This is a genomic window from Micromonospora sp. NPDC023633, from assembly GCF_040640035.1.
Lineage (GTDB): Bacteria > Actinomycetota > Actinomycetes > Mycobacteriales > Micromonosporaceae > Micromonospora.
Window position 1 is genome coordinate 1 of the sequence record NZ_JBFABB010000029.1, and the last position, 57671, is coordinate 57671.

53 protein-coding genes and 1 pseudogene are annotated in these 57671 nt (G+C 74.8%); 7 read left to right on the forward strand and 47 right to left on the reverse strand.

Annotated elements, in window-relative coordinates; all coding sequences use genetic code 11:
• The 3 genes from AB0G13_RS11905 to AB0G13_RS11915 all read left to right on the forward strand — a co-directional run.
• Positions 1–2707, forward strand: a 2707-nt coding sequence (locus AB0G13_RS11905; protein WP_357872486.1) for a cation-transporting P-type ATPase, incomplete at its 5' end; no start/stop codon positions are given.
• A 49-nt stretch (positions 2708–2756) separates the two neighbouring features.
• Positions 2757–3653 (forward strand): universal stress protein, encoded by an 897-nt coding sequence (locus AB0G13_RS11910; protein ID WP_357872489.1) that lies wholly within the window; start codon positions 2757–2759, stop codon positions 3651–3653.
• 127 nt (positions 3654–3780) lie between these two features.
• Entirely contained in the window at positions 3781–4662 is an 882-nt protein-coding gene (locus tag AB0G13_RS11915; RefSeq protein WP_357872492.1) for a universal stress protein, read from the forward strand.
• Positions 4663–4709: 47 nt separating this feature from the next.
• Here the strand turns inward: AB0G13_RS11915 and AB0G13_RS11920 are convergent, their stop codons facing one another.
• From AB0G13_RS11920 to AB0G13_RS11930, 3 genes are all read right to left on the reverse strand, one after another.
• Complete coding sequence (locus tag AB0G13_RS11920; RefSeq protein ID WP_357872495.1) at positions 4710–5333, reverse strand: FMN reductase; 624 nt, start codon at positions 5331–5333, stop codon at positions 4710–4712.
• Positions 5330–6439, reverse strand: a complete 1110-nt coding sequence (locus AB0G13_RS11925; protein ID WP_357872497.1) for an LLM class flavin-dependent oxidoreductase — start codon at positions 6437–6439, stop codon at positions 5330–5332. The genes AB0G13_RS11920 and AB0G13_RS11925 overlap by 4 nt, the downstream gene beginning before the upstream one ends.
• Positions 6440–6627: 188 nt before the next feature.
• Positions 6628–7260, reverse strand: coding sequence for a DNA-3-methyladenine glycosylase (locus AB0G13_RS11930; RefSeq protein WP_357872500.1), 633 nt, complete (start codon positions 7258–7260; stop codon positions 6628–6630).
• A gap of 102 nt (positions 7261–7362) precedes the next feature.
• Between AB0G13_RS11930 and AB0G13_RS11935 the strand changes: the two genes are divergently transcribed.
• Entirely contained in the window at positions 7363–7779 is a 417-nt protein-coding gene (locus tag AB0G13_RS11935) for a DNA-binding protein (RefSeq protein WP_357872503.1), read from the forward strand.
• Between the two features lie 49 nt (positions 7780–7828).
• On the forward strand, positions 7829–8185 hold the full coding sequence (locus tag AB0G13_RS11940) for an MmcQ/YjbR family DNA-binding protein (RefSeq protein WP_357872506.1): 357 nt from the start codon (positions 7829–7831) through the stop codon (positions 8183–8185).
• Positions 8186–8224: 39 nt separating this feature from the next.
• Here AB0G13_RS11940 and argH read toward each other — a convergent pair whose 3' ends face one another.
• From argH to rpe, 25 genes and pseudogenes are all read right to left on the reverse strand, one after another.
• Positions 8225–9688, reverse strand: a complete 1464-nt coding sequence (gene argH, locus AB0G13_RS11945; RefSeq protein ID WP_357872618.1) for an argininosuccinate lyase — start codon at positions 9686–9688, stop codon at positions 8225–8227.
• A 14-nt stretch (positions 9689–9702) separates the two neighbouring features.
• Positions 9703–10908, reverse strand: coding sequence for an argininosuccinate synthase (locus AB0G13_RS11950; protein WP_357872509.1), 1206 nt, complete (start codon positions 10906–10908; stop codon positions 9703–9705).
• Positions 10905–11420, reverse strand: coding sequence for an arginine repressor (locus AB0G13_RS11955; RefSeq protein ID WP_357872511.1), 516 nt, complete (start codon positions 11418–11420; stop codon positions 10905–10907). Before AB0G13_RS11955 ends, AB0G13_RS11950 begins: the two co-directional genes overlap by 4 nt.
• Entirely contained in the window at positions 11417–12394 is a 978-nt protein-coding gene (gene argF, locus AB0G13_RS11960) for an ornithine carbamoyltransferase (RefSeq protein ID WP_357872514.1), read from the reverse strand. The genes AB0G13_RS11955 and argF overlap by 4 nt, the downstream gene beginning before the upstream one ends.
• Positions 12395–12537: 143 nt before the next feature.
• Positions 12538–13710, reverse strand: a pseudogene (locus tag AB0G13_RS11965) (acetylornithine transaminase); the annotation flags it as partial.
• The gene (gene argB, locus AB0G13_RS11970; protein ID WP_357872517.1) at positions 13707–14648 is read right to left on the reverse strand and encodes an acetylglutamate kinase; all 942 of its coding nucleotides are present in this window, start codon (positions 14646–14648) and stop codon (positions 13707–13709) included. The gene argB and the pseudogene AB0G13_RS11965, both read right to left, overlap by 4 nt.
• Positions 14645–15817 carry a bifunctional glutamate N-acetyltransferase/amino-acid acetyltransferase ArgJ gene (gene argJ / locus AB0G13_RS11975; protein ID WP_357872520.1) on the reverse strand — a complete coding sequence of 391 codons (1173 nt, stop codon included), beginning with the start codon at positions 15815–15817 and terminating at the stop codon, positions 14645–14647. The genes argB and argJ overlap by 4 nt, the downstream gene beginning before the upstream one ends.
• A gap of 115 nt (positions 15818–15932) precedes the next feature.
• Positions 15933–16934: an N-acetyl-gamma-glutamyl-phosphate reductase gene (argC, locus tag AB0G13_RS11980; protein ID WP_357872522.1), complete on the reverse strand. Its 1002-nt coding sequence runs from the start codon at positions 16932–16934 to the stop codon at positions 15933–15935.
• A 171-nt stretch (positions 16935–17105) separates the two neighbouring features.
• Positions 17106–19652, reverse strand: coding sequence for a phenylalanine--tRNA ligase subunit beta (gene pheT, locus AB0G13_RS11985; protein WP_357872525.1), 2547 nt, complete (start codon positions 19650–19652; stop codon positions 17106–17108).
• Positions 19653–19691: 39 nt separating this feature from the next.
• Complete coding sequence (gene pheS / locus AB0G13_RS11990) at positions 19692–20780, reverse strand: phenylalanine--tRNA ligase subunit alpha (protein ID WP_357872527.1); 1089 nt, start codon at positions 20778–20780, stop codon at positions 19692–19694.
• A gap of 215 nt (positions 20781–20995) precedes the next feature.
• Complete coding sequence (locus AB0G13_RS11995) at positions 20996–21841, reverse strand: RNA methyltransferase (RefSeq protein ID WP_357872530.1); 846 nt, start codon at positions 21839–21841, stop codon at positions 20996–20998.
• A 32-nt stretch (positions 21842–21873) separates the two neighbouring features.
• Complete coding sequence (rplT, locus tag AB0G13_RS12000) at positions 21874–22266, reverse strand: 50S ribosomal protein L20 (protein WP_184184750.1); 393 nt, start codon at positions 22264–22266, stop codon at positions 21874–21876.
• Positions 22267–22297: 31 nt separating this feature from the next.
• On the reverse strand, positions 22298–22492 hold the full coding sequence (rpmI, locus tag AB0G13_RS12005) for a 50S ribosomal protein L35 (protein ID WP_007458415.1): 195 nt from the start codon (positions 22490–22492) through the stop codon (positions 22298–22300).
• 19 nt (positions 22493–22511) lie between these two features.
• Positions 22512–23135, reverse strand: coding sequence for a translation initiation factor IF-3 (infC, locus tag AB0G13_RS12010; RefSeq protein ID WP_089000940.1), 624 nt, complete (start codon positions 23133–23135; stop codon positions 22512–22514).
• Positions 23136–23472: 337 nt separating this feature from the next.
• On the reverse strand, positions 23473–23946 hold the full coding sequence (locus tag AB0G13_RS12015; protein WP_357872533.1) for a PH domain-containing protein: 474 nt from the start codon (positions 23944–23946) through the stop codon (positions 23473–23475).
• Positions 23943–24983 carry a DMT family transporter gene (locus tag AB0G13_RS12020; protein ID WP_357872536.1) on the reverse strand — a complete coding sequence of 347 codons (1041 nt, stop codon included), beginning with the start codon at positions 24981–24983 and terminating at the stop codon, positions 23943–23945. The genes AB0G13_RS12015 and AB0G13_RS12020 overlap by 4 nt, the downstream gene beginning before the upstream one ends.
• Positions 24980–25825, reverse strand: a complete 846-nt coding sequence (hisG, locus tag AB0G13_RS12025; RefSeq protein ID WP_357872539.1) for an ATP phosphoribosyltransferase — start codon at positions 25823–25825, stop codon at positions 24980–24982. Before hisG ends, AB0G13_RS12020 begins: the two co-directional genes overlap by 4 nt.
• A gap of 45 nt (positions 25826–25870) precedes the next feature.
• The gene (locus AB0G13_RS12030; protein ID WP_088947482.1) at positions 25871–26134 is read right to left on the reverse strand and encodes a phosphoribosyl-ATP diphosphatase; all 264 of its coding nucleotides are present in this window, start codon (positions 26132–26134) and stop codon (positions 25871–25873) included.
• A 109-nt stretch (positions 26135–26243) separates the two neighbouring features.
• Entirely contained in the window at positions 26244–26741 is a 498-nt protein-coding gene (gene ribH / locus AB0G13_RS12035; protein WP_357872541.1) for a 6,7-dimethyl-8-ribityllumazine synthase, read from the reverse strand.
• Positions 26742–26743: 2 nt separating this feature from the next.
• Positions 26744–28009, reverse strand: a complete 1266-nt coding sequence (locus AB0G13_RS12040) for a bifunctional 3,4-dihydroxy-2-butanone-4-phosphate synthase/GTP cyclohydrolase II (protein WP_357872544.1) — start codon at positions 28007–28009, stop codon at positions 26744–26746.
• Positions 28006–28704, reverse strand: coding sequence for a nicotinamide riboside transporter PnuC (pnuC, locus tag AB0G13_RS12045; protein WP_357872546.1), 699 nt, complete (start codon positions 28702–28704; stop codon positions 28006–28008). The genes AB0G13_RS12040 and pnuC overlap by 4 nt, the downstream gene beginning before the upstream one ends.
• Entirely contained in the window at positions 28704–29375 is a 672-nt protein-coding gene (locus AB0G13_RS12050) for a riboflavin synthase (RefSeq protein ID WP_357872548.1), read from the reverse strand. The genes pnuC and AB0G13_RS12050 overlap by 1 nt, the downstream gene beginning before the upstream one ends.
• A gap of 1 nt (position 29376) precedes the next feature.
• Entirely contained in the window at positions 29377–30438 is a 1062-nt protein-coding gene (ribD, locus tag AB0G13_RS12055) for a bifunctional diaminohydroxyphosphoribosylaminopyrimidine deaminase/5-amino-6-(5-phosphoribosylamino)uracil reductase RibD (RefSeq protein ID WP_357872551.1), read from the reverse strand.
• A 416-nt stretch (positions 30439–30854) separates the two neighbouring features.
• The gene (locus AB0G13_RS12060; RefSeq protein WP_357872553.1) at positions 30855–31811 is read right to left on the reverse strand and encodes a response regulator; all 957 of its coding nucleotides are present in this window, start codon (positions 31809–31811) and stop codon (positions 30855–30857) included.
• 1 nt (position 31812) lies between these two features.
• On the reverse strand, positions 31813–32493 hold the full coding sequence (gene rpe, locus AB0G13_RS12065; protein ID WP_121395207.1) for a ribulose-phosphate 3-epimerase: 681 nt from the start codon (positions 32491–32493) through the stop codon (positions 31813–31815).
• A gap of 319 nt (positions 32494–32812) precedes the next feature.
• On the opposite strand from rpe, the gene AB0G13_RS12070 reads away from it, so the two are divergent.
• Positions 32813–33703 carry a septum formation family protein gene (locus tag AB0G13_RS12070; RefSeq protein WP_357872557.1) on the forward strand — a complete coding sequence of 297 codons (891 nt, stop codon included), beginning with the start codon at positions 32813–32815 and terminating at the stop codon, positions 33701–33703.
• Positions 33704–33745: 42 nt separating this feature from the next.
• Here the strand turns inward: AB0G13_RS12070 and AB0G13_RS12075 are convergent, their stop codons facing one another.
• The 19 genes from AB0G13_RS12075 to pyrR all read right to left on the reverse strand — a co-directional run bounded on the left by AB0G13_RS12075 (position 33746) and on the right by pyrR (position 56882).
• Positions 33746–35494, reverse strand: coding sequence for a M28 family peptidase (locus AB0G13_RS12075; protein ID WP_357872559.1), 1749 nt, complete (start codon positions 35492–35494; stop codon positions 33746–33748).
• Between the two features lie 167 nt (positions 35495–35661).
• Positions 35662–37014 (reverse strand): transcription antitermination factor NusB, encoded by a 1353-nt coding sequence (locus AB0G13_RS12080; RefSeq protein ID WP_357872621.1) that lies wholly within the window; start codon positions 37012–37014, stop codon positions 35662–35664.
• Between the two features lie 242 nt (positions 37015–37256).
• Positions 37257–38183, reverse strand: a complete 927-nt coding sequence (gene fmt / locus AB0G13_RS12085) for a methionyl-tRNA formyltransferase (RefSeq protein ID WP_357872563.1) — start codon at positions 38181–38183, stop codon at positions 37257–37259.
• A 4-nt stretch (positions 38184–38187) separates the two neighbouring features.
• Positions 38188–38748, reverse strand: a complete 561-nt coding sequence (gene def, locus AB0G13_RS12090) for a peptide deformylase (protein WP_357872565.1) — start codon at positions 38746–38748, stop codon at positions 38188–38190.
• Between the two features lie 229 nt (positions 38749–38977).
• Positions 38978–39961: an AAA family ATPase gene (locus AB0G13_RS12095; RefSeq protein ID WP_357872568.1), complete on the reverse strand. Its 984-nt coding sequence runs from the start codon at positions 39959–39961 to the stop codon at positions 38978–38980.
• Positions 39962–40214: 253 nt separating this feature from the next.
• Positions 40215–42377 carry a primosomal protein N' gene (locus tag AB0G13_RS12100; protein WP_357872624.1) on the reverse strand — a complete coding sequence of 721 codons (2163 nt, stop codon included), beginning with the start codon at positions 42375–42377 and terminating at the stop codon, positions 40215–40217.
• Between the two features lie 71 nt (positions 42378–42448).
• Positions 42449–43642: a methionine adenosyltransferase gene (gene metK / locus AB0G13_RS12105; protein ID WP_357872570.1), complete on the reverse strand. Its 1194-nt coding sequence runs from the start codon at positions 43640–43642 to the stop codon at positions 42449–42451.
• 88 nt (positions 43643–43730) lie between these two features.
• Positions 43731–44939, reverse strand: coding sequence for a bifunctional phosphopantothenoylcysteine decarboxylase/phosphopantothenate--cysteine ligase CoaBC (gene coaBC / locus AB0G13_RS12110; protein ID WP_357872572.1), 1209 nt, complete (start codon positions 44937–44939; stop codon positions 43731–43733).
• Between the two features lie 14 nt (positions 44940–44953).
• Entirely contained in the window at positions 44954–45217 is a 264-nt protein-coding gene (gene rpoZ, locus AB0G13_RS12115; RefSeq protein ID WP_007075826.1) for a DNA-directed RNA polymerase subunit omega, read from the reverse strand.
• A 46-nt stretch (positions 45218–45263) separates the two neighbouring features.
• On the reverse strand, positions 45264–45797 hold the full coding sequence (locus AB0G13_RS12120; RefSeq protein WP_357872575.1) for a guanylate kinase: 534 nt from the start codon (positions 45795–45797) through the stop codon (positions 45264–45266).
• 25 nt (positions 45798–45822) lie between these two features.
• Positions 45823–46140: an integration host factor, actinobacterial type gene (gene mihF / locus AB0G13_RS12125; RefSeq protein ID WP_007458370.1), complete on the reverse strand. Its 318-nt coding sequence runs from the start codon at positions 46138–46140 to the stop codon at positions 45823–45825.
• Positions 46141–46316: 176 nt separating this feature from the next.
• Complete coding sequence (pyrF, locus tag AB0G13_RS12130; RefSeq protein WP_357872578.1) at positions 46317–47156, reverse strand: orotidine-5'-phosphate decarboxylase; 840 nt, start codon at positions 47154–47156, stop codon at positions 46317–46319.
• Positions 47157–47266: 110 nt separating this feature from the next.
• Positions 47267–48541 carry an adenosylmethionine--8-amino-7-oxononanoate transaminase gene (locus AB0G13_RS12135; RefSeq protein ID WP_357872580.1) on the reverse strand — a complete coding sequence of 425 codons (1275 nt, stop codon included), beginning with the start codon at positions 48539–48541 and terminating at the stop codon, positions 47267–47269.
• Positions 48538–49557 (reverse strand): quinone-dependent dihydroorotate dehydrogenase, encoded by a 1020-nt coding sequence (locus AB0G13_RS12140; protein ID WP_357872583.1) that lies wholly within the window; start codon positions 49555–49557, stop codon positions 48538–48540. Before AB0G13_RS12140 ends, AB0G13_RS12135 begins: the two co-directional genes overlap by 4 nt.
• Positions 49558–49576: 19 nt before the next feature.
• Positions 49577–52948, reverse strand: a complete 3372-nt coding sequence (carB, locus tag AB0G13_RS12145; protein WP_357872587.1) for a carbamoyl-phosphate synthase large subunit — start codon at positions 52946–52948, stop codon at positions 49577–49579.
• A complete protein-coding gene (gene carA / locus AB0G13_RS12150) occupies positions 52941–54104 on the reverse strand; it encodes a glutamine-hydrolyzing carbamoyl-phosphate synthase small subunit (RefSeq protein WP_357872590.1) in 1164 nt (387 codons plus the stop codon). Before carA ends, carB begins: the two co-directional genes overlap by 8 nt.
• Positions 54101–55378: a dihydroorotase gene (locus AB0G13_RS12155; RefSeq protein ID WP_357872593.1), complete on the reverse strand. Its 1278-nt coding sequence runs from the start codon at positions 55376–55378 to the stop codon at positions 54101–54103. Before AB0G13_RS12155 ends, carA begins: the two co-directional genes overlap by 4 nt.
• A complete protein-coding gene (locus tag AB0G13_RS12160) occupies positions 55375–56301 on the reverse strand; it encodes an aspartate carbamoyltransferase catalytic subunit (RefSeq protein WP_357872596.1) in 927 nt (308 codons plus the stop codon). Before AB0G13_RS12160 ends, AB0G13_RS12155 begins: the two co-directional genes overlap by 4 nt.
• Complete coding sequence (gene pyrR / locus AB0G13_RS12165; RefSeq protein ID WP_357872599.1) at positions 56298–56882, reverse strand: bifunctional pyr operon transcriptional regulator/uracil phosphoribosyltransferase PyrR; 585 nt, start codon at positions 56880–56882, stop codon at positions 56298–56300. Before pyrR ends, AB0G13_RS12160 begins: the two co-directional genes overlap by 4 nt.
• Positions 56883–57166: 284 nt before the next feature.
• On the opposite strand from pyrR, the gene AB0G13_RS12170 reads away from it, so the two are divergent.
• Entirely contained in the window at positions 57167–57655 is a 489-nt protein-coding gene (locus tag AB0G13_RS12170; RefSeq protein ID WP_013285505.1) for a helix-turn-helix domain-containing protein, read from the forward strand.
• The last annotated feature ends 16 nt before the right edge of the window (positions 57656–57671 follow it).

Below are 57671 nucleotides of genomic sequence, written 5' to 3' on the forward strand. Positions count from 1 at the left end.
CCGGCTGCGCGCGGACGGGCCGAACGCGGCGGTCGCGCCGGCCCGCCGCCACCTGGGCGGGCGCGTCCTGCACCAGCTCACCGACCCGCTGGTGGCGTTGCTGCTGGCCGCCGCCGTGGTCACCGCCGTGCTGCGCGACTATCCGGACACCGCGGTGATCGTGCTGGTGGTGCTGGTGAACACCGCCATCGGCGTGGTGCAGGAGGTCCGCGCCGACCGGGCGATCGCCGCGTTGGACCAGCTCGCCGCGCCCACGGCCCGGGTCATGCGGGACGGCCGGGACGTCGTCCTGCCCGCCGCCGACCTCGTCCGTGGCGACCTGGTACGGGTCGAGGCCGGCGACGTCGTCCCCGCCGACCTGCTGCTCGCCGAGGCGGCCCGGCTGAGCGTCGACGAGTCGGCGCTGACCGGCGAGTCGGTGCCGGTCGCCCGGGCCGTGGGCGAGGAGGCCAGCGCGGGGACCTTGGTCACCACCGGGCGGGCCACCGGCACGGTGGTACGCACGGGCGCCGCCAGCGCGCTCGGCCGGATCACCGCCCTGGTGGCGTCCACCCGGCCCGCCGCCACCCCGTTGCAGCGCCGCCTCGCCGGGCTCGGTCGGATGCTCGGCTTCGCCGCGGTGGTGCTCTCGGGGCTGGTCTTCGTCATCGGCGTCGTCGGCGGGCGGCCGGTGGTCGACATGGCGGTCACCGCGGTGAGCCTGGTGGTGGCGGCCGTCCCCGAGTCGCTGCCGGCGGTCGTCACCCTCGCCCTCGCCCTCGGCGCCCGCCGGATGGCCGGGGCGCGGGCCATCCCCCGCCGGCTGCACGCGGTCGAGACGCTGGGCTCCGTCACCGTCATCGCCTCGGACAAGACCGGCACGCTCACCGAGGGCCGGATGGCGGTGCAGCACGCCGTCACCGGCGACGGCTCCCGCTACGGCGTCACCGGCAGCGGCTACGCGCCGCACGGCGCGGTGCACCAGCGGGGCGCGCCGGTGGCCGTATCGGACGACCTGCGCAGCCTGGCGCGCGCCGGGCTGCTCTGCAACGACGCGACCCTGACCCCGCCCACCGACGAGCGGCCGGAGTGGGCCGCCGTCGGCGACCCGCTGGAGGCGGCGCTGGTCGCCTTCGCCGCCCGGTGCGGGCTCGACCCGGAGCTCACCCGCGCGGCGTGGCCGCGGGTCGCGGAGCACCCCTTCGACCAGGAGCTGCGCCGGATGACCACCGTGCACCGCTCCTGCGACCGGCGGTACCTGGTGGTGTGCAAGGGCGCGCCGGAGAACGTGCTGGCCGCGCCGCTGGTCGATGCCTCCGCCGAGGAGCTCGCCCGGCTGACTGCCGCCGCGCACCGGCTGGCCGCCGAGGGGCTGCGGGTGCTGGCGGTCGCGTCCGCCGTGGTGGACGCCCCGCCGGCCGACCCCGCCCGGCCGGTCGGGCTGCGACCCGTGGGGCTGGTCGCCGTCGGCGACCCGCTGCGCCCGGGCGCGGCCGACATCGCGGGCAGCTTCGACGACGCCGGGGTGCGGCTGCTGCTGATCACCGGCGACCATCCCGCGACCGCCGCGGCGATCGGCGGCCAGCTGGGACTCTGGCACGAGGGCGACCCGGTGGTACGCGGGGACGACGGCGACCCGGCGCGGGCGCACCCGCGGGCGCGGGTGTTCGCGCGGACCCAGCCGGAACAGAAGCTCGACATCATCGCCGGCCTCCAGGCGCGGGGGCACGTGGTGGCAATGACCGGCGACGGGGTGAACGACGCCCCGGCGCTGCGCCGGGCCGACATCGGGGTGGCGATGGGCGGCGGCACGGAGGTCGCCCGGCAGGCCGCCGACCTGGTGCTCGTCGACGACGACCTGTCCACGGTGGCCGCGGCGATCGGCGAGGGACGCCGCATCTACGACAACATCCGACGGTTCCTGCGCTACGCGCTCTCCGGCGGGGTCGCCGAGATCGCGGTGATGCTGCTCGGCCCGCTGTTCGGGCTGGCCGTACCGCTGCTGCCGGCGCAGATCCTCTGGGTGAACCTGCTCACCCACGGCGTGCCGGGGGTGGCGCTGGGCGCGGAGCCGGCGGAGCCGGGCACGCTGCGCCGGGCGCCGCGCTCGCCGTCGGAGTCGGTGCTCGGGGCCGGCCTGGGCCGGGACGTGCTGGTCACCGGCGGACTGATCGCCGCCGTGGTGCTCGGCGCCGGCGTGCTCGCCGCGCACTGGGACCGGCCCTGGCAGTCGGTGGTCTTCGTGGTGCTCGGCCTGGCCCAGCTCGGGGTGGCGCTCGCGGTCCGCGCGCCGCGACCGCGCGGCGCCGGGCGTGGCAACCGCGCGCTGCCGGTCGCGGTGGCGGTCTCCGCGCTGCTCCAGGTCGCCGGGGTGCTGCTGCCCCCGCTGCGCGAGCTGCTCGGCACCGAGCCGCTCGGCGCGGCGGAGCTGCTGGCCTGCGCCGCCGTCAGCGTGCTGCCCGGGCTGGTGCTGCGGCTGGCCCGCCGACCGGCCGGCCCCGCCACCCCGGCGGACGCCACCTCCGGGGACACCACCTCGGGAGGCGCCGCGCCCCGGGACGCGGCCCCGCCGGACGGCACCGCGGCGGACGCTGCCCTGCCCGGCCTGGGCGCTGCGGCGGGGGTCGGCCGGAACGGGCGGCGCGCGCCGGGGTCGGACGGCCCGGCCGGCGACCGTCGACCTGCGGTTCGGGACCAAGGTCCCATATTTCGGGACGACCGCCTCTGACCGGTAGCGTGCGGATGGAGCAGGCTGGAGACGGACGAAGGAGGAGTCGATGACCACCAATACCGGTGCCCCCGTCGTGGTGGGCGTGGACGGTTCGGCCGCCGCACTGGACGCGGTCCGGGTGGCGGCGCGGGAGGCGGCCGACCGGCAGCGCCCGCTGCGGGTCGTGCACGCCTTCATCTGGCCCCTGACACGCGCCCCACTCGGCGCCGCGGAGGGCGCGCCGGCCGGTGCCGGGTTGCGCAACCAGGCCGAGCGGTACGTCGCCGAGGCGATCGCCGAGGCCACCACGACCGCCCCGGACGTGCCGGTGACCGGCGTGGTGGTCGACGGCGCGGCGACCCCCGTCCTGCTCGAGCAGTCCCGGGACGCCGCCCTGCTGGTGCTGGGCCACCGGGGCCTGGGCGGGTTCGCCGGGCTGCTGCTCGGCTCGGTCACCGTGCAGGTCTCCGCCCACGCGCAGGTCCCCGTCCTCGTGGTGCGCGGCGAGCAGCGCGCCGACGGCCCGGTCGTGGTGGGCGTCGACGGCTCCGAGTGTTCCCTCGAGGCCGTCGCGTTCGCCTACGAGGAGGCGAGCCGGCGGGGTGCCCCGCTGGTCGCGGTGCAGGCCTGGCTCTATCCCACGCCGGTCGGCCCGGGCGACGTCCTGCCCCTGGCGTACGACCTGGACGCCTTCGCCGCGGACGAGGAGCGCGCCCTCGCGGAGTCCCTCGCCGGCTTCGCCGAGCGCCACCCCGACGTGCCGGCGCGGCACCGGCTGGTCCGGGGCGCCCCGGGCGGGGTGCTGGTCGAGGAGTCGAAGACGGCTCAGCTGGTGGTCGTGGGGGCGCGCGGCCGGGGCGCGCTGGGCGGGCTGCTGCTCGGCTCGGTCAGCCACGCGGTGCTGCACCACGCGCACTGCCCGCTGGTGATCGTGCGGCACCCGAAGCGGGCCGACGCGTCCTGACCCGGTCACCACACCGCGACGCCGTCGCGTCGGCCGCTCCCCCGGCCGGCGCGGCGGCGTCGGCGCAAATGCGGGCGGGTCGGCGGTGCCGCGTCGACAATGACCTGATCGACTTCTGGGAGGGCTGATGAACCGACCCGTGGTGGTGGGTGTGGACGGATCGCCGGCGAGCCTGCTGGCGGCGGAGCACGCCGCGCGGGCCGCCGTGCTGCGGTCCCGCCCCCTGCACCTGGTGCACGGCTACCTGCACCCGCTCGGTTACGGCGTGCCGCTCAACCCGTACGACGTGGGGTTGCCGGCGCCGACCGAAGAGGCGCAGAAGATGTTGGAACGCACGGCCGCCGACCTCGCCGGGCGCTGTCCGGGGCTGACCGTCGAGGTGCGCCAGGTGGCGGGCGGGCCGGGGGCGACCCTGGTCGAGGAGTCCCGGCGGGCCGAGCTGGTGGTGGTCGGCAGCCGGGGGCTGGGCGGCTTCGCCGGGCTGCTGCTCGGCTCGGTCGGCACGCAGGTGGCCGCCCACGCGCACTGCCCGGTGCTGGTGGTGCGCCCCGCCGAGGAGCCCATCCCGGTCGCCGGGCCGGTGCTGGTCGGGGTGGACGGGTCGGAGCCCGCCGAGCTGGCGGTCGGGTACGCGGCCGACGAGGCGGCGCGCCGCGGCGACGGGCTGGTGCTGGTGCACGTCCAGCCGCCGGACGGGGACCGCCCGGCGCCGGACGAGGTGATCCAGACGCCGGCCGCCGCGGACGCGGGCTCCGCCGAGCTGCTGGCCACCGCCGCGGCGGCCGTCCGCGGCAGCCACCCGGGGCTGGCCGTCGAGGGGCGGCTGCTCCGGGCGCCGAAGGCCGAGCAGGCGCTCGTCGAGGCCAGCGGGGACGCGGCGCTGGTGGTGGTCGGCTCCCGGGGCCGGGGCGGCTTCGCCGGGCTGCTGCTCGGCTCGGTCAGCCAGGCCCTCGTGCAGCACGCGCACTGCCCGGTGCTGGTGGCCCGCCCGTACGGTCACGCCCGCTGACGGGCCCCGACCCGCCGGCCCCGGGCGGGGTCGGCGGGTCGGCGGCCTCAGCGGTCCCGACCGCCGAGGAGCTCGTCGAAGCTCGTGGTGAGGGCGAACGGGTCGGCGGGGCCGGTGGACGGCGGCCGCCGGTGGACCTGCTCGGCCAGCTCGCCGCCGGCGCGGACGATCCGCGCCCGCAGCGCGCCGTCGGCGGCACCGGCGGACCAGTCCTCCGGAGCGGCGAAGACCGCGGTGGGCACCACGACCGACCGCAGGTGGGCGAACATCGGACGGACGGCGTGCTCCAGCGCCAGCGAGTGCCGGGCCGTTCCGCCGGTGGCACCGGCCAGCACCGGCCGGTCCGCCAGCGCGCCGGACCCGACCAGGTCGAAGAACGACTTGAACAGCCCGTTGTACGAGGCGTGGAAGATCGGCGTGACGGCGATCAGCCCGTCCGCGCCGGTGACCGTGTCGAGCACCTCCCGCAGCGCGGGCGACGGGAAGCCGGTCAGCAGGTGGTTGACGATGTCGTGGGCGTGCTCGCGCAGCTCGACGGGGCGCACGTCGACGTCGTCGCCGCGCCGGGCCAGCTCGTCGCGGGTGGCCGCGGCGAGCTGGTCGGCGAGCAGCCGGGTCGACGAGGGCCGCCCCAGCCCGGCCGACACCACGGCGAGGGTGCGGCGGGTCATCGGCCCGCCTCCGCCCCGGCACGGTCCGCGGCGTCCCGGGCGGCGTCCCGCAGCGACGCGTGGGTGGGCGCGGCGGGCACGTGCGCCGGGCGCAGCGACTCGAACTCCTTGCGCAACACCGGGACGACCTCCTCGCCGAGCAGGTCGAGCTGCTCCAGCACCGTCTTGAGCGGCAGGCCGGCGTGGTCCATGAGGAACAGCTGGCGCTGGTAGTCGCCGACGTAGTCGCGGAAGCCCAGCGTGCGGTCGATGACCTGCTGCGGGCTGCCTACGGTCAGCGGGGTCTGGGCGGTGAACTCCTCCAGCGACGGGCCGTGCCCGTAGACCGGCGCGTTGTCGAAGTACGGCCGGAACTCCCGCACCGCGTCCTGCGAGTTGCGCCGCATGAACACCTGCCCGCCCAGCCCCACGATGGCCTGGTCGGCGGAGCCGTGGCCGTAGTGCGCGTACCGCTGCCGGTAGAGCCCGACCATCCGCTGGGTGTGCTCCTTGGGCCAGAAGATGTGGTTGGCGAAGAAGCCGTCACCGTAGTAGGCGGCCTGCTCGGCGATCTCGGGGCTGCGGATCGAGCCGTGCCAGACGAACGGCGGCACGCCGTCGAGCGGACGCGGCGTCGACGTGAACGACTGCAACGGGGTGCGGAAGCGGCCCTTCCAGTCGACCACGTCCTCGCGCCAGAGCCGGTGCAGCAGGTCGTAGTTCTCGATGGCGAGCGGGATGCCGTTGCGGATGTCCTGGCCGAACCACGGGTAGACCGGCCCGGTGTTGCCGCGCCCCATCATCAGGTCCACCCGGCCGTCCGCGAGGTGCTGGAGCATCGCGTAGTCCTCGGCGATCTTCACCGGGTCGTTGGTGGTGATCAGCGTGGTGGAGGTGGAGAGCAGCAGGCGCTCGGTGCGGGCCGCGATGAAGCCGAGCATGGTGGTCGGCGACGACGGCACGAACGGCGGGTTGTGGTGCTCGCCGGTGGCGAAGACGTCCAGGCCGACCTCCTCGGCCTTGAGCGCGATGGAGACCATCGCCTTGATCCGCTCATGCTCGGTCGGCTCGCGACCGGTGGTCGGGTCGACCGTGACGTCGCCGACGGTGAAGACTCCGAACTGCATGACCAGCTCCTCGCGTTGTCCCGGCCGGGGCCGCTGCGGCTCCCGGACGCACGGCACAACACTATTTGACGAGTCAACTATTCCGCGGCGGGCGGCGGCGCCGGTGGCCGCCGTCACGCCGTCCGCGCCGACTGCGGAGCGGCCGGCTGGGCCGCCCGCCCAGGCCGCGCGCCGGGCCCGACCGCAGGTCAGCGGCTGCGCGGCACGTGCCGGCGGTAGGCGCTCACGGTCGGGTCGCCGGCGATCCAGAACCGCCACGGCACATCGTGCGCCCCGGTCACGCCCACCCGCGGCCCGGCGGCCACCGCGTCGGCGGGCACCGGGACGTCGGCCGGGCGCAGGCGGACGGGGCCGTCGCCGAGCAGCCAGCGGCCGTAGGCGCTCCGGTCGATGCCCAGCGCCGCGCAGAGCCGGGCGGGCCCGCGCGCGAGGTCGACGTCCCGGCGTACGGCGGGGCGCCTGGCCCGGGCCGCCTCGACGCCGTCGACCACCTCGCCGGCCCGCAGCAGCACCGCCGAGGCCTCCCCGTCGGGCCCGGTCACCACGTTCATGCACCAGTGCATGCCGTAGGTGAAGTAGACGTAGGCGTGCCCCGCCGGCCCGAACATGACCGCGTTGCGCGGCGTGCGCCCCCGGTGCGCGTGCGACGCCGGGTCGCCGGCCGTCCCGGCGTACGCCTCGACCTCCGTGATGCGAACGGTGACGTCGCCGGCGGTGAGCAGGCAGCCGAGCAGGCCCCGGGCGGCCGGCACCACCGGGCCGGCGAGCAGGTCGGCCAGCCCCGCGAGGTCGACGGGCCGGCGGTCGGAGTACGCCACCACGGCACCGACCCTATCCGCCCGGGCGGCCGGCCGCCGGACTCCGGCGGCGCGGATCATCAACAATCCGTTGACAACAAAACGTTGACGTGATGGGGTGCTGGCATGACCGACTCCTTCACCGCCCCCGACGCCGGCGCGTCCCGGGCGCACCGCACCTACTCGGCGCTGCACCGCATCACCGAGCGGCACGCCGACACCGAGACGCGGCGACGCCGGCACACCAACCCCTACGTGCCGGACGCCTACGAGGCGGTCGCGCTGGTCACCGCCCTGGCCGCCGGCGGGGCCGAGGTCGAGCCCGGCGAGGAGCCGGTCGACGACGCGGACCTCGTCGCGGCGCTCACCCTCGTCCCGCACCTGCGTGCCGAGATCGACGCGATGGAGGCGGGGCTGCTCACGCTGGCCCGGGGCCGCGGGCTGACCTGGCAGCAGATCGCGTTCGGGCTCGGGCTGGGCAGCGCGCAGGCCGCCAAGCAGCGCTTCGAACGGCTCTCCGCCCGCACCGCCGCCACCGACTGACGCGGCGATGGGCCAGACTGGGCGCGGGATCGGTGTCGAGGAGGACGCGATGACGCGCGAGGAGATGCTGGCGTACTGCCTGGCGAAGCCGGGGGCCCGGCTGGACCAGCCGTGGGAGGGCGACGAGGTGGTCAAGGTCGGCAGCCGGATCTTCGCCTTCCTCGGCTCCGCCGGCGCCGACGACCCGACCGTCGGGGTGAAGTGTGGCCCGAGCCGGGACGTGGCCGACGAGTGGCTGCACCGGCACCCGGGCGACGCGCGGCCGTCGCCGTACATCGGGCGCTCCGGCTGGAACACGCTGCGCCTGGCCGGCGGGATCGACGAGGAGGAGCTGATCGAGGCGGTCGACGCCTCGTACGACGCGGTGGTGGCGAAGCTGCCGAAGCGGGAACGCCCGGCGGGCTGACCCCGCGCGACGCCGGCGGCGCCGCGCGGGGTCGACGGCTCAGCGGGGAACGACCCGCTCGGCGGCCCACTCCCGCCAGCCGGCGAGCTTGTCGGCGGCGGTGGCGAGCTGGTCGGCGACCGGCCCGGGACCGGTCGAGCCGGGCGTGATCCGGGCGGCGAGCGCCGAGCGGACCGAGAGCACGTCGCGCACCGACGGGTCGAGGTGCTCGCTGACGGCCGCCAGGTCGGCGTCGGAGACCTCGTCCAGCGCGCAGTCGCGCGCCACGCAGAGCGCCACCAGCCGGCCGGTGATCTCGTGCGCGTCGCGGAACGGCACGTTCCGGCGGACCAGCCAGTCGGCGACCTCGGTGGCGAGGGAGAAGCCGACCGGCGCGGCGGCGACGAGGCGGTCGGCGCGCACGGTCATCGTGGAGATCATCCCGGCGAGCGCCGGCAGCAGCAGCTCCAGGGTGTCGACCGCGTCGAAGGCCGGCTCCTTGTCCTCCTGCATGTCCCGGTCGTAGGTCATCGGCAGGCCCTTGAGCATGGTGAGCACGCTCATCAGGCCGCCGACGAGCCGGCCGGACTTGCCCCGGGCCAGCTCGGCGATGTCCGCGTTCTTCTTCTGCGGCATGATCGACGAACCGGTGGCGAACGCGTCGTCCAGCTCCACCCAGCCGAACTCCTGCGAGGTCCAGAGCACCACCTCCTCGCCGAGGCGGGACAGGTGCACCCCGATCATCGCGGTGACGAAGAGGAACTCGGCGACGAAGTCCCGGTCGGCGACGGCGTCCATCGAATTGGCGAAGGACGTGCGGAAGCCCAGCTCCTTGGAGACGGCCACCGGGTCCAGCGGCAGGCCGGAGCCGGCGAGCGCGCCCGCGCCGAGCGGGCTGACCGCCGTGCGGTGGTCCCAGTCGCTGAGCCGCTCCAAGTCGCGCAGCAGCGGCTGCACGTAGGCCAGCAGCCAGTGCCCGAAGGTGACCGGCTGGGCGTGCTGAAGGTGCGTCATGCCGGGCGCGGCGGTCTCCACGTGCCGTTCGGCCTGCTCGACCAGGGCCTCGGCCAGCTCGACCAGCCGGCCGGCCACGCCCCGGGCGTGGTCGCGCAGGTAGAGCCGCAGGTCGGTGGCGACCTGGTCGTTGCGGGACCGGCCGGCGCGCAGCTTGCCGCCGAGGCTGCCGAGCCGCTCCAGCAGGCCGCGCTCCAGGGCGGTGTGCACGTCCTCGTCGTCGATCGTCGGGCGGAACTGCCCGGAGGCGCAGGCGGCCTCCAGGTCGTCCAGCGCGGCGAGGATCCGGCCCAGTTCCTCCGGGTCGAGCAGGCCGGCCCCGGCGAGCACCCGGGCGTGCGCCCGGGACGCCGCGATGTCGTACGGGGCCAGCCGCCAGTCGAACTGCACGCTCACCGACAGGCGGGCCAGGGCCTCGGCGGGACCGCCGGCGAACCGGCCGCCCCACAGACTGGTGCGGTTGGTGGCGGCGCTGTTCTCGGTCAGGCTCTTGTCGTCCACGCCGCCCATTGTGGTGCCCATGCTCAGCAGCCGCCCAGCCGGGCGTCCCGCGCGGCAGCCATCTTGCTGGGCAGGCCCCAGAGCTGCACGAAGCCCTTCGCCAGGGACTGGTCGAAGGTGTCCCCGGTGTCGTAGGTGGCCATGCCGAAGTCGTAGAGGCTGGCCTCGGAGCGGCGCCCGGTGACGGTGGCCCGGCCGCCGTGCAGGGTCAGCCGCACCTCGCCGGTGACGTGCCGCTGCGCGTCGTCGATGAACGCGTCGAGCGAGGACTTCAGCGGGGAGTACCAGAGGCCGTCGTAGACCAGCTCACCCCAGCGCTGGTCGACGCCGCGCTTGAACCGGGCCAGGTCCCGCTCCACGGTCACCGCCTCCAGCTCCTGGTGGGCGGTGATCAGCGCGATCGCGCCGGGCGCCTCGTACACCTCGCGGCTCTTGATGCCGACGAGGCGGTCCTCGACCATGTCGAGCCGGCCCACGCCCTGGGCGCCCGCGCGCCGGTTGAGCTCCAGGATCGCCTGGTACGCGGTGACGGTCTCCCCGTCGATCGCCACCGGCACACCGGCGTCGAAGGTGATCACGACCTCGTCGGGGTCGCGTTCCTGCGTCGGGTCGGCGGTGTACGAGTACAGGTCCTCGACGGGGCCGTTCCAGATGTCCTCCAGGAAGCCCGTCTCGACGGCCCGGCCCCACAGGTTCTGGTCGATGGAGTACGGCGACTTCGCCGACACGTCGATCGGCAGCCCCTTCTCCTCGGCGAAGGCGATCGCCTTGTCCCGGGTCCAGGCGTAGTCCCGGGCCGGCGCGACGATCTTCAGGTCGGGCGCGAGCGCGCCGAGGCCGACCTCGAAGCGGACCTGGTCGTTGCCCTTGCCGGTGCAGCCGTGCGACACGATGGTGCCGCCGTGCTTGCGGGCCGCGGCCACCAGGTGCTTGACGATCAGCGGCCGGGACAGCGCGGAGACCAGCGGATAGCGGTCCATGTAGAGCGCGTTCGCGCGGATGGCCGGCAGGCAGTACCCGGCGGCGAACTCGTCGCGCGCGTCGACCACCTCCGACTCCACCGCGCCGCAGTCCAGGGCGCGCTGCCGGATGGCGTCGAGGTCCTCGCCGCCCTGCCCGACGTCGACCGCCACCGCGATCACCTCGGCGCCGGTCCGGTCGGCCAGGTACGGGATGGCTACGGAGGTGTCGAGCCCTCCGGAGTAGGCAAGTACGACCCGCTCGGTCACGGTGTGGTGCTCCCTTCGACGTTCTCTTCGCGGCGGGCCCAGCCGGCGAGCTTGTCGCCGAGCGCGGCCCCGCCGACGGCCTCGCGGGCCACGACGAGGATGGTGTCGTCGCCGGCGATGGTGCCGACGACCTCGGGCAGGCCCGCTCGGTCCAACGCGCTGGCCAGGTAGTGGGCTGCGCCCGGCGGGGTGCGCAGTACGGCGATGTTGCCGCTCGCGTCGACCCCGTTGAGCAGTTCGCGCAGCAGCCGGACCAGCCGGGCCGGGGCCGCCTCGGCGTCGCGCAGCGGCCGGTGGCCGTCCTCGGGGATCAGGTAGACGGCCCGCCCGTCGCCGCCGCGCGCGGTCACCGCGCCCAGTTCCTTGAGGTCCCGGGAGAGGGTGGCCTGGGTGACCTGGATGCCGTCGCCGGAGAGCAGGTCGGCCAGCTCGGTCTGCGAGTGGATCGCCCTGTCGCGGATCAGCTCGACGATGCGGGCGTGCCGGGCGGCGCGGTTCAGCGGGGCGGTCATGGTGTCTCCCTGGTCGCGGCGGCGCCCGGCGCCGCCGCGTCCGGGGCGGCGGGCGCGGCCCCGAGGAGGAACGTCAGCAGCGCCTTCTGGGCGTGCAGCCGATTCTCCGCCTGGTCGAACACGACGCTCTGCGGGCCGTCGAGCACCTCGTCGGTGATCTCCTCGCCCCGGTGCGCGGGCAGGCAGTGCAGCACGACGGCGTCGGGCGCGGCGTGCCCGAGCAGCGCGGCGTTGACCTGGTACGGCAGGAACGGGGTGATCCGGTCCAGCCCGTCGTCCTCCTGGCCCATCGAGGTCCAGGTGTCCGTGGCGACCACGTCGGCCCCGGCCACCGCCGCGACCGGGTCGGTCAGCGCCTGCACCGAACCCCCGGTGCCGGCGGCGATCTTCGCGGCCCGGGCGACCACCTCGGGGTCGGGGCCGAAGCCGGCCGGCCCGGCGACCCGGACGTGCATGCCGGCGCTCGCCCCGGCGAGCAGGTACGAGTGGGCCAGGTTGTTCGCGGCGTCGCCGACGTAGGCCAGCGTCCGCCCGGCGGTGCCCCCGCAGTGCTCGCGGACGGTGAGCAGGTCGGCCAGGAGCTGGCAGGGGTGGAAGCCGTCGGTGAGCGCGTTGACCACCGGCACGGAGGCGCCGTCGGCGACCTCGGCGATCCGGTCGTCGCCGTGGGTGCGCAGCACGATCGCCGCGACGTAGCGGGAGAGCACCCGGCCGGCGTCGGCCAGGGTCTCGCCCCGCCCGAAGTGGGTGACCTGGGTGTCCACCACGAGGGGGTGCCCACCCAGCTCGGCGATGCCGACGTCGAACGAGAACCGGGTACGCAGGCTCTGCTTGTCGAACAGCACCGCCACCGACCGGGGCCCGGCCAACGGCCGGTGGCCGAACCGGTCGGCCTTCATCCGCGTCGCGAGGTCGAGCACGGCCGACTGCTCGGCGGGGGTCAGATCGTCGTCCCGCAGGAAGTGCCGGATCACGCGCCCGCCTCCGACGTGCTCGGCATCGCCACGGTGGGCGTGAGCGCGGTCGGCGCGGTGGACGGCGTCGAGATCCTGGTGGATTCCGGCCCCTCCAGGGGCCGTTTCCCAGCAGGATCCGGCGCGGAGCCGGGGGCGCGGGCGGCGGCCGGGGACGCCGCGTCGAGGGCGGCCGGGAGGGCGGCCAGGAAGTCGTCGGCCTGGGCGGCGGTGAGGATCAGCGGCGGGGCGAGCCGTACGACGCCGGGCTGCGCCGGGTTGACCAGGAAGCCGGCCTCCCGCAGCGCCTCGGTGAGCACCTTCGCGACGGGCGCGGCGAGCACCACCCCGAGCAGCAGGCCCGCGCCGCGTACGCCGTCCACCAGCGGGTGGCCGAGCGCCTCGATCCCCCGGCGCAGCCGCTCGCCGACCCGCTTGACGTGGTCGAGAAGCCCCTCGCTGGCGATGGTCGACACCACCGCGAGGGCGGCGGCGCAGCTCACCGGGTTGCCGCCGAAGGTGGTGCCGTGCGAACCGGGGGCGAGCAGCTCGGCGGCGCGGCCGAAGGCCAGGCAGGCGCCGATGGGCAGCCCGCCGCCGAGCCCCTTGGCCAGGGTCACCACGTCGGGCTCGACCCCCTCGGCCTGGTGCGCGAACCAGTGCCCGGTGCGGCCGACTCCCGTCTGCACCTCGTCGAGCACCAGCAGCGCGCCGTGCCGGGCGGTGATCCGGCGCGCGGCGGCCAGGTAGCCGGCCGGCGGGACCACCACGCCGTTCTCCCCCTGGATTGGCTCCAGGATCACCATGGCGGTGGCGTCGGTGACCGCCGCCTCCAGGGCCGCCACGTCGCCGTAGTCGACGTGGGTCACCTCGCCGGGCAGCGGGCGGAACGGGTCGGCCTTGGCCGGCTGGCCGGTGAGGGCGAGGGCGCCCATGGTCCGCCCGTGGAAGCCGCCCCGGGTGGCGACCACGTGCGAGCGGCCGGTGAGCCGGGAGAGCTTGAACGCCGCCTCGTTGGCCTCCGCGCCCGAATTGGCGAAGAAGACGCGCCCGGGCCGCCCGGCCAGGGCCAGCAGCAGCTCGGCGAGGGCCACCGGCGGCTCGGCGACGTAGAGGTTGGAGACGTGCCCGAGGGTGGCGACCTGCCTCGACACGGCGGCCACCACGGCCGGGTGGGCGTGGCCGAGGGCGTTGACCGCGATGCCGCCGACGAAGTCGACGTACTCCCGGCCGGCGTCGTCGACCACGACGGCGCCGGAGCCGGAGACGAGGGCGAGCGGCGGCGTGCCGTAGTTGTCCATCATGGACTGCGCCCAACGCTCGACGAGCGTGCTCATGCCGGAACCGTGCCTTCCTTGTCGGCGACTGCCTGGGTGACGGGTGCGGTCCTGGCGCCGACGACCATGGTGCCGAACCCTTCGGAGGTGAAGACCTCCAGCAGCGTGGAGTGGGCGACCCGCCCGTCGACGACGTGCGCGGCGGGCACCCCCTGCCGCACCGCCCGCAGGCACGCCTCCATCTTGGGGACCATGCCGCTGGACAGGGACGGCAGCAGCGCCGCCAACTCGTCGACGGTGATCTCGCTGACCAGGCTGTCGGTGTCGGGCCAGTCGGCGTAGAGGCCCGGCACGTCGGTGAGGACGACCAGCTTGCGAGCGTCCAGGGCGACGGCGAGCGCGGCGGCGGCGGTGTCGGCGTTCAGGTTGTGCAGCACCCCGTCGGCGTCGGGCGCCACGGTGGAGATCACCGGGATGCGACCGGCCGCGATCAGGTCGGTGACAGCCGAGGCGTCGACCGACTCGACGTCGCCGACCTGCCCGACGTCGACCGGTTCCCCGTCCACGTACGCGGGCCGCCGCACGGCGGTGAACAGCCCGGCGTCCTCGCCGGAGAGGCCCACCGCGAACGGGCCGTGGGCGTTGATCAGGCCCACCAGTTCCCGGCCCACCTGGCCGACCAGCACCATCCGGACCACGTCCATCGCCTCGGGGGTGGTGACCCGCAGGCCGCCCCGGAATTCGCTGGCGATGCCCAGCCGGCCGAGCATGGCGGAGATCTGCGGGCCGCCGCCGTGCACCACGACCGGCCGGAGGCCGGCGTAGCGCAGGAAGACCATGTCGGCGGCGAAGGCCCGTTGCAGTTCGGGGTCGACCATGGCGTTGCCGCCGTACTTGACCACGACGGTCGAGCCGGAGAAACGGGCCAGCCAGGGCAGCGCCTCGATCAGCGTGGCCGCCTTGACCTGGGCGCGGGCGAGATCGGTGGAGAGGCTCATGTCGAGTAGGCCGAGTTCTCGTGCACGTACGCGTGGGACAGGTCGTTGGTCCAGATCGTGGCGGCGGCGGCACCGGCGTGCAGGTCGATCCGGATGGTGACGTCCCGCCCGGTCAGGTCGACCTTCGACCGGTCCTCGGCGGCGGCGCCGGAGCGGCACACCCAGACGCCGTTGACGGCGACGTCGACCCCGTCGGGCTCGAACGCGGCGGCGGTGGTGCCGACGGCGGCGAGGATCCGGCCCCAGTTCGGGTCGTTGCCGAACAGCGCGGTCTTGACCAGGTTGTTGCGCGCCACCGACCGCCCCACCTCGACGGCGTCGTCCTCGCTCGCCGCGCCGACCACGTCGATGGCGATCTGCTTGGTGGCGCCCTCGGCGTCGGCGATGAGCTGCTGTGCCAGGTCGTGGGCCGCGGCGGTGACCGCGGCCGTCAGCTCGGCCGGGGTCGGCGCGATGCCGCTCGCGCCGCTGGACAGCAGCAGGACCGTGTCGTTGGTCGACATGCAGCCGTCGGAGTCGATCCGGTCGAAGGTGACCCGGCACGCCTCCCGCAGGGCGGCGTCGAGGTCCTCGGGCCCGGCCACCGCGTCGGTGGTCAGCACGCAGAGCATGGTGGCCATCGCCGGGGCGAGCATGCCAGCCCCCTTGGCCATGCCGCCGACGGTCCAGCCGCTGCCCCGGGCCACCGTGGTCTTGGGGCGGGTGTCCGTGGTCATGATGGCCTCGGCGGCCGCCGGGCCGCCGTCGCGGGACAGCCGGCGGATCGCCGAGCGTACGCCGGGGAGCAGCTTCTGCATCGGCAGCCGCTCCCCGATCAGCCCGGTCGAGCAGACCGCCACGTCGGCGGCGCCCAGCATCAGCCGCGGGCTGGCCGAGGTGATCCCGGCGGCGGTGTGTTCGGCGGTGGCGTGGGTGTCCTGGAAGCCGGCCGGGCCCGTGCAGGCGTTGGCGCCGCCGGAGTTGAGCACCACGACGCGGGCGACGCCGCCGCGCACCACCTGCTGGGTCCAGAGCACCGGCGCGGCCTTGACCCGGTTGGCGGTGAACACGCCGGCGACGCCGGCGTCCGGGCCGTCGTTGACGACCAGCGCGACGTCGCTCGCGCCGCTGGCCTTGAGCCCGGCGGCCACCCCGGCCGCCCGGAACCCCCGCGGGGTCGTGACACTCACGGTGCTGCTCCTTCGTTCGCGACTGCGGGGCTCCGCTGCGCTGCACTCCTCGCGCTCACCGACGCTGCTCCTTCGTTCGCGACTGCGGGGCTCCGCTGCGCTGCACTCCTCGCGCTCACGGTGCGATCCCCCAGACGGACAGGCCCGTCGTCTCCGGCAGGCCGCACATGAGGTTGGCGTTCTGCACGGCCTGGCCGGCGGCGCCCTTGCCGAGGTTGTCCAGCGCGCTCAGCACGATCATCCGGCGGGAGTCGACGTCGACCGTGGCCTGCAGGTGGCAGGAGTTGGAGCCGAGGGTGGCGGCGGTGTGCGGCCAGGCCCCCTCCGGCAGGACGTGCACGAACGGCGCGTCGGCGTACGCCTCGGCGAGCACCGCCCGCGGGTCGACGCCCCGGGCCGGCACGGCGGTCACGGTGGCCAGGATGCCCCGGGGCATCGGCGCGAGCACCGGCGTGAACGACAGGCCGGTCGCGCCGGTGGCCTGCTTGATCTCCGGGACGTGCTGGTGGGTGCCCACGCGGTAGGGCGACAGGTCGCCCATCACCTCGCTGCCGAGCAGGTGCGGCTTGGCCGCCTTGCCGGCGCCGGAGGTGCCGGAGGCGGCCACGACCACCACGTCGGCCGGGGAGGCGGCGCCCGCGGCGACCAGCGGGGCCAGGGCCAGGATGATCGCGGCGGCGTAGCAGCCGGTGCTGGCGACCCGGGTGGCGCCGGCGATCAGCTCCCGCTGGCCGGGCAGCTCCGGCAGGCCGTAGGTCCACGGCCCGGCGTGCGTGCCGCCGTAGTAGTTGGCCCAGGCGTACGGGTCGGCGAGGCGGTGGTCGGCGCCCAGGTCGACGACGCGGACCTTGGGCGGCAGCTGGGCCGCCAGGGCCGCCGACTGGCCGTGCGGCAGGGCCAGGAAGACCAGGTCCGCGTCGGCCAGCGTCGCCGCGTCCGTCTCGCCGAGGACCATGTCGAGGCCGGCGAGCTGCGGGTGTACGACGTCGAGCCGGTGCCCGGCCTGGCTGTGCGCCGTGGCGGCGACCAGGTCGAACTCCGGGTGCCCGGCGACCAGGCGGATCAGCTCGCCCCCGGCGTAGCCGCTCGCCCCGGCGACCGCGACTCGGATACTCATCCTCACCTCCGCATGACTATGCAGCGAAGGCTAGCAGCCGGCGATCCGGCACTGCAAGTTCATACGTTCCACTGCATGAGAATCGGATGCGGCACCGGTCACCCGCCGACGCCAGCCGGGCAGCGACGAGGGGTCCCTCCCGCCGGTGCGGGAGGGACCCCTCGTCGTCGCTCAGGCGCCGCGCAGGGTGGCGCCGAAGCGCTCCGCGGCACGGGCGACCGCCGCGTCCCGGGCGGCCACCGCCTCCTCCACGGTCAGCGTCCGGTCCGGGGCCCGGAAGGTGAGCTTGTACGCCAGCGACCTGCGGCCCGCCCCCAGCTGCTCCGAGGCGTACACGTCGAACAGGCGCACCCCCTCCAGCAGCCCGCCGGCGCCCCCGACGAGGGCCTGCTGCACCTGCGCCGCGGGCACCGAGGAGTCGACGACCAGCGCCACGTCGATCAGCGCCGGGGGGAAGCCCGAGACGACCGGCGCGGACGCCACCGGGGCGGCCGGCAGCGCGTCCAGGTCGAGTTCCATGGCGCTGGTGCGCCGGGGCAGCTCCAGCGCCGCCACGACCGTCGGGTGCAGCTCGCCGGCGTGCCCGACCACCGTGCCGTCGACCAGCAGCTCGGCGCACCGGCCGGGGTGCCAGGGGGCGTACTCGGCGGCCCGGACCTCGATCCGGTCCGCGGGCACGTCGGCGGCGGCCAGCACGTCGCGGCCGGCCTCCACGGCGTCCGCCCAGCCGGCCGGGCGGCCCGCGCCCCACCAGCCGGCCGGCTCGACGTCGCCGGTCAGGACGACGGCGACGTGCCGGGGCTGGTCGGGCACCACCGCGTCGGCGGCGGCGAACTCCTCGTCGGTGGGTCGCCGGTCCACGCCCATCGCCGGCGGACGGCCGGCGCCGGGGCGCGGGTGGAACACCGCGCCGATCTCGTAGAGGGCGAGGTCACGCTGGCCCCGGCCGAGGTTGCGCTTCACGATGCCGAGCAGCGGGCCGAGCAGCGTGGTGCGCAGCAGCGGCTCCTCCTCCGACAGCGGGTTGGCCAGCCGCACCGCCCGCCGACGCGGGTCGTCGGCGGGCAGGCCGAGCTGGTCGGCCAGCCCGGGGCCGACGAACGGATGCGCGAGCACCTCCACGTACCCCCGCTCGGCGAGCGATCGGGCCACGGCCCGGCGGCGCCGCTGCTGCCAGGTCAGGCCGCGGCCGGGCGGCGCGGTGGGCAGCACGGACGGCACCCGGTCGTACCCGTCGAGACGGACCACCTCCTCGACCAGGTCGGCCGGGTCGGTCAGGTCGGGCCGCCAGGTCGGCGGGGTGACGCTGAGCGCGCCGCCGGTGCCGGCGGCCACGCCGACCTCGCCCGGGTCCTCGGCCAGCCGGTCGGCGCCCCGGGCGACCGTGCAGCCGACCTGCTCCAGCAGGGCGACCACCCGCGCCGGCGGGTAGCTCACGCCGACCCGCCGGGTCGGCAGGTCGGCCGGCAGCACGACCGGGGTACGCGGCCGGACGTGGTCGATGTCGAGGATCTCGTCCCCGGCCGCGCCACCGGCGTGCTCGGTGAGCAGCCGGACCGCCCGCGCGACGGCGACCAGCGGCAGGGCCGGGTCGACGCCCCGCTCCCACCGCTTCGCCGCCTCGCTGAACAGCTTGTGCCGCCGGGCGGTGCGCCCGACCATCACCGGGTCCCAGTGGGCGGCCTCGAAGAGCACGTTCGTCGTCCCGGCGACGACCTCGCTGGTCTCGCCACCCATCACGGCGGCCAGCGAGATCGGGCCCGTGTCGTCGCAGATCACCATGTCCTCGGGCGCGAGGGCCCGGGTGACCCCGTCCAGGGTGGTGAGCTTCTCCCCCGCCTCGGCGCGGCGGACCACCAGCGGCCCGGCGATCCGGTCGGCGTCGAACGCGTGCATCGGCTGGCCCAGCTCGAGCATCACGTAGTTGGTGATGTCGACCGGCAGCGAGATGCTGCGGATGCCGGCGACGGTGAGCCGCCGCTGCATCCAGCCGGGGGTCGGCGCCGTCGGGTCGACGCCGCGCACGAGGCGGGCGGCGAACCGGTCGCAGCCGACCGTGTCGCGCACCCCGACCGGGTACGCCGGCGAGTCGGTGCCGCCGGGCGCGGGCGCCAGGCCCGGGTCGCGGAACGGCACGCCCAGGGCGTGCGACAGCTCCCGGGCCAGGCCGCGGACGCTCATCGCGTACCCCCGGTCGGGGGTGATCTCCACCTCGACCACGACGTCGTCGAGCCCGACGACGGGCCGCGCGTCGTCGCCCGGCTTGGCCGGGGTGTCCTCGGGCAGCACGATGATGCCCGAGTGGTCGTCGCCCAGACCCAACTCCTTGGCCGAGCAGATCATGCCGTTGGAGTTGCGCCCGTACGTCTTGCGCGCGCCGATGGCGAAGCCGCCGGGCAGCACGCCGCCGGGGAGGATCACCACGACCCGGTCGCCGGGGACGAAGTTGCGCGCCCCGCAGACGATCTCCTGCGGCTCGCCGGTGCCGTTGGCGTCGCCGACGTCGACCCGGCAGAACCGGATCGGCTTCTTGAAGCCGGTCAACTCCTCGATCTGGAGGACCTCGCCGACCACCAGCTGACCGGTGACGGTCTCCCGCAGGTCCACCACGGACTCGACCTCGATGCCGAGGTCGACCAGGGCCTGCTCCAGGTCCCGGGTGGGCAGGTCGGCGGGGAGGTCGACGTACTCCCGCAGCCAACTGACAGAAACTCGCATGACTCAGACCACCGTCTCCGTGACTCGTACCCGCATCGCCTACGCCCCGGTCCCGAACGCGCGGGTGAACCGCACGTCGCCCTCGGCCATGTCCCGCATGTCGCTGACCCCGTGCCGGAACATCACCGTCCGGTCGATGCCCATGCCGAACGCGAATCCGGAGTAGACCTCGGGGTCGATGCCGCAGGCGCGCAGCACCCGCGGGTTGACCATGCCGCAACCGCCCCACTCGACCCAGCGCGGGCCGTCGCGGTGCTCGGGGAACCAGACGTCGAACTCGGCGGACGGCTCGGTGAACGGGAAGTAGTGCGGCCGGAAGCGGGTCTTCGCGCCCTCGCCGAACATCGCCCGGGCGAAGTGGTCCAGGGTGCCGCGCAGGTGCGCCATGGTGATGCCCCTGTCCACGACGAGGCCCTCCACCTGGTGGAAGACCGGCGCGTGGGTGGCGTCCAGCTCGTCCGTGCGGTAGACCCGGCCGGGCACGATCACGTAGATCGGCGGCGTGCGGGTCAGCATGGTGCGCGCCTGCACCGGCGAGGTGTGGGTCCGCAGGACGAGGCCCGACCCGCCCGCCTCGCCGGCGGCCTCGGCGGGGGCGACGTGGAAGGTGTCCATCAGGCCGCGCGCCGGGTGGTCGGCGGGGATGTTGAGCGCGTCGAAGTTGGTCCACTCCAGCTCGACCTCGGGCCCCTCGGCCACCTCGTAGCCCATGCCGACGAAGAGGTCGTTGATCTGCTCCATCAGGGTGCTGATCGGGTGCCGGGCGCCCCGGGGCCGCCGGTCGTGGGGCAGCGTCACGTCGACGCGCTCCTCCACCAGCACCCGTTGCGCCTGCTCCCGCTCCAGGACCTCCTGGCGGGCGGCGTACGCGGCCTCGATGGCGCGGCGGGCCTCGTTGACCCGCTTGCCGGCGTCGGACTTCGCCGCCGGCGGCAGCGCGCCGATCTCGCGGCGGGCCAGCGAGACCGGGGACCGGTCGCCGAGGTGCGCCGGGCGCAGCGCGGTCAGCGCGTCCGGGTCACCGGCCTCGGCGAACGCCTTCTCGGCGGCGGCGACGGCCTCGGCCAGGGCGGCCGGGTCGAGCAGGGCGACCTGCTTCGGGTCGTACGGATCGTTGCGGTAGCTCATGGCGTACGGGCACTCCCTCACGGCGGCGCCAGCCCTCACGGGCGGCGAAGCGAGTCTACGGACGCGCGGCTGTGCCGCAGCCCGCCGGTGGGAGTTGTGCGGAGAGCAGGTCAGGCCCGCCGCCCGCCGACACCGGCGGGCTGGCTAAACGAACGCCGTGGCGCGTTCATGGGCGGAGGCTCTCCCCTGTGGTCCGTGCCTTGGGGGCGGCCGGGTCACGGCCGCCGCTGTGCTCTCGCTGAAGCGTACAGGCAGACCGCGGCGGCCGCAGCCAGGTTCAGGCTCTCGGCGCGCCCGTGCAGGGGCACCCGGACCCGGGCGTCGGCGGCGGCGGTGAGGGCCTCGGGCAGGCCGTGCGCCTCGGAGCCGAAGAGCCAGGCGGTGGGGGCGGCGAGCCTCCCGGCGTCGGCGAGGTCGTCGAGGTCGTCCTCGCCGTAGCCGGTGGTGGCGAGCACGGCGAGCCCGGCGGCGCGCAGCGCCGCGACCACGTCCACCGGGTCGGGCGCGAGGACCACGTCGACGTGGAAGAGGCTGCCGGCCGACGCCCGCACGCACTTGCCGTTGTACGGGTCGACGGCCTCGCCCGCGAAGACCACCGCGCCGGCGCCCGCCGCGTCGGCGGTGCGCAGCACGGTGCCGGCGTTGCCCGGGTCGCGGATCTCGGCGAGCACGGCCACCAGGCGGGGCCCGCCGGCCAGGGCCTGCTCCAGGGGCACGTCGAGGTGGCGGCAGACGGCGACGAGGCCCTGCGGGGCGACGGTCTCGGCCAGCGCGGCGAGCGCCTCGTCGGTCGCCTCGGAGACGGGCACGTCGGCGCGGGCCGCGACGGCGGCCAGGTCGGCGTGCCGGTCCAGGGCGGCGGGCGTACCGAAGAGTTCGGTGACCACCCCCGGGCGGGCCAGGGCCTCGCGGACCGCCTGCGGCCCCTCGGCCAGGAAGCGCCCGGCGGCCTCGCGGTCCCGGCGGCGCTGCAACCGGCGGGCGGCGACCACCCGGGGCGTACGCGGGGTGAAGGGGCCGGAGACAGCGTCGAGGCGTCTCCCGCGCGATGGTGACTGCATGGGAGACGCCTCGATCTGCTGGTGCGTGGGGATCAGGCGGCCTGGGCCGCCGCGCCGCCGGTGCCCTCGGCCGTGACCGCGGCCCGGGCCAGCTCGACGATCGCCGCGAAGGCGGCGGCGTCGTTGACGGCCAGGTCGGCCAGGATCTTGCGGTCGACCTCGATGCCGGCCAGGCGCAGGCCCTGGATCAGGCGGTTGTAGGTCATCCCGTTGGCGCGGGCGCCCGCGTTGATCCGCTGGATCCACAGCTGCCGGAAGTCGCCCTTGCGGTCGCGACGGTCCCGGTAGGCGTACTGCATCGAGTGCAGCACCTGCTCCTTGGCCTTGCGGTACAGGCGGGAGCGCTGACCGCGGTAGCCGCTCGCGGTCTCCAGCAGGGTACGGCGCTTCTTCTGGGCGTTCACAGCCCGCTTGACGCGTGCCATCTCAACTCCTAGTTACGTAAGGTGGCGCGCGTCAGCGGCCGAGCAGCTTCTTGATGCGCTTGACATCGGCCTTGGCCAGCACCACGGTGCCGGTCAGCCGACGGGTCTGGGTGGAGGGCTTCTTCTCCAGGTTGTGCCGGAGGCCGGCCTGCTGGGCAACGATCTTGCCCTTGCCGGTCACCTTGACCCGCTTGCCCATCCCCGTGTGGCTCTTCATCTTCGGCATGTGGAACGTCTCTCCCCTGTTACTCGCCGCTGTTGTCGGCGACTGTGCCGGTGTCACCGGCCGCCGCGGGCTCGCCGGCCGGGGCGCCCTCGGCGTCCCGCTCCCTCGGCCCGCCCCGGGTGGCCGTGGCGGCGACCGCGGCGGCCTTCGTGGCGCGGTGCGGCGCGAGCACCATGATCATGTTTCGACCGTCCTGCTTGGGAGCGGCCTCGACGTACCCCAGCTCCGAGATCTCCGACTCGAGCCGGCGCAGGAGCCGGTAGCCCAGCTCCGGACGGCTCTGCTCGCGACCGCGGAACATGATCGTCACCTTGACCTTGTCGCCGGCCTTCAGGAACCGCACCACGTGACCCTTCTTGGTCTCGTAGTCGTGCGGGTCGATCTTCGGCCGGAGCTTCATCTCCTTGATGACGGTCTGTTGCTGGTTACGCCGCGCTTCGCGCGCCTTCAGTGCGCTCTCGTACTTGAACTTGCCGAAGTCCATGAGCTTGCACACCGGCGGGCGCGCCATCGGCGCAACCTCGACCAGGTCCAGGTCGACGTCCGCGGCCAGCTGAAGGGCGCGCTCCAGCGGGACGATGCCCACCTGCTCACCCTCGGGGCCGACCAGTCGGACCTCACGTGCCCGGATCTGCTCGTTCACGCGTGGTTCGACGCTGATGGGGCCTCCTCGAGTCAAGATCTCTGCGTGGCCGACCCCGCGGCTCCCGGGTGGGAGCCGACCTGGAAAGCAGAAGGCCCCGGCGCATGCCAGGGCCCGCTCGACCGGTCGGGCACGATCACATGATCGCGCATCCGGCGCCGGGACGTGCCCGGAACCGGTGACCGGACCCGGCCGCCGTGGTGGCGACTCGGGTGGGAGCAGGCGCTCCTCTTTCAAGGCTGTGTGCATGGGCGCGACTGCGCACACGCGGAGACAGCCTGGTCGACTCGACCACACTACACCCTCGCCCGGGCGTCGTCCCAACCGGGCGCCCGGGTCAGCGGCCAGCGGCGCCCTCGGCGAGCCGGGCCTGGTGCGCCTGGTGCAGCCGGCGCAGGGCGCGGACCCCCTCGACGGCCCGCTCCTTGTCGGCGGCCTGCAGGGCGACCATCGGCAGCAGGTCGTCGTCGTGCAGCTCCAGGCTGGCCCAGGGCGCGCCCCGGTCGAAGCGGACCCCCCGGACGACCTCCCACGGCAGCTCGTACGAGCCGACGACGTTGCGCACGCGCACCCCCGACGCGTTCGCGTCGACCCGGGGGCGGGTGAAGATCAGGAAGGCGAGCGCGCCGAGGACGCCGAGGCCGACCATCGCGATCTGGTCGCCCCGCTGGAAGCTGCCGTAGCCGTTGCCGGTCGCGCCGCTCAGCGAGGTGGCCACCAGGCTGAACACCACGAGCAGCACGGCCGCGGAGGTCCAGCAGACCAGTCGGATGCGGCGCGGGCGGAGCTGGACGGACTCGGTTTCGCTCACCCCACCAGTTTGCCACCCGCCCCCGGCCGTTCCCGCGCCGCCACACGTCCCTGGGGCGGGACGACCTTCCCGGAGCCCCGCCGGGCGGTCCCCCGGCCGGCGACCAGGGCGGCCAGCAGGGTGAGCAGCGCCCCGGCGAGCACCGGCAGCCGCAGGCCGGGACCGCCCGGCAACAGCGCGTCCAGCAGCAGCGCGCCGCCCAGCTGGCCGGCGACCAGGGCCAGTCCGGTCCGCAGCACGCCGACCGCCGGGACCCCGACCAGCAGGGCGGCCACGATGACGACGCCGAGCAGGCCGCCGGTGTAGAGGTACCAGTCGCCCGGCCAGGTCGGGCCCGGCCCGGTGAGGGCGCCGGCCAGCGCCGCGACCAGCAGCACGACGGGCGTGGCCGTGGCGAAGTTGACCACCATCCCGGCGGCGGCCGAGCTGGCGGCGGAGACCCGCGCGTTCAGCGCGGACTGGAGCGCCACCCCCAGCCCGCCGGCCACGGCGAGCAGGACCAGACCGAGGGCGAGGTCGCCGACGGGCTGGCCGAGCTGGGCCAGCGTCACGGCGGCCACGCCGAGCAGCGCCCCGGCGACCCGTGGCCGGGTGAGCGCCAGCCGCCCCACCGGCGCCAGCCCGGCCCGGTCGACGGCCAGCCCGCCGAGGCTGCCACCGGCGACCTGGGCGATGGTGAAGATCGCCACCCCGAGCACCGGCACGATGTACGCGCCCGCCAGCACGATGCCCGCGCCGCCGAGCCCGCCCAGGTACGCCCACCAGGGCAGCCGGGCCCGGCGCAGCGCGACCAGACCGGTCCGCGCCGACGGCAGCGCCAGGACCCCGAGGCCGACCAGCAACGCCCCGCCGAGGTTGTTGACCACCGCGCCCAGGGTGGGGTTGCCGGCCCGCACGCCCAACTCGGCGTTGACGGCGCCCTGGGCCGCCGAGGCGACGCCGGCCAGGGTGACCAGGGTCAGCGCCGCCCACGGCGGCAGGGCGCGCGACGCCGGGGACGGTGCCGGGGCGCCCGCCGCCGTGGGCGGGCGTGTCACAGCCGGCAGGCGTGGATGTTGGTGACCAGGATCGCGCGGGCGCCGAGCTCGTACAGCTCGTCCATGATCCGGTGCACGTCGTCGCGGAGCACCATCGCCTGCACCGCCACCCAGCCCTCGCGGTGCAGCGGGGAGACGGTCGGCGACTCGATGCCCGGGGTCAGCGAACTGGCCCGGTCGAGCAGGCCGGCCGGCACGTCGTAGGCGAGCATCACGTAGCGGCGGGCGACCAGCACCCCGTGCAGCCGGCGCAGCAGCTGCGCGGACTGCGGGTGGGTCGGGGCGGCGGCGCGGCGGACCAGCACGGCCGACGAGCGCAGCAGCGGCTCGCCGAAGACGACCAGGCCGGCCTGGCGCAGCGTGGCGCCCGTCTCCACCACGTCGGCGACCACGTCGGCGACGCCGAGCCGTACGGCGTTCTCCACGGCGCCGTCGAGGCGGATCACCTCGGCCTTGACGCCCAGCTCCCCGAGGTGCCGCTCGACGAGCCCCGGGTACGCGGTGGCGATCCGGTGCCCGCCCAGTTCCTGCACGGAGGCGATGTCGTCGGGGCGGGCGGCGAAGCGGAAGGTGGCCCGACCGAAGGCGAGGTCGACGACCTCCTCGGCGGGGGCGCCGGAGTCGATCAGCAGGTCCCGGCCGGTGATGCCCAGGTCCAGGTCACCGGAGCCGACGTAGGTGGCGATGTCCTTCGGGCGCAGGTAGAAGAATTCGACGTCGTTGGCCTCGTCCCGGCAGACGAGGTCCTTCGGGTCGGTGCGCTGGCGGTAGCCCGCCTCGCGCAGCATCTGGGCGGCCGGCTCGGCCAGGGTGCCCTTGTTGGGAATGGCGACACGCAGCATGACGGAGTGCTCCTTCGATCGAAACTGATCAACGACGGGGCGCACTCACAGATGTCGGTAGACGTCCTTCAGGTCGAGACCGCTGGCCAGCATCAGCACCTGGACCTGGTAGAGCAGCTGGGAGATCTCCTCGGCGGTGCGCTCGGGCCCCTCGTGCTCGGCGGCCATCCACGACTCGGCCGCCTCCTCGACGACCTTCTTGCCGATGAAGTGCACGCCCTTCTCGAGCGCGGCGACCGTGCCCGAGCCGGGGGTGCCCGCGGCGGCCTTGGCCTGCAGCTCGGCGAACAACTCCTCGAACGTCTTCACGCCGCGATTCTTCCAGCCGGCCCGACCGCCCCGGCGCGCCGGGTCAGGCCCCGCTCACCGACCGGGACCGTCCGGAGCGCCCGGCCCCGGTGCGGACGCGGCAACCGGGTCAGCCGCCGAAGCCGACCCGCTGCCCGTTGCTGGCCAGGGCGCGGATGGCCAGGGCCGCGTCGAGGGCGGCGACGGTGGCCGACCAGCCCTTGTCCTCCGCGGAGTCGGGCAACCCGGCCCGGTCCCGGGCCTGCGCGAGGGTGTCGACGGTGAGGACGCCGTGCGCGACGGGCTTGCCCTCGTCCAGCGCCACCCGGGTCAGCCCGTCGGTGACGGAGCGGCAGACGTAGTCGAAGTGGGCGGTGGCGCCGCGGACCACCACGCCGAGCGCGACCACCACGTCGCAGCGCCGCGCGAGGGCCTGGGCCACCACGGGCAGCTCGACCGAGCCGGCCACCCGGGCGGTGACCGCCCTGGCCCCGCACGCCCGGGCGGCGGCGACCGCCCGGTCCAGCATGTGGTCGGTCAGCTCGCCGTGCCACCGCGCGGCGACCACGCCGACGGTCATCCCGGCGGCGTCCACCGCCGTCACGCCCGGTTCACCGAAACCCGCCATGCCTACGCTCCGATCTCGTCGCCGAGGACGGGGCGGCCCATCGGGGCCTCGGTCACCTCGTCCAGCTCGTCCAGCAGGTGCCCCATCCGGTCCCGCTTGGTGCGCAGGTAGCGCACGTTCTCCGGGTGCGGCCGCACCGGCAGCCCCTCGCGGCCGATGACGGTCAGCCCGTAGCCCTCCAGGCCGGCGCGCTTGGCCGGGTTGTTGGTGAGCAGCCGCATCGAGCGCACCCCGATGTCGTAGAGGATCTGCGCGCCGGTGCCGTAGTCGCGGGCGTCGGCCGGCAGGCCCAGGTCGAGGTTGGCGTCCACCGTGTCCCGGCCCTCGTCCTGGAGCTGGTACGCCTGGAGCTTGTGCAGCAGCCCGATGCCGCGCCCCTCGTGCCCGCGCACGTAGAGCACCACGCCCCGCCCCTCCCGGGCGACCCGGTCCAGCGCGGCATCGAGCTGCGGGCCGCAGTCGCAGCGCACCGAGCCGAACACGTCCCCGGTGAGGCACTCGGAGTGCACCCGCACCAGCACGTCCCGCCCGTCGCCGATCTCACCGATGACCAGGGCGACGTGCTCGGCCGAGTCGTGCTCGCTGCGGTAGCCCAGGGCCCGGAACACGCCGTGCCGGGTGGGCATCCGGGCGTCGGCGACCCGCTCGACCTGCTTCTCGGTCCGCCGCCGGTACGCGACCAGGTCGGCGATGGTGATCAGGGTCAGGGAGTGCTCGGCGCAGAACTTCTCCAGGTCCGGCACCCGCATCATGGTGCCGTCGTCGTTGACCAGCTCGCAGAGCACGCCGGCGGGACGCAGCCCGGCCAGGCGCGTCAGGTCGACGGCGGCCTCGGTGTGGCCGGGCCGGCGCAGCACGCCGCCCTCGCGGGCCCGCAGCGGCACCACGTGCCCGGGGCGGGCCAGGTCGGCCGGGCCGGTGCCGGGGTCGGCGAGCAGCCGGATGGTGTGCGCCCGGTCGGCGGCGGAGATGCCGGTGCTGACGCCCTCCCGGGCGTCCACGGTCACCGTGTAGGCGGTGCCGCGCCGGTCCTGGTTGGTGTGGTGCTGCGGCGGCAGGTCCAGCCGGTCGCACTCGCTCTCGGTCAGCGGCGCGCAGATGTAGCCGGACGTGTGGCGCACCATGAACGCGAGCAGCTCCGGCGTCGCCAGCTCGGCGGCGAAGATCAGGTCGCCCTCGTTCTCCCGGTCGGCGTCGTCGACCACGACGACGGGCCGGCCGGCGGCGATGTCCGCCACCGCCTGCTCGATGCTGGCGAAAGTGGTCATGCCACGGCCTCCGAGTAGGTCGACGGGATCGGGGCGGGCGCCGGGCGGGCGGCCCGCGAGGTGCGCCACCAGGCCACCAGGCCCCAGGCGCAGAAGGCGCCGTAGACGAGGTACATGGCGGCCGAGGGATAGAACCCGCCGCGCAGCAGCAGCGGCACGCCGACCGCGTCGACGGCGATCCAGACGAGCCAGAAGTCCACCCAGCCGCGGGCCATGCCGTAGGTGGCGAGCAGGCTGCCGGTGAGGATCCAGGCGTCCGGCAGCGGCCCCCAGGAGCCGAGGGCGGCGAGCACCGGGTACGCCGCGGCGGTACCGATCACGGCCGCGACCAGCAGGCCCAGCCGCTCCCGGCCGGTGGCCCAGCGGGGCGCCACCGCGACCCCGTCGCCGTCGCCGCCCCGGCGGCGGTGGCGCGACCAACGCCACCAGCCGTAGACGCTGACCGAGAAGAAGAAGACCTGCCGGCCGGCCTGCCCGTAGAGGTCGTGCGCCTGCGGTGTGGCGAAGACACCGCCCAGGAAGACGGTGAAGAGCAACGCGTTGCCGATCATGCCGACGGGCCAGGCCCAGACCAGCCGGCGCAGGCCGAACAGCGCGGACGCCAGCCCGAAGCCGTTGCCGACGATCTCCCGGACCAGCACCGGCGAGCCGGCGATGTCGACCTGCGCGTCGAGCAGCCACCCGAGCGGGCCCATCAGGCCACTCCGTCCGGCGCGGCGACTCCCGGCAGGCCGGCGACCGGCGGGCCGGCGTCCGGGAGGGCGGAATCGGCCAGCCGGGCGCCGAGCAGCCGCTCGACGTACTTGGCGAGCACGTCCACCTCGAGGTTGACCGGGTCGCCGACGCGGCGGGCGCCGAGCGTGGTCAGCTTCAGCGTGGTGGGGATCAGCCCGACCGCGAACCAGTCCGGGCCCACCCCGGCGACGGTCAGCGAGACGCCGTCGACCGTGATCGAGCCCTTCTCCACCACGTACCGGGCCAGGGTGGCGGGCAGCCGGAACCGGACGGTCTCCCACTGCGCGGCCGGCTCGCGGGCGACCACCTCGCCGACGCCGTCGACGTGCCCCTGCACGAGGTGCCCGCCGAGGCGGCTGCCCAGCGTGGCGGCCCGCTCCAGGTTGACCGGGTCGCCGGCCCGCAGCGCGCCGAGCGCGGAGCGGCGCAGCGTCTCCCCCATCACGTCCGCGGTGAAGGCCCCGTCGGAGACGTCGACCACGGTCAGGCAGACGCCGTTGACCGCGATCGAGTCGCCGTGCCGGGCGTCCGAGGTGACCAGCGGGCCGCGGACCGCGACCAGCGCCGAGTCACCCGCCGTCTCGGTGATCCGGACGACCTCACCCAACTCCTCGACGATGCCGGTGAACATGTCAGCCCTCCCTCTTCCGGGGCAGCGCGGTGATCCGCAGGTCGGGTCCGACCTGCGTAACGTCGACGTACTCCAGGTCGATGGCCTCGGCGATGGTGTTCACACCGGCGTCGACCAGGGCGGTCGGGCCGGCGCCGAGCAGCCGGGGCGCGACGTAGCCGACGATCTTGTCGACCAGGCCGGCGGCCAGGAAGGCGCCGGCCAGCTTCGGGCCGCCCTCCAGCAGCGCGGCGCGGACCCCGCGCCCGTGCAGCGCGGCGAGCAGCGCCGGCAGGTCGACCCGGCCGTCGGGCCCGGCGCCGACCTCCGCCGCGGTGGCGATCCACGTGCGGGCCGCGCCGTCGCGGACCCGGGCGTCGGCCGGCGTACGCCCGTCGGTGTCCACGACCACCCGCAGCGGCTGCCGGATGGCGAGCGTGCCGTCGCGCAGGTTGCGGGCGGTGAGCCGGGGGTCGTCGGCGAGGACCGTGCCCACCCCGGCGAGCACCGCGTCGACGGTGCCGCGCAGCGCGTGCACGTCCATCCGGGCGGCCTCGGAGGTGATCCACATGCTGGTGCCGTCGGCCGCCGCCGACCGGCCGTCCAGCGTCGCGGCGAACTTCCAGATGACGTACGGCCAGCCCCGGCGCATCGAGGTCAGCCAGGCGACGTTGCCGGCCTCCGCCTCGTACGCGCGTACCCCCGTGTCCACCTGGATCCCGGCGGCGCGCAGCGTGGCGGCGCCCCCGGTGGCGAGCGGATTGGGGTCGGGCACGGCGATGACGACCCGGGCGACGCCGGCGCGCACCAGCGCGGTGCTGCAGGGGCCGGTGCGGCCGGTGTGGTCGCAGGGTTCAAGGGTGACCACGGCGGTGCCGCCGCGCGCCCGCTCCCCCGCCTGGGCGAGGGCGACGATCTCGGCGTGCGGCCCTCCGGCGTAGGCGTGGAACCCCTCGCCGACCACCTGCCCGTCGGCGTCGAGCAGCACGCAGCCGACCACCGGGTTGGGGCTGGTCGTGCCGAGACCGCGCGCGGCGAGTTCCACCGCGCGACGCATCGCCTCGTCGACGGAGACGCCGGCCATGCCCTGCCCTCTCACTCGCCGGTCGACGCGCGGGCGGTCACGGGAGGCAACGGCATGGGGCCGCGAGCGTGCGGCGGCGGAGGTCCGGGTACGGCGGAGCCGCCCCGGGGGGCGCGCACGGCACGCTGAGGTCAGCGGCCGGGCAGGGCCCGTCCGTCCCGCGCGCTGTCTCCCATCCGGACTGTCTGGGGGCGGGGTCTGCCCGCTCCCAACCGTCGGCCCCGGATTCTCACCAGGTCCACCGGGCGGCACGAGGCCGACCGGGTCGCGGGCTTACCACGGTCACACCGTGGATCACCGCCGGTTCGGAATTACACCGAGTCCCGCCAGCGCGTGGTGGGTACACGGGAAGTGTTACACGCCGGACGGGGGGTCGCGCCACCCGGGCGTGGTAGTTCACAGCAACAGCGCACGAATCAGGTAACCCCGCGCCGCCGGTCCACCGCCACGTACGAGCCGGGCTGGCTCTTGGCCACCGTCTTCATCTCGGAGGCGACCGCGATCGCCTCCAACGGGTCGGTGAACCGCTTGCCGGAGTCGGAGAGGGAGACGCCGATCGAGAGGGTGACCAGGGCGGCGCGCCGGATGTTGCCCCGGCGGTCCTTCAGCTCCACGTAGCCGCGCGCGGCGTCGACCGGGTCGTAGAGCGAGTCGGCGGCCTTCTCGAAGTCGGCGGAGACCCGGGAGGTGAGCGGCCGGACCTGCTCCGGGGCGCAGACGATGACGAAGTCGTCCCCGCCGACGTGGCCCAGGAAGGCCGGCGGCAGCCCCACCGAGACCACCGCCCGGTGCAGGCTGCGGGCCAGGGCGGAGATGAAGTCGTCGCCGCGGACGAAGCCGTACCGGTCGTTGACGCTCTTGAACCGGTCGATGTCGATGTAGCCGACGGCGTAGTCGACCCCGCTGCGGACGCGGTCGGAGATCTCCCGGCGGATCCGGCTGTTGCCGGGCAGCCCGGTCAGCGGCGAGACCTCGCGGAACTCCTTGTTGCGGCGCAGCGTGGAGCTGACCCGGGCGACCAGCTCGGCGGTGTCGAAGGGCTTGACGAGGTAGTCGTCGGCGCCGGCGCTGAGCCCGTGCACCTTGTCCACCGTCATGCCCTTGGCGGTCAGCATGATCACCGGCAGGGCCGAGGTCATCGGGTCGGCGCGCAGCCGCCGGGTCAGCTCCAGCCCGTCGATCCGCGGCATCATCAGGTCGACCACGGCCAGGTCGGGGCGCTGGCGCTCGATGACCTCGAGCGCCTCCTGCCCGTCGCTGGCGTGGATCACCTCGAAGCCGTGCAGCCGGAGGTTGAACTCGACGAAGCGCGCGATGTCCTCGTCGTCGTCGACGACGAGGATGACGTCCTGGTGCTCGCCGCCCGGTTCCACGTCAGGCCCCGGGGGCGGCGCGCTCCGCGAGTGCCCGCAGCTTCCGCACGGCCTCGGCGGGGTCGTCGGCGCCGTAGACGGCGGTGCCGGCGACGAACGCGTCGGCCCCCGCCTCGGACGCCTGGGCGATGGTGTCGGCGGCGATGCCCCCGTCGACCTCGATGCGCAGTTCGAGGTGCCCGGCGTCGACGTGCCGGCGGGCCGTCCGCACCTTGTCGAGCAGCTGCGGGATGAACCGCTGCCCGCCGAAGCCGGCCTTGATGGTCATGATCAGCAGCGTGTCGAAGCTCGGCAGCAGCTCGAGGTACGGCTCGATCGGGGTGTCCCGGTCGATCGCCAGCCCGGCCTTGGCCCCCGCGGAGCGCAGGTCCTTGGCCAGGGCCACCGGGTCGTCGCACGCCTCGGCGTGGAAGGTGACGTTGTACGCCCCGGCGTCGGCGTAACCGGGCGCCCACCGGCGCGGGTCCTCGATCATCAGGTGCACGTCGAAGGGCAGCTCGGTGGCGGCCCGCAGGCTCTGCACCACGGGCAGCCCGATGGTCAGGTTGGGCACGAAGTGGTTGTCCATGACATCCACGTGCAGCCAGTCCGCGGCGTTCTCGACGGCGCGGACCTCCTCGGCGAGGCGGGCGAAATCGGCGGCGAGGATGCTGGGCGCGACGATCGGCGGCGGTACGGTCACCGGGCCAGTGTACGAACGTCGCCGATTGCCGCCCGCAGCGCGCCACCCACCGGGACACCCGGTGACCCGGCGGTGACCAGTGGTGCAGAATTGGTCCTCCCGGCGCGGCGGAACCGGACGAAGGGCCGTCCGTGAATGGCCGGACGGCGGCGACGCGGCGAGACTCCATCAGGGACGGTGACGTCAGCCGCACGCCCCGCGAGCTGAGCGCGGGTGCCGTATGCTGCCGCACCGTGGCGTTGTCCGGCCCGCCCCTGCGCCGGCGGGACCGCCGCGCTGGCCGCCGCCGGGTGCGGCCCACGAACGGCGGGAGGTCGGGATGCGACGGTGGTGGACGGCGGCCACGGTGGGCGCGGTGGCGGCCCTGGCGCTCGCCGGTTGCGGCGCCCCGGCCGGCACCGACCGTGACCTGACCGACGACTGGCCGGCGCCCGCCGCGCCGCAGGCGTTCGTCCCCGCCGCCGGGGTGTGCCACGCCGGTGTGCAGGACGTCGGCTATCTCACCGCCTACCACCCCCTCGACTGCGCCCTGTCGCACCGCACCGAGACGGTGCACGTCGGCACGCTGACCGGGGCGGCGGCCGACCGCGCGACGCCCCCGCCGGCCGGCTCGGCCGGCATGCGCGTCGCCCGCGCCGAGTGCGACACGAAGGTCGGCGAGGTGGTCGGCGGCGACTGGCGTTCCGGTCGGCTCGGGCTGAGCGTCGTGCTGCCGTCGCCGCAGGCGTGGGGCGGCGGCGCCCGCTGGTTCCGCTGCGACCTGAGCGAGCAGACCAGCCTCGACGAGGCCAGCCCGAAGGCCCGGACGGGCAGCCTGAAGGGCGCGCTGACCGGCGCCGCCCCGCTCGCCCACCGCTGCTTCAACCCGAAGGTGCGGGCCGACGACGTGCGGGAGATGGTGCCGGTGCCCTGCACCAGCAGGCACCGCGCCGAGTTCGTCGGCGTCTGGCAGGCCCCCGACACCACCTACGACGCCTTCAGGCGGGACAACCTGAAGGTGCACCGGGCGTGCCGGACGCTGATCGCGAAGTACGCCAGGGTGCCGGACAACGGCGACCTGCAGTACCGGGCCGGCTCGATCTACTACCACCCCTTCGAGCGGGAGTGGCGCAACGGCAACCGGGGCGTGCAGTGCTTCCTGTGGGTCAGCGACCGCAACCTCACCAGGTCGATGAAGGGCGCCGGCACGAAGGGCCTGCCGGTCACCTGAGCGGGGCGGCCACCCCGGACGGCCGCCCCGACCCCTGGCGGCCTAGCTGGCCTGGAGCGTCACGTCGTCGACGACGAAGCTGGTCTGCAACGAGGAGTCCTCCGTGCCGGTGAACTTCAGCGTCACCGTCTGCCCCGCGTACCCGGCCACGTTGAACGACCGCTGCACGTAACCCGCCGCCGCGTTCAGGTTCGAGTACGTCGCCAGCGTCGCGGTCCCCACCTGCACCACCAACCGGTCGTACGCCGTGCTCGACGACGTCTCCGCCGTGTCGACGTGCAGCCAGAACGACAGCGTGTAGCTGGCACAGCCCGCCGGGATCGTCACCGACTGCGACAGCGTGTCCGTGCGCGTCGCGCCGTACCCCAGCAGCCACGCCTTGTACGAACCCGAGCGCGCCGGCTGGCCGGCGTCGTTGGTGATCACGCCCGACGACGCCGTCCACGGCGACGTCCCGCTCTCGAACCCGCCGTTGCCGACCACCTGCCCACCGGCACAACCGCCGCCCCCACCGACGGTCAGCGTGTAGCTGGCGGAGCGCGAGACGCCGCCCGAGCCCGCGCCGGTGACCGTGACGGTGTATGTGCCCGCCGGGGCCGAGGCCGACGCGCTGAGCGTCATGGTGGCGGAGCCGCCGGAGGTGACCGACGACGGGCTGAACGACACGGTGACGCCCGCCGGGGCGCCGGTCGCCGAGAGGCCGACCGTCTGGGCGGTGCCGGCGGTGGTGGCCGTGGAGACCGTCGCCGTGGTCGACGCGCCGCGCTGCACCGAACCAGACGTCGGGGCCACCGCGAGGGAGAAGTCGTTGGTCGCCGTGCCCACGGCGAGCTGCCAGATGGCGTACGCGACCCCGTCGGCGCTGCGGTTGAGCACCGTGGCGCTGACGTTCGAGGTGGTGTCGCAGGACCGGTGGTAGCACGGGTCGTACGCCGAGCCGGACGTGCCGCCCCACTTGGCGGCCTGCGCCGAGGTCTTCCGGGCGCTGGCGCCCGAGGCGTACCCGGAGGTCTGGATGCCGGCCTGCTGGAACGAGTAGTCGTCGGAGCGTCCCTGGCCCTCGAGGTTCTCCTCGGGCTGGATGTTCAGCGAGTCCCAGTACGCCTTCAGCGGCGCGGCGGTGGTGGAGGTGATCCGGTTGATGAAGTAGCCGCCGTTGGTGGAGCCCACCATGTCGAAGTTGTAGTAGCCCTTGATGTAGCCCCGCTGGGTGGCGCTGAGGGAACGGACGTAGAAGTCCGAGCCGTTGAGGCCCTGCTCCTCGTCGGTCCACCAGGCGAACCGGACCCGCTTGGTCATCGTCGGGTTCTGCTGGGCCAGCACCAGCGCGTTCTCCAGCAGCACTGACGAGCCGGAGGCGTTGTCGTTGATGCCCGGGCCGGCGGAGACGCCGTCGAGGTGCGCGCCGAACATGACGACCTGGTCGGCGGGGCCGCCCGGCCACTCGGCGATCAGGTTGTTCGACCGGTACGTGCAGTCGGTGCAGACCTGCTCGGTCACCGTGTACCCGACCGCCTGGAGCCTCGTCTTGACGTACGTGAGGGAGGCCGTGTAGCCGGCGCTGCCGGCGCGCCGGTTGCCGCCGTTCTGGGTGGCGATGGTCTGGAACTGCGTGAGGTGGCCCTGGACGTTGGCCACGGCGACGTCCGGCGCGGCCAGGGACTGCGCGGCGGGCGCGAGCGCTCCGGCGGCCGGCGCCGGGGCCGCCGACGCGGGCGCGACGGTCAGCGTCGCCGCGCCGCCGGTGAGGACGGCGAGCGCGAGACCAGCGGTCAGGATTCTTCGTTTCATGGACGCTCCTCGATAGGTGACGACATGATGCCACCTCGGAGCGGGTTGTGGGGACAGCGAAAAGACGCGCGCCCGGGCCGGCCCCGGCGCGTCGTGCGCCGGTGCGGACCCGGGCGTCGCCGGGCCGGACCCCCGATCGGGGCCGGCCGGTGCGTCCCGTGCCCCGCCTAGGTGCGGCGGAGCATCGCGAGGAACATCGCGTCGGTGCCGTGCCGGTGCGGCCAGAGCTGCACCGTCGGCCCGTCGCCGAGACCGGGCATGCCCGCCGGCAGCAGCGGCCGGGCGTCGACGAAGTCGACCGGCACCCCTGAGCGGCGGGCCGCCTCGGTGACCGTCACGTGCGTCTCCACGGTGTGCGGGGAGCACGTCACGTAGGCGACCAGCCCGCCCGGACGGGTCGCGCGCAGCGCCGCGGCGAGCAGCTCGCGCTGCAACCGGGTCAGCGGCGGCAGGTCCGAGGGCTGGCGCCGCCAGCGGGACTCCGGCCGGCGGCGCAGCGACCCCAGCCCCGTGCAGGGCGCGTCGACGAGCACCCGGTCGAAGTGCGCCTCCGGCAGCTTCGGGTCCGCGCCGACGGTCCGGCCGTCGATGTTCAGCACGGTCACCGGCAGGCCCCGGGTGGCCTGCTCGACCAGCCGGGCCCGGTGCTCGGAGACCTCGACCGCGGTCAGCCGCGCCTCCCGCTGGGCGGCGAGGGCACCGAGCAGGCCGGACTTGCCGCCCGGGCCGGCGCACAGGTCCAGCCAGCGCCCGTCCGGGCCGTCGAGCGGAGCCACCGCCAGGGCGTTGGCCACCAGCTGGGAGCCCTCGTCCTGCACATGGGCCCGCCCCTGGGCGAGCGCCGGCAGGTCGCCGGGCGCCCCGCCGGAGAGATAGACCGCGTACGGGGAGAAGGCCCCCGGCGCGCCGCCGACCTGGTCGGCCAGTTCCGCCGCGTCGGCCAGCCCCGGCCGGGCGCACAGGTGCACCGGCGGGCGCTCGTTGTCCTCGATGAGCAGCCGGGTGGTCTCGCCGAGGTCGCCGCCGAGCGCCTCGGCGAAGGCCCGCACGATCCACTGCGGATGGCTGTACGCCAGGGCGAGGTGCCCGATCGGGTCGCTCTCCGCCGACGGGGCCAGCTTGGCGACCCAGGCGTCGGCGTCCCGGCCGGCGACCTCGCGCAGCACCGCGTTGGCGAAGCCCGTCGCGCCGGGACCCACCGCCCGGACCAGGTCGACCGTCGAGGAGACCGCGGCGTGCGCCGGCACCCGCGTGTGCAGGAGTTGGTACGCCCCGAGCCGCAGCGCGTCGCGCACCGGCGGATCGATGCGCTGCACGTCCCGCCCGGCGGCGTCGCTGAGGATCGCGTCGAGGGTGCCGAGGTGGCGCAGCGTGCCGTAGGTCAGCTCGGTGGCGAAGGCGGCGTCCCGGCCGACCAGCCCCGCGTCGCGCAGGAGTGACGGGAGCACCAGGTTCGCGTACGCGTCGTCGCGGTGCACCGCCGCGACCGCCTCGTAGGCCGCCTGGCGGGGCAGGTCCACCGCCGGACGCGCCGGGCGCCGGCCGCCGTCGCGGCGGTCACCGCCGCCCCGCGCACCCCACTGGCCACCCCGCGCCGGCCGCTCGCCGCGCTGACCGCCCGAGGGACGCTCGCCGCGCCCGCCGAACCGCTCGCCGCCGGACCGTTCGCCGCCGGACCGCTCGCCGCCGAGCCGGTCACCGCCGGACCGGTCGCCGCGTTCGGCGGAGAAGCGGTCGCCCGAGGGTCGTTCCGAAGGGCCGGTCACGCGAGTTCCTCCCCTGCGGCGACCCGGACGCCCCGCGCCCAGTCGGTCGCGGGCATCGCCCGCTTGCCTGCCGCCCGGACCTCGCCGAGCCGCACCGGGGTGGTGGCCGTGCCGGCCAGCACCCGGGACTTCTCCACCAGCAGCTCGCCCGGCTTCAACTCCGGGCCATCGGGCACCGGGGTGACCGGGCCCAGCTTGACGCGCTCCCCCCGGAACGTCGTCCAGGGGCCGGGCGCCGGGGTGCAGGCCCGGATCCGCCGGTCCACGGCGAAGGCGGGATCGGACCAGCGCACCCGGGCGTCCTCCACGGTCAGCTTCGGCGCCAGCGACACCCCGTCGGCGGGCTGCTGCTCGGCGCGGGCGGTGCCGTCGTCGATCGCGTCGAGGACGGCCACCAGCAGGCCGGCGCCGGAGTGGGCCAGCCGCTCCAACAGGTCGCCGGACGTGTCGGCCGGCCGGATCTCGTCGGTCAGGGTGCCGTAGACCGGGCCGGTGTCCAGCCCCTCCTCAAGTTGGAACACGCTCGCTCCGGTCAGCTCGTCGCCGTGCAGCACGGCGTGCTGCACGGGCGCGGCGCCGCGCCAGGCGGGCAGCAGCGAGAAGTGCAGGTTGACCCACCCGTGGCGGGGGATCTCCAGGGCGGCCGGCGGCACCAGCGCGCCGTAGGCGACCACGGGGACGCAGTCGGGGGCCAGCTCGCGCAGCCGGTCCTGGAACTCCGGCTCACGCGGTCGGGCGGGGGTGAGCACCTCGATCCCGTGCTCGTCGGCCCACGCCCCCACCGGGGAACGGACCAGCCCGCGACCGCGCCCCGCGGGGGCGTCCGGCCGGGTGACCACGGCGACCAGCTCGTGGCGGGAGGCCGCCACGGCGGCCAGGGCGGGAACGGCGACGGCCGGCGTGCCGGCGAAGATCACGCGCACGGGCTCACCGACCCAGGCCGAAAGGGCTGCCGGCGACGTGCGGGTTGACCTTGACCGTCGGCGGGGCGGCCGGGTCGTACCACTCCGCCTGGCGGATCGCCTTCATCGCCTCCTTGCGCCCGGCCGGGTCCAGCCGGTCCAGGAAGAGCACCCCGTCGAGGTGGTCGGTCTCGTGCTGCACGCAGCGCGCCATCAGACCGGTGCCGACGATCTGCATCGGGTCGCCGTAGCCGTTGAAGCCCTTGGCGATCACGTTCTGCCGGCGCTTGGTGTCGAAGTAGAGGCCGGGGATCGACAGGCACCCCTCGGGGCCGTCCTGTTCCTCCTCGTCGGGAAACTCCAGCACCGGGTTGACCAGATGGCCGACCACGTCGTCGACGTCGAAGGTGAACACCCGCAGGCCCACACCGAGCTGCGGCGCGGCGAGGCCGGCGCCGTTCTGCTCACGCATCGTGTCGGTCAGGTCGGCGATGAGCTTGCGCAGCTCGACGTCGAAGTCGACCACCGGATCGGCCGGCGTGCGCAGCACCGGATCCCCGAACAGACGGATGGGCTGGACGGTCACTCGGCATGGCTCCTTCGGCGGGCGGACTGGTGCCGTACCAGTCTACGGAGTGCCGCCGGCCGCCCCGGCCGGCGTACCGCGACGCGGTGCCGGCGGTTCCGTGTCGATGGTCACGGAAGGGCTCTCGAAGCCGCGCAGGAGCGGCCGGGGCTCGGTGCCGCGGCGGAGCGGCCAGGGCCAGCCCGGGCGGCGGCGCCGCTGCCGTGCCCGGCGGTACGGAGCGGGCGGCTCAGACGCCGGTGCCCGGTTCCCCGGCCAGGACCGCGTCGCCGCCCAGCAGGGCGTGCTCGGGCAGCGGCAGCTCGATGGAGTGGGCGGCCTCCCAGTCGTGGATCAGGCCGGGCCGGGCCTGGGCGGCGAAGTAGTCCACCGCGCTCATCCCGCCGACCACCGGCTCGTCCACCTCGGCGACGAGCCGGGCCGGCACCAGGCGGAAGCCGTTCTGCAGGGCGGCGCTGAGGCGGCGGTGCCCGTCGACGACGAAGAAGTACTCGCCGGTGTAGCCGATCCGCAGGGGCTCCAGCGCCTCGTCGCCGGCCGCGGCCACCTCGCCGACGAACTCCGAGTCCCACAGGTCGCGCAGGTGGGCGATGTCCTCGGTCGGGTAGACCCGGGCCGGGTCGAGCAGCAGCAGCGGGGGCGCGTCGCGCAGCACGTCGGCGCAGAGCCGGCCCTCGTACGCGTCGATGATGTGCTCGATGACCTCGGCGGCCGGGGCGCGGGTGGTGTCGCAGATCAGGTCGTAGTTGCGCAGCCGGGCCTTGTCCACCCCGTACCGGACGATGAACCGGCCCCGCTCGCTCTCGCTTCGCTCGCGCAACTTGGCTTTGGCCTCCTCCATGGAGGCGTAGCTCTCGGCCGGGCCGGAGGGGCGGGCGAGCACCCGTCGGGCCGCCTCGCCCGGCTCGGTGATCATGTGCACCTTGAGCGCGTCCGTGAAGAAGTGCCAGGCCAGCCGGGAGTCCATGACCAGCCGCTCGCCCGAGGCCGCGATGTCCCGCTGGAGCTGGTCGACGTAGCCGTCGACGGCCTGGTCCAGCTCCGCGTGCAGGTTGAGCTGGAGCGCGGTCATCTGCCGCTCCTGCGCCATCTGGCGGTAGAGGTCACCGACGCTGACCCGGCGCAGGCCGAGCCGCTCGGCGATCTCCACGGAGACGGTGCTCTTGCCGCTGCCGAGGTCACCATTGAAGACGATCGACTGACGAACGGTCACGACTGGTCCACCCCTGATCACCGGCTGTTTGACATCATCGACATCGCGCCGAACCGACGCGCTCCCGCCATCGTCGCGCGATCCTGCGCCTCCAGCTCGGCGCGTCTGGCGCCGCGCTGTGACCTGGAGCCGTCGTACGCCCCGGCATGACGGGCGATGCTATCACCCGCCTGCCGACGCACCGCCGGACACGGCGTGCGACGACGGGCCAGGCCGGGCGGTGGGACCGGCCCCGGAGCACCCGGGCCGCCGGTCAGAAGAGAGCCAGCGGGTCGACCTGGAGTCGGACCGGGTCGGCGGCCTTGCGGGCGGTGCGCACCCCGGCCGCCGAGTGCAGCGCGCCGGCCAGCGCGGCGGCCCGGGCCCGGGGGACCCGGACCAGCATCCGCTCCCGCTCCCCGTCGGCCGGCACCGGCCCGAGCAGCTCGGCCTCCGCCGGCAGCCGGGCCTCGGCCAGCAGGTCGGCGACCGCGGCCGGCGCGCCGGTGACGCTGGCCATCCGCACCGCCGGCGGGAAGCCCAGCTCCCGCCGCTCGGCCAGCTCCCGGGCGGCGAACCAGCCGGCGTCCCAGCGCAGCAGCGCCTGCACGGGGGCGAGGGCCCCGTCGGCGACGACCACCACCCGACCGCCGGCGGAGGCGGGCCGGGCCAGCGCGGCGGCCGCCAGCCAGCGGCGCAGCGCCTCCTCCCCCGCCCGCAGGTCGGCCCGGGTGAGCAGGGCCCACGAGTCGAGCAGCAGCACGGCCCCGAAGCCGCCCTCGGCGACCGGCTCGGCGCCCGGGGTGGCGATGACCAGGCCGGCGCCGCCCGGGACCGCGGCCAGCACCTCCTCCCGCCCGGAGGTGCGCACCGGCACGCCGGGGAAGGCCCGGCCCAGCTCCTCGGCGGTGCGCCGGGCGCCGGTGACGGAGGCGCGCAGCCGCCGTCCGCCGCACTCCGGGCAGGCGTACGCGGCGGCGACCCGGCCGCACCAGCGGCAGGCGGGGGTGCCCTCGGCGGAGGGCAGCGCGAGCGGCCCGGCGCAGTGCGCGCACCGGGCCGGGGTGCGGCACTCGGCGCAGGCCACCGAGGGCAGGTAGCCGCGGCGGGGCACCTGGACCAGCACCGGCAGGTCGGCCCGGAGCGCCTCCCGGGCGGTGGTCCAGGCGAGGCTGGGCAGCCGGGCGGTGGCCGCCCCGGGGTCCCGGGCCAGCTGCGGGTCGTCGCCGGTGGGCGCGATCGCCGGCATCCGGGCCCGGACGGTGGCCCGGTCGGCCACCACCTCACGGGCCCACCCGGTCTCCACCAGCAGCTGTGCCTCGGCGGTGCGGGTGTACCCGCCCACCAGGGCTGCGGCGTCACCGAGCTGGGCGCGGGTGAGCAGCACCTCCCGGGCGTGCGGATAGGGGGCCCGGGGCTCGGCGTGCAGGTCGTCGCCGTCGTCCCAGATCGCCACCAGCCCGAGGCGGGCGACCGGGGCGAACATCGCGGCCCTGGTGCCGACCACCACCGCCGCGTCGCCGCGCCGGGCCGCGAGGAACGCCCGGTAGCGCCGGGCGGGGCCGAGCGCGGCGGAGAGGCAGACGTGCCGCCCCGGGCCCAGGGCGTCGTGCAGGGCCGCGTCGAGGCGGTCCAGGTCGCGGTTGTCGGCGACGACCACCACCGCGCCCCGGCCGCCGGCCACGGTGGCGGCGACGGCCTCGGCGTAGCGGGCGGGCCAGTCCTCCCCGGGCAGCGCGGACCAGACCGCCCGGGGGGACCGCCCGTCGGCGAGCGCCCGGAGCATGGCCGGCCCGGCCGGGTAGTCCCGCCACGCGTCGGGACCGGGGCCGGCCGGCGGGGCGGCCGGGGCCCGGTCGGACCGCTGTCCGCCCGGAACCCCCGCCGGTGCGGCGACGCCCACCCCGGCGGGGCCCGCGTCCGACAGGTCGGGGTCTCCGTGGACGGGCGGGTCTCCGGCCGGCCCGGCGGAGGCCGCGTCCGGCCCGGCGGAGGCCACGTCCGGTACGGCGGAGGCCACGTCCGGTACGGCGGAGGCCACGTCCGGCGCGGCCGGTTCTCCGTCCGGCGCGGCCGGTTCTCCGTCCGGCGCGGCGGGGGCTTCGTCGGGGGCGGCGGCGCGGGCGCGGACGTCCTTCTCGACCCGGGCGTGCCGGGGCGGGACCGCGAGGCGGAGCACGTCGGCGAGGCTGCCGGCGTAGCGGTCCGCGACCGCCCGGGCCAGCCGGGCGACCTCCGGCGCGAGCACCGGCTCGGGCGAGACGACCTTCTCCAGGTACGCCAGCCGGCCGGTGTGCCCCGAGTCGTCGGCCCGCTCCAGCAGCCAGCCGTCGACGAGCTGCCCCGCGAAGCGGACCTTCACGCGCACGCCGGGGACGGCGTCGGCGTCCAGCTCGGCCGGGACGAGGTAGTCGAACGGCCGGTCCAGGTGGGCCAGGGGGACGTCGACGCAGACGCGAGCGACCGGCGACCCGTCCGCGGGTCGCCGGTCGCTGCGCCTGGCGCCGGTCAGGCTCCCGCGGCCGACTTGAGGTCGGCGGCCCGGTCGGTGCTCTCCCAGGTCAGGTCCGGCAGCTCCCGGCCGAAGTGGCCGTAGGCGGCGGTCTGCTGGTAGATCGGGCGGAGCAGGTTGAGGTCCCGGATGATGGCGGCCGGGCGCAGGTCGAAGACCTCGGAGACGGCCTTCTCGATCGAGGCGACCGGCACGGTCTCGGTGCCGAACGTCTCGACGAAGAGGCTGACCGGGTGGGCCTTGCCGATCGCGTACGCGACCTGGACCTCGCACCGCTCGGCCAGGCCGGCGGCGACCACGTTCTTGGCCACCCAGCGCGTCGCGTACGCCGCCGAGCGGTCCACCTTCGACGGGTCCTTGCCGGAGAACGCGCCGCCGCCGTGACGGGCGTAGCCGCCGTACGTGTCGACGATGATCTTGCGTCCGGTCAGGCCGGCGTCGCCCATCGGCCCGCCGATCTCGAACCGGCCGGTCGGGTTGACCAGCAGCCGGTAGCCGTCGGTGTCCAGCCCGAGGCTCTCCAGCTCCGGGGCGATGACGTGCTCGCGCACGTCGGGGGCGAGCAGCGAGTCCAGCGAGATGTCCGCGGCGTGCTGGCTGGAGACGACCACCGTGTTGAGCCGGACGGGGCGCAGCCCCTCGTACTCGATGGTGACCTGGGTCTTGCCGTCGGGCCGCAGGTACGGGACCGTGCCGTCCTTGCGGACCTGGGAGAGCCGCCGGGCCAGCCGGTGCGCCAGTGCGATGGGCAGCGGCATCAGCTCCGGCGTCTCGGAGCAGGCGAAGCCGAACATCATGCCCTGGTCGCCGGCGCCCTGCGCGTCCAGCGCGCTCTCCGACGCCCCGGTACGCAGCTCGAAGGCGTTGTCGACGCCCTGCGCGATGTCCTCGGACTGGGCGCCGATGGAGACGCTGACGCCGCAGGACGCGCCGTCGAAGCCCTTCTTGGACGAGTCGTAGCCGATGTCGAGGATGGTCCGGCGGACGATGGTCGGGATGTCGGCGTACGCCTTGGTGGTCACCTCGCCCGCGATGTGCACCTGACCGGTGGTGATCAGGGTCTCCACGGCGACGCGGCTGCGTGGGTCCTCGGCGAGCAGGGCGTCGAGAATGCCATCGCTGATCTGGTCAGCGATCTTGTCCGGGTGGCCTTCCGTGACCGATTCGGAAGTGAAGAGGCGGCGTGTCACGGCACTCCTAAATTGTGGAAGTCGTTCCGCGGCAGTCTAGTCATCCGCGTCAGAGCCTGGCCCCTTCGGTCGTGCCCGGTTCCAGCCGTCAGGAACGGTTAAGCAACCGGGCCACCACGAGATCCCAGACGCCGTCGGCGAGGTCCTCCTTGGACCGTTCGGGCATCCGGCTGACCGAACCGTCCGCGCCGATGACCGTCGCCGCATTGGTCTCGGCGCCGAAGACCTTGTCGGGCCCGACCTCGTTGATCACGACGAGGTCCGCCCGCTTGCGGGCGAGCTTGGCCCGGCCGTTGGCCTCGGCGTCGCCCGTCTCCGCGGCGAACACCACCAGCACCTGCTCCGGGCGACGACGCCGGCCCAGCTCGGCCGCGATGTCCGGGTTGGTGACGAGCTCGATGGTGGGCGCGCTGCCGTCGTCCGACTTCTTGATTTTGCCAGGCGCGTAGGTCGCGGGACGGAAATCGGCCGGAGCCGCCGCCATCACCACCGCGTCGGCCTCGGCGGCCGCCGCCAGCGTGGCGGCGCGCAGCTCGCCCGTGGTGCCGACCCGGACCAGGTCGACGCCGGCGGGATCGGGCAGCGAGACGTTGGCCGAGATCAGGGTGACCCGGGCACCCCTGGCCACCGCGCAGCGGGCGAAGGCGTAGCCCTGCTTGCCCGAGGAGCGGTTGCCCAGGAAGCGGACCGGGTCGAGGGGCTCGCGGGTGCCGCCGGCGGTCACCACCACGTGCCGCCCGGCCAGGTCGGCGGGGGCCCCGACGCCCCGGGCCAGCGCCCGGCGGGCGACCGCGAAGATCTCCGCCGGGTCTGGCAGCCGGCCCTTGCCGGTGTCCGCCCCGGTGAGCCGGCCGACGGCGGGCTCGACGACGCGCACGCCCCGGGAGCGCAGCGTCGCGACGTTGGCGACGGTGGCCGGGTGCTCCCACATCTCGGTGTGCATGGCCGGGGCCAGCACCACCGGACAGCGGGCGGTCAGCAGCGTGTTGGTGAGCAGGTCGTCGGCGAGGCCGTGGGCGGCCTTGGCCAGCAGGTCGGCCGTGGCCGGCGCGACCACCACCAGGTCGGCCTGCTGGCCGAGCCGGACGTGCGGCACCTCGTGCACGTCCGACCAGACGTCGTCGGCGACGGGCTGGCCGGAGAGCGCGGCCCAGGTCGGGGCCCCGACGAAGCGCAACGCCGACGCGGTCGGCACGACCCGGACCTGGTGGCCCGACTCGGTGAAGAGTCGCAGCAGCTCGCACGCCTTGTAGGCGGCGATGCCACCGCCGACCCCGAGGACGATCCGGGGGGACATCGACGCGCGGCGGGTTACGGCTGGTCGGTCGGCTCGGCGGTGAGCAGGCCCGCGTTGATCTCGCGCATCGCGATGGAGAGCGGCTTCTCCTGGGGCGTGGTCTCGACCAGCGGGCCGACGTATTCCAGCAGACCCTCACCGAGCTGGCTGTAGTAGGCGTTGACCTGGCGTGCGCGCTTGGCGGCGAAGATCACCAGCGCGTACTTCGAGGTCGTCTTCTCGAGAAGCTCGTCGATCGGCGGGTTGGTGATGCCTTCGGGGTTTGCGATGGATCCCACGAATTAACCTCTGCGTCTATCGCACCGCGCGCGGCGGTGCTGGCGGTCAACCGCGCACGTGCGGTGGCGCCGGAGCCAGGAAAGAAGAACCGGACAAGCCTACCAGCTCGTCGACGACCCGCCCGGTGAGGTCGTGCGCGAGGGTGTGTTCGAAGGCGGCCGGCGTGACCTGCGGGGGGACGGTCCCCGGCGGGTGCAGCAGCACCAGCCGGGCGTCGGGCAGCACCGCCCGGACCAGCAGCGCGCCGGCGAGGTCGAGGCCGATCAGCACCGGCTGACCGGCGGCGAGCCGGGACCGCAGCGGTTCGAGGGGGGTACCGCGCCGGTGGGGCCCGGCGCGGCTCCACTCCAGCAGCTCCCCGGCGGCGACCATCCGGTCGAACTCGGCGGGGGTCAGGAAGAGCCGGTCGACGCCGTCCAGCTCGCGCTCCCGGCGCGGGCGCGTGGTGGCCGGCACCGGGACCCAGACGGACGGAGAACGCGCCCGGACGCGCTCGACGACACTCTCCGTGCCGGAGCCCGAAGGCCCCGTCAGGACAGTGAGCCGAGCCGCCGGGCGCGCCTCGTCATCCGTGCTCACTGCTTGTTTCTACACGCAGCCAGCCTCAGTTGGCGGCGAACTCTCCAAGCAGTGCCTTGCGCTGCTGCTCGCCGAGGCCACGCAGGCGACGGCTGTCGGCGATCTTGAGCTTCTCCATGATCTGGGTGGCCCGGATCTTGCCGATACCCGGCATCGCCTGCAGCACGGCGGAGACCTTGAGCTTGCCGACGACGTCGTCGGACTCGGCACGCTCGAGGACGGCTCCGAGGGTGGTCTTGCCCTGCTTGAGCTGCTCCTTCAGCTCAGCACGGGCCTTGCGGATCTCCGCGGCCTTCTCCAGCGCGGCAGCGCGCTGTTCGGGGGTCAGTGACGGGAGCGGCACCAGTTCTCCTCAGGTCCCTATCGCGACGGGCGGGACGCACCGCCGCATCTGTGAAACGTGGTGTCGCTGTGAACCAAGGGGTCCGTGGTTCCCAGCGCGGGGAAAACTAGCGGTAGACGGCGCATTCGGCAACGTGGGCGCGCGATGATCTTCGCAAAAGGTGACCGAGCCGTCAGTCAGGCTCCAGCGGCGAGGGCGGCCCGGCAGTCGGTCAGGGCCCGGTCGGCGGCGGCCCGCAGCGCGTCCGGATCAGGGCCCGCGCCCAGCACCTCGCGGGAGTACGAGGGCAGCACCGCGGGCAGGGCGGAGCCGAAGACGACGCGCAGATCCGCCGCGGTGGCACCCTGCGCCCCGAGGCCCGGGGCGAGCAGCGGACCGTTCACCGCGGACAGGTCGTGACCGGTGTCACCGATGGTCGCGCCGACCACCAGCCCGACGCTGCCGAGCGGCTGCGCACCCGCGTTGAGCTGGGAAATCTCGTCGATGACGGCCTGCGCGACGGTGCGTCCGTCGGCGGTGCGCGCGCGCTGCACGGCCGCGCCCTCGGGGTTGGACGTGAGCGCCAGCACGAAGACCCCGCCGCCGTGCTCGGCGGCCAGTTCGAACATCGGCGCGAGCGCGCCGACGCCGAGGTACGGGCTCGCCGTCACCGCGTCCACATGGACCGGGCTGGATGGGTCGAGGTACGCCGAGGCGTACGCGGCGACGGTCGAGCCGATGTCGCCACGCTTGACGTCCAACAGAACGAGCGAGCCGGCATCGCGCAACTGTCGGATAGTTGACTCTAGAATCGCCATACCTTTCGAGCCGAACCGCTCGAAAAAGGCCGACTGGGGCTTGACCACCGCGACCCGGTCACCGAGGGCTTCCGCGACCGTCCGGGCGAACCGGTCAAGCCCGCGGACGTCGTCGTCGAGCCCCCAGCGGGCCAGCAGCCCCGGGTGCGGGTCGATGCCGACGCAGAGCGGCCCCCGCTCGGTGACGGCCCGGTGCAGGCGGGCGCCGAAGCTCTCCATCCGGTTCTCTCCCTCTCCTCGGCGCCCCGGGGGCGTCCACCGCCGGGGCGCGCTCCTGTCGCGGGCGGCGCGCGCCGCCCGCGTACTCCCGCCGGACCGTGACCGGCGGCTCAGCCGGCCCGCACCGCGGCGGCGACCCCGGCGGCGATCCGGGCCAGGTCGGCGTCGTCGGTGACGTACGGCGGCATGGTGTAGACGAGGTCGCGGAACGGCCGCAGCCAGACCCCCTCGGCGACCGCGGCGGCGGTGGCGGCGGGCAGGTCCACCTCGTGGTCGAGCTGGACCACGCCGATCGCGCCGAGCACCCGCACGTCGGCCACCCCCGGCGCGCCGCGCAACGGCTCCAGGCCGGCCCGCAGGCCCGCCTGCACCCTCGCCACCTGCCCCGCCCAGTCCCCGGCCCGCAGCAGGCCGAGGGAGGCGTTGGCGACCGCGCAGGCCAGCGGGTTGCCCATGAACGTCGGCCCGTGCGCCAGCACCCCGCCAGCGGAGATGCCCCGGGCCACCTCCGCCGTGCAGAGCGTGGCGGCCAGGGTGAGGTACCCGCCGGTGAGCGCCTTGCCCACGCACATCACGTCGGGCGCCACCCCGGCGTGCTCGGCGGCGAACATGGCGCCCGTCCGGCCGAAGCCGGTGGCGATCTCGTCGAAGATCAGCAGCACCCCGTGCGCCCGGGTCACCTCGCGCAGCACCCGCAGGTAGTGCGGGTGGTGGAAGCGCATCCCGCCGGCGCCCTGGACCACCGGCTCCACGACGACCGCGGCCAGCTCGTGGGCGTGCCGCTCGACCGCCTCGACCAGCGCCGCCTCGTAGGCCGGATCGGGCGGGGTGTCGAAGCCGCCGGGCGGCACGGGGGCGAAGACCTGCCGGGGCAGCACGTCGCCCCAGAGGTGGTGCATGCCGCCCTCGGGGTCGCAGACGCTCATCGGGTGGAACGTGTCGCCGTGGTAGCCGCCCCGCCAGGTGCCCAGCCGGCGGCGCTCCGGCCGGCCGGCGGCCCGCTGGTACTGCAGGCACATCTTGACCGCGACCTCGACGCCGACCGAGCCGGAGTCGGCCAGGAAGACGTGCTCCAGCCCGTCCGGGGCCAGCTCGACCAGGGTGGCCGCCAGGCGGACCGCCGGGGCGTGGGTGAGCCCGCCGAACATCACGTGGCTCATCCGACCGAGCTGGTCGGTCACCGCCGCGTCGAGCACCGGGTGCCGGTAGCCGTGGATCGCCGCCCACCACGACGACATCCCGTCGACCAGCTCCCGGCCGTCGGCCAGCCGCAGCCGTACGCCCGCCGCGCTCTGCACCACGTAGGGCGCGCTGGCCGGCGGCAGGGCCGCGTACGGGTGCCAGACGTGCGCCCGGTCGGCGGCCAGGATCTCCTCGGGGGTCACCCGCCCGTCCTCGCGGCGCGGACGGCGGCGCGGACCAGGGCCGGCCCGCGGTAGATGAAGCCGGTGTAGAGCTGGACCAGGGCGGCGCCGGCGTCGAACATGCGGGCCGCGTCGTCCGGGTCCACGATGCCCCCGACGCCGATCACCGGCAGCCGGCCGCCGGCCTCCCGGTGCACGAAGGCGACCACCTCGCGGGCGCGGTCGGCGAGCGGTCGGCCCGAGAGGCCGCCGGTCTCCGCGCCGCGCGCCCGGTCGGCCGGGGCGATGCCGTCGCGGGCGAGCGTGGTGTTGGTGGCGATCACCCCGGCGGCGCCCCGGGCCAGGCAGACCTCCAGCAGCTCGGCGATCGCCGGCTCGGTGAGGTCCGGCGCGATCTTCACCAGCACCGGCTTCTCCCCCACCAGCGCCGCCAGGATGGCGTCCAGGTGCGCCCTGTCCTGCAGGGAGCGCAGACCCGGGGTGTTCGGCGAGGAGACGTTGACCGCGAAGTAGTCGCCGTGCCCGCGCAGCGCGCGGTACGAGGCGAGGTAGTCCGCCACCGCCTCGTCCAGCGGGGTCACCTTGGACTTGCCCAGCGAGATGCCCAGCGGCACCCCGAGCGGGCGGGGCAGCGCGGCGAGCCGGGCCGCGAGGGCCTCGGCGCCGGCGTTGTTGAAGCCCATCCGGTTCACCACGGCCTCGCTGTCGCGCAGCCGGAACAGCCGGGGCCGGGGGTTGCCCGGCTGCGGGTGGGCGGTGACCGTGCCGACCTCCACGAAGCCGAAGCCCAGCGCGGGCCAGGCGGGCAGCGCCGCGCCGTCCTTGTCCATCCCGGCGGCGAGCCCGACCGGGTTGGGGAACTCGACGCCGAAGACGGTGCGCGGCGCGCGGACGGCGTAGCGGGCCCGCAGCACGGCCAGGGCCGCCGGCCGGCGGGAGAGCCCCGCCAGCCGGCGCAGCGTCCACTCGTGCGCGGCCTCAGCGTCCCCGCCCCCGATCCGGAACAGCCCGGGCCGCACGACCCGTTCGAACATCACCGCGCGCTCGCCGGGGCGGTCACTCGGCGGCCCGCAGGGCGGCGTGCAGTTCCTGGAGCGGGCGGACCTGCATGTCGCCCCGGATCCGCGCCTCGATGCCCATCACCGCCGCCGCCGCGCCCGGCACCGTGGTGATGCACGGGATGTCCGCCGTGACGGCGGCGCTGCGGATCTCGTAGCCGTCGGAACGGGCGCTCGCGCCCGAGCCCTGCGGAGTGTTGATCACCAGCGCCACGGCGCCGCCGAGGATCAGCGACACCGCGTCCTCGCCCCCGCCGGACTCGTAGTGCTTGCGGATCTGCTCGCAGGCGATGCCGTGCCGGCGCAGCACCTCCGCCGTGCCGGTGGTGGCGACGATCTCGAAACCCAGGTCGGCCAGGCGCTTGATCGGGAAGATCATGCCGCGCTTGTCCCGGTTGGCGACCGAGACGAAGATCTTCCCGGCGGTCGGCAGCGAGCCGTACGCGGCCGACTGCGACTTGGCGAAGGCGTGCCCGAAGGCGACGTCGATGCCCATCACCTCGCCCGTGGACTTCATCTCCGGGCCGAGCAGCGAGTCCACGCCCTTGCCGGTGGGGGTGCGGAACCGCTTGAACGGCAGCACCGCCTCCTTGACCGCGATCGGGGCGCCGGCCGGCAGCGAGCCGCCGTCCCCGGTGGCCGGGAGCAGCCCCTCGGCGCGCAACTCGGCGATGGTGGCGCCCAGCGCGATGCGGGCCGCCGCCTTCGCCAGCGGCACCGCCGTCGCCTTGGAGACGAAGGGCACCGTCCGGGACGCGCGCGGGTTCGCCTCCAGCACGTAGAGCATGTCGTCCTTCAGCGCGTACTGCACGTTGAGCAGGCCGCGCACGCCGACGCCCCGGGCGATCGCCTCGGTGTAACGGCGCACCTGGGCCACGTGCGAGCCCGCCAGGGTGATCGGCGGCAGCGCGCAGGACGAGTCGCCGGAGTGGATGCCGGCCTCCTCGATGTGCTCCATCACCCCGCCGAGGTAGACCTCGCCGTCGGCGTCGCAGAGCGCGTCCACGTCGATCTCGATGGCGTCGTCGAGGAAGCGGTCGACCAGCACCGGGTGGTCCGGCGAGATCTCGGTGGCCCGCCCGATGTAGTCACGCAGCGTGGCGTCGTCGTAGACGATCTCCATGCCCCGCCCGCCCAGCACGTACGACGGCCGGACCAGCACCGGGTAGCCGATCTCGTCGGCGATCGCCTTCGCCTCGTCGTACGAGGTCGCCATGCCGTGCGCCGGGGCGCGCAGCCCGGCCCGGGCCAGCACCGCCCCGAACGCGCCCCGCTCCTCGGCCAGGTGGATCGACTCCGGGGAGGTGCCGACGACCGGCACGCCCGCGTCCTTCAGCCGCTGCGCCAGGCCCAGCGGCGTCTGCCCGCCGAGCTGCACGATCACCCCGACCACGCCCGGCCCGCCGGCCGCCCTGCCGGAGGAGTCCTCGGCGTGCCAGACCTCCAGCACGTCCTCGAAGGTGAGGGGCTCGAAGTAGAGCCGGTCGGCGGTGTCGTAGTCGGTGGAGACGGTCTCCGGGTTGCAGTTGACCATCACGGTCTCGTAGCCGGAGCCCGCCGCCCCGCCGAGGGGCGCGCTGCGCAACGCCTGTACCGCGTGCACGCAGGAGTAGTCGAACTCGATGCCCTGGCCGATCCGGTTCGGCCCGGAGCCCAGGATCATCACCTTCGGCCGGGCCGACGGCACGACCTCCGTCTCCTGGTCGTACGTCGAGTAGTGGTAGGGCGTGGTCGCCTCGAACTCGGCGGCGCAGGTGTCCACCGTCTTGTAGACCGGGCGGACGTCGAGGCGGTGCCGCAGCGTCCGTACGCCGTCCTCGGCGGCCAGCTCCGGGCGCAGCGCGGCCAGCTGCCGGTCCGACAGGCCGGCCCGCTTGGCCCGGCGCAGCAGCTCGGCGTCGAGCACCGGGGCGTCCACGATCTCCGCGCGCAGCTCGACGAGGGCGGCGATCTGGTCCAGGAACCAGGGGTCGATCCCGCCGGACGCGGCGGTGACCTCGGCGATCGACGCGCCGAGGCGCAGCGCCCGCTCGACGGTGTAGAGCCGGCCGTCGTGCGGCATCCGCAGCGCGGCGAGGGTGTTCTCCTTCGTCGCGCCGGCCGGGTCCGGCTGGGTCCAGAAGCCGGTCGCCTTCGTCTCCAGCGAGCGCATCGCCTTGTTCAGCGCCTCGCTGAAGTTGCGGCCGAGGCTCATCGCCTCGCCGACGGACTTCATCGTGGTGGTCAGCTCCGGGTCCGCGCCCGGGAACTTCTCGAACGCGAACCGGGGGATCTTCACCACCACGTAGTCCAGGGTCGGCTCGAACGCCGCCGGGGTCTTCAGGGTGATGTCGTTGGGGATCTCGTCGAGGGTGTAGCCGATGGCCAGCTTCGCGGCGATCTTCGCGATCGGGAAGCCGGTGGCCTTGGAGGCCAGCGCCGACGACCGGGACACGCGGGGGTTCATCTCGATCACCACGATCCGGCCGTCGGCCGGGTTGACGGCGAACTGGATGTTGCAGCCGCCGGTGTCCACCCCGACCTCGCGCAGCACCGCGATGCCCAGGTCGCGCAGCTGCTGGTACTCGCGGTCGGTGAGCGTCATGGCCGGGGCGACGGTGACGCTGTCGCCGGTGTGCACGCCCATCGGGTCGACGTTCTCGATCGAGCAGACCACCACGACGTTGTCGTGCCGGTCGCGCATCAGTTCGAGCTCGTACTCCTTCCAGCCGAGCACGCTCTCCTCGATGAGCACCTCGTGCACGGGGCTGGCGGCCAGCCCGTCCCCGGCGATACGGGCCAGGTCCTCCGGGGTGTGCGCCATGCCGGAGCCGAGGCCGCCCATGGTGAACGACGGCCGGATCACCACCGGCAGGCCCAGCTCGTCGACCGTGGCCTCGACCTCCGCCATCGAGTGGCAGACCCGGGAGCGGGGCACCAGGCCCGCCGGGTCGTCGAGACCCAGGCGTACGCCGGCCTTGGCGACGATGTCCTTGAACAGTTGCCGGTCCTCGCCGCGGTTGATCGCCTCGATGTTGGCGCCGATCAGCTCCACGCCGTACTTCTCCAGCACGCCGGCCTCGTGCAGGGCGACGGCCGTGTTCAGCGCGGTCTGCCCACCGAGGGTGGGCAGGATCGCGTCGGGGCGCTCCTTGGCGATCACCAGCTCGACGAACTCCGGGGTGATCGGCTCGACGTACGTGGCGTCGGCGAACTCGGGGTCCGTCATGATCGTCGCCGGGTTCGAGTTGACCAGGCTGACCCGGATCCCCTCGCTGCGCAGCACCCGGCAGGCCTGGGTGCCGGAGTAGTCGAACTCGCAGGCCTGCCCGATCACGATCGGCCCGGAGCCGATCACCAGGATGTGCTTCAGATCGGTCCGCTTAGGCATGTGTGCGCCCCTCGCTCTGGGTCCGGCCCTCGATCAGCTCGGCGAAGCGGTCGAAGAGGTAGTCCGCGTCGTGCGGACCGGCCGCCGCCTCCGGGTGGTACTGGACGGTGAAGGCGGGCACGTCCTTGGCCCGCAGCCCCTCGACCACGTTGTCATTGAGGCAGACGTGACTGACCTGGACGCCACCGAACTCGGTCTCGATCACCGCATCGGGTACGACCGCGCCGTGGCCCGCGCCGGGGACCTCGACCGCGAAGCCGTGGTTGTGGCTGGTCACCTCGACCTTGCCGGTGACCCGGTCGAGCACCGGCTGGTTGATCCCCCGGTGGCCGTAGCCGAGCTTGTACGTGCCGAAGCCCAGCGCCCGGCCGAGGATCTGGCTGCCGAAGCAGATGCCGAACAGCGGCACCCGCCGGCGCAGCACCTCCCGCGCCAGGGCCACCGGCCCGTCGGCAGTGGCCGGGTCGCCCGGGCCGGGCGAGAGGAAGACCGCGTCCGCGCCGGTGGCGAGCAGGTCGTCGATGGTGGAGCCGGCCGGCAGCACGTGGGTGGTGACCCCGCGGGCGGCGAGCCGGCGCGGGACGTTGCGCTTGATGCCCAGGTCCAACGCGGCGACCGTGAAGCGGTGCTCGCCCTCGGCCGCCACCACGTACGGCTTCGCCGTGGTGACCTCGGCGGACAGGTCTGCGCCGGCCATCTCCGGGGCCTGCCGCACCCGGGCCAGCAGCGCCCGGGGATCGGTCTCGACGCTGGAGATGCCGACCCGCATCGCGCCGCGCTCGCGCAGGTGCCGGGTCAGCGCCCGGGTGTCCACGCCGCTGACGCCGACCACGCCCTCGGCGGCCAGCCGCTCCTCCAGCCCGCCGGTGGCCCGCCAGTTCGAGCCGATCCGGGCCGGGTCGCGGACCACGTAGCCGGCGACCCAGATCCGGCCGGACTCGTCGTCCTCGCCGTTGACGCCGGTGTTGCCGATGTGCGGGGCGGTCTGCACCACCACCTGACGGTGGTAGGACGGGTCGGTCAGCGTCTCCTGGTAGCCGGTCATGCCGGTGTTGAAGACCGCCTCGCCGAAGGTCTCCCCGACGCTGCCGTAGGCCTCGCCGTGGAACGTCCGCCCGTCCTCCAGGACGAGGATCGCCGATTGTCTGCGGGTCACTTGAGGGCCTTTCCGTCCAGAACCGTCGGCTCGCCGCGCAGGAAGGTCGCCACGATGCGACCCGGCAGCGTCATGCGGGCGTACGGGGTGTTGCGGCTACGGCTGGCCAGCTCCGCCGGCTCGATGGTGCGGCGGGCGGCCGGGTCGACCAGGGTCAGGTTCGCCGGCACGTTGGGCGCCGGGTCGAGGCCGTGCCCCTCCAGCCCGGCGATCCGGGCCGGGGTGCGCGACATCCGCTCGGCGATCAGGTCCCACTGCGGGCCGAGCACGTCGAGGGCGATCGACAGCGCCGTCTCCAGGCCGAGCATGCCCGGCCGGGCGTACGCCCACTCGCACTCCTTGTCCTCCACCGCGTGCGGGGCGTGGTCGGTGGCGACGATGTCGATCACGCCCTCGACCAGGGCCGCCCGCAGCGCGGCGACATCGGTCGCGGTACGCAGCGGCGGGTTGACCTTGTAGACCGGGTCGTAGGTCTCGGCCCGGGAGTCGGTGAGCAGCAGGTGGTGCGGGGTGACCTCGGCGGTGACCCGGACGCCCCGGGCCTTGGCCTGGCGCAGCACCTCGACGCTGCCGGCGGTGGAGACGTGGCACACGTGCAGGCGGCTGCCGACGTGCTCGGCGAGCAGCACGTCCCGGGCGATGATCGCCTCCTCGGCGACCGCCGGCCAACCGGTCAGGCCGAGCCGGGTCGAGACCTCGCCCTCGTGCATCTGCGCGCCCTCGGTGAGCCGGGGCTCCTCGGCGTGCTGGGCGATGATCCCGTCGAACGCCTTCACGTACTCCAGCGCCCGGCGCATGAGCCTCGGGTCGGCGACGCAGTGCCCGTCGTCGGAGAAGATCCGCACCCGGGCCGCAGAGTCGGCCATCGCGCCCAGCTCGGCGAGGTGCTCGCCGGCCAGGCCGACGGTGACCGCCCCGATCGGCTGCACGTCCACCAGCCCGGCCTCGCGGCCCAGCCGCCAGACCTGCTCGACCACGCCGGCGGTGTCGGCCACCGGCGAGGTGTTGGCCATCGCGCAGACCGCCGTGTAGCCGCCGAGCGCCGCCGCCCGGGACCCCGACTCGACGGTCTCGGCGTCCTCCCGGCCCGGCTCGCGCAGGTGGGTGTGCAGGTCGACGAGGCCGGGCAGGGCGACCAGCCCGGTGCCGTCGACGACGGTCGCCTCCGGCGCGGTCAGCCCGGCGCCGACGGCCGCGACGACGCCGTCGCGGATCAGCACGTCGGTCGGCGCGGCGCCGACGACGCTCACGTTCAAGATCAGGTACGAGCTCACCGGTTGTTCCCCCCGAGCAGCAGGTAGAGGACGGCCATCCGCACGGAGACCCCGTTGGCGACCTGTTCGACGATGGTGGAGCGGGGCGAGTCGGCGACCTCGGGCGTGATCTCCATCCCCCGGTTCATCGGGCCGGGGTGCATGACGATCGTGTGCTCGGGCAGCCGGCGCATCCGCGGGCCGTCCAGGCCGTAGCGGCGGGCGTACTCGCGGGCGGACGGGAAGTAGGAGGCGTTCATCCGCTCCCGCTGCACCCGCAGCATCATCACCACGTCCGACTGCGGCAGCACCGCGTCGAGGTCGTAGGAGACGTCGGTGCCGGGCGCGAGCGCCTGCGCGATGTGGACGGGGATCAGCGTCGGCGGCCCGACCAGGGTCACCTTGGCGCCGAGCGTGGACAGCAGCAGGACGTTGGAGCGGGCCACCCGGCTGTGCAGGACGTCCCCGACCACCGCGACCGACAGGCCGGCCAGCCGCCCCAGCCGGGAGCGCATCGTGTACGCGTCGAGCAGCGCCTGGGTGGGGTGCTCGTGGGTGCCGTCACCGGCGTTGACCACCGAGCCGTCGACCCAGTCGGCGAGCCGGTGCGGGGCGCCGGAGGCGGGGTGCCGGACGACCACCGCGTCGGCCCCCATCGCCTGGAGGGTCAGCGCGGTGTCCTTCAGACTCTCGCCCTTGGTCACGCTGGAGCCCTTGGCCGAAAAGTTGATCACATCGGCGCTGAGCCGCTTCGCCGCCGCCTCGAAGGAGATCCGGGTCCGCGTGGAGTCCTCGTAGAAGAGGTTGACCACGGTGCGTCCGCGCAGCGCGGGCAGCTTCTTGACCTCCCGGCCGGCGACGGTGGCCATCTCGGCGGCCGTGTCCAGGATCTCGGTGGCGGTGGCGGCGTCCAGGTCGGCGCCGGAGAGCAGGTGGCGGATCACTGGCTGGTCTCCCCGTACAACTTGACCTCGTCGACGCCGTCGGTCTCCGCCAGGGTGACCTTCACGCTCTCCGCCAGCGAGGTCGGGATGTTCTTGCCGACGTAGTCGGCGCGGATCGGCAGCTCGCGGTGGCCGCGGTCGACCAGGACGGCGAGCTGGACGGACGCCGGCCGCCCCACGTCGTTGAGCGCGTCGAGCGCGGCCCGCACGGTGCGGCCGGAGAAGAGCACGTCGTCGACGAGGACGACCCGCTTGCCGTCGATGCCGCCGGGCGGCACCTGGGTCGGCCCGACCGCGCGGGTGGCGTGCCGGCGCAGGTCGTCGCGGTAGAGGGTGATGTCGAGCACGCCGACCGGGACGGTCACGTCCTCGAAGGTGCTGATCCGGGCGGCGAGCCGCTTCGCGAGCGGGGCGCCCCGGGTGGGGATGCCGAGCAGCACCGTGTTCTCGGCGCCCTGGGTCTTCTCCAGGATCTGGTGGGCGATGCGGTCGACCACGCGCTGGACGTCGGCGCTGGCGAGGATCACCTTCACCGAGGGTTGTCGCGGCGGCGGCGACTGGGCAGCCGTTGGGTAGGCCACGGCGGACCTCCTTCCCCGCCTCACGGGACGGGTCGTTAAAGGACGTCGGATGCCGGCACCGGGACGCGAGCGGCCCGGACCGGGGCTTCCCGCCACGTTACCAGTGGTCACCGCGCTGACCGCCGCCGGCCGCTGACCCCCCGGTCAGCCCGGTGAAAAGCGGACAACTCCCCCGGTGATCCCAACGGTAAGGTCACGACCACTTGACCAGTTGTACCAATCCCCGTACCGTCACGCTCCGTAGCGACCCCTGGGAGAACCCCGAGCAGCACTGGGAGTGTTTAATGCCCTCTGAATACGCCAAGTCTCTGGGCGCCCGCCTGCGCTCCATCCGCCAGCAGCAGGGCCTCTCCCTGCAGGGCGTGGAGGAGAAGTCGAACGGGCGGTGGAAGGCGGTGGTGGTCGGCTCCTACGAGCGCGGCGACCGCGCCGTCACGGTGTCGCGCCTGGCGGAGCTGGCCGACTTCTACCGCGTACCCGTCTCCGAACTGCTGCCCGACGGCAGCGGGGTTCGCCACGAGCCGACCAGCAAGATCGTCCTGGACCTGGAGCGGCTGTACGACGAGGCCTCCGAGGACCTGGCCTACGTCGCCCGGTACGCGCGCGCCATCCAGCAGCAGCGCGGTGACTACAACGGCCGCGTGCTCTCCATCCGCGCCGACGACCTGCGCGCGCTCGCGATCGTCTACGACGCCTCGCCGTCCGGCCTGATCGAGCGGCTCACCGAGCACGGTGTGCTGGTCGCCGACCCGCGGGCGTTCTTCGCCAGCTGACCCCGACGACGAGGGC

What these genes read in the sequence shown, in the direction of transcription:
- pheT (WP_357872525.1), bottom strand. Translation starts at nt 19,652, where the DNA reads ATGCGAGTTTCTGTCAGTTGGCTGCGGGAGTACGTCGACCTCCCCGCC.
- carB (WP_357872587.1), bottom strand. Translation starts at nt 52,948, where the DNA reads ATGCCTAAGCGGACCGATCTGAAGCACATCCTGGTGATCGGCTCCGGG.
- AB0G13_RS11955 (WP_357872511.1), bottom strand. Translation starts at nt 11,420, where the DNA reads ATGACCGCCCCGCTGAACCGCGCCGCCCGGCACGCCCGCATCGTCGAG.
- pnuC (WP_357872546.1), bottom strand. Translation starts at nt 28,704, where the DNA reads ATGGGCCCGCTCGGGTGGCTGCTCGACGCGCAGGTCGACATCGCCGGC.
- AB0G13_RS12040 (WP_357872544.1), bottom strand. Translation starts at nt 28,009, where the DNA reads ATGACCACTTTCGCCAGCATCGAGCAGGCGGTGGCGGACATCGCCGCC.
- argH (WP_357872618.1), bottom strand. Translation starts at nt 9,688, where the DNA reads ATGGGCGGCGTGGACGACAAGAGCCTGACCGAGAACAGCGCCGCCACC.
- ribH (WP_357872541.1), bottom strand. Translation starts at nt 26,741, where the DNA reads ATGGCGGGTTTCGGTGAACCGGGCGTGACGGCGGTGGACGCCGCCGGG.
- AB0G13_RS11915 (WP_357872492.1), top strand. Translation starts at nt 3,781, where the DNA reads ATGAACCGACCCGTGGTGGTGGGTGTGGACGGATCGCCGGCGAGCCTG.
- rpmI (WP_007458415.1), bottom strand. Translation starts at nt 22,492, where the DNA reads ATGCCGAAGATGAAGAGCCACACGGGGATGGGCAAGCGGGTCAAGGTG.
- hisG (WP_357872539.1), bottom strand. Translation starts at nt 25,825, where the DNA reads ATGCTGCGTGTCGCCATTCCCAACAAGGGCACCCTGGCCGAGCCGGCC.
- argC (WP_357872522.1), bottom strand. Translation starts at nt 16,934, where the DNA reads ATGAGTATCCGAGTCGCGGTCGCCGGGGCGAGCGGCTACGCCGGGGGC.
- AB0G13_RS11935 (WP_357872503.1), top strand. Translation starts at nt 7,363, where the DNA reads ATGACCGACTCCTTCACCGCCCCCGACGCCGGCGCGTCCCGGGCGCAC.
- AB0G13_RS12075 (WP_357872559.1), bottom strand. Translation starts at nt 35,494, where the DNA reads ATGAAACGAAGAATCCTGACCGCTGGTCTCGCGCTCGCCGTCCTCACC.
- coaBC (WP_357872572.1), bottom strand. Translation starts at nt 44,939, where the DNA reads ATGTCCCCCCGGATCGTCCTCGGGGTCGGCGGTGGCATCGCCGCCTAC.
- AB0G13_RS11920 (WP_357872495.1), bottom strand. Translation starts at nt 5,333, where the DNA reads ATGACCCGCCGCACCCTCGCCGTGGTGTCGGCCGGGCTGGGGCGGCCC.
- AB0G13_RS11995 (WP_357872530.1), bottom strand. Translation starts at nt 21,841, where the DNA reads ATGCAGTCACCATCGCGCGGGAGACGCCTCGACGCTGTCTCCGGCCCC.
- AB0G13_RS12050 (WP_357872548.1), bottom strand. Translation starts at nt 29,375, where the DNA reads ATGTTCACCGGCATCGTCGAGGAGTTGGGTGAGGTCGTCCGGATCACC.
- AB0G13_RS11925 (WP_357872497.1), bottom strand. Translation starts at nt 6,439, where the DNA reads ATGCAGTTCGGAGTCTTCACCGTCGGCGACGTCACGGTCGACCCGACC.
- AB0G13_RS11940 (WP_357872506.1), top strand. Translation starts at nt 7,829, where the DNA reads ATGACGCGCGAGGAGATGCTGGCGTACTGCCTGGCGAAGCCGGGGGCC.
- AB0G13_RS12070 (WP_357872557.1), top strand. Translation starts at nt 32,813, where the DNA reads ATGCGACGGTGGTGGACGGCGGCCACGGTGGGCGCGGTGGCGGCCCTG.
- pyrF (WP_357872578.1), bottom strand. Translation starts at nt 47,156, where the DNA reads ATGGAGAGCTTCGGCGCCCGCCTGCACCGGGCCGTCACCGAGCGGGGG.
- AB0G13_RS11910 (WP_357872489.1), top strand. Translation starts at nt 2,757, where the DNA reads ATGACCACCAATACCGGTGCCCCCGTCGTGGTGGGCGTGGACGGTTCG.
- argB (WP_357872517.1), bottom strand. Translation starts at nt 14,648, where the DNA reads ATGAGCCTCTCCACCGATCTCGCCCGCGCCCAGGTCAAGGCGGCCACG.
- AB0G13_RS12170 (WP_013285505.1), top strand. Translation starts at nt 57,167, where the DNA reads ATGCCCTCTGAATACGCCAAGTCTCTGGGCGCCCGCCTGCGCTCCATC.
- ribD (WP_357872551.1), bottom strand. Translation starts at nt 30,438, where the DNA reads ATGGCCGGCGTCTCCGTCGACGAGGCGATGCGTCGCGCGGTGGAACTC.
- pheS (WP_357872527.1), bottom strand. Translation starts at nt 20,780, where the DNA reads ATGAGCTACCGCAACGATCCGTACGACCCGAAGCAGGTCGCCCTGCTC.
- rplT (WP_184184750.1), bottom strand. Translation starts at nt 22,266, where the DNA reads ATGGCACGCGTCAAGCGGGCTGTGAACGCCCAGAAGAAGCGCCGTACC.